This is a genomic window from Pseudarthrobacter sp. 902506025 (assembly GCF_040702325.1).
Classification (GTDB): Bacteria; Actinomycetota; Actinomycetes; order Actinomycetales; family Micrococcaceae; genus Arthrobacter.
Genome location: NZ_JBFBKW010000011.1, coordinates 59359 through 117029, shown reverse-complemented (window position 1 = coordinate 117029; position 57671 = coordinate 59359). Strand labels below are relative to the sequence as shown.

46 protein-coding genes and 2 tRNA genes (1 of these 48 running past the window's edge) are annotated in these 57671 nt (G+C 67.1%); 35 read left to right on the top strand and 13 right to left on the bottom strand.

What is annotated here, in order from left to right:
- The 3 genes from metG to AB0280_RS18090 form a co-directional block, all read left to right on the top strand.
- A protein-coding gene (metG, locus tag AB0280_RS18100) for a methionine--tRNA ligase (protein WP_224026430.1) crosses the window boundary here: on the top strand, positions 1 to 583 show its 3' portion. The gene continues 974 nt to the left of window position 1, outside the view; only the last 583 of its 1557 coding nucleotides appear in the window; its start codon lies beyond the left edge, outside the window; its stop codon occupies positions 581 to 583.
- Between the two features lie 93 nt (positions 584 to 676).
- A complete protein-coding gene (locus AB0280_RS18095) occupies positions 677 to 1729 on the top strand; it encodes a 3-isopropylmalate dehydrogenase (RefSeq protein WP_307492711.1) in 1053 nt (350 codons plus the stop codon).
- A gap of 103 nt (positions 1730 to 1832) precedes the next feature.
- Positions 1833 to 2945: a branched-chain amino acid aminotransferase gene (locus AB0280_RS18090; protein WP_307492713.1), complete on the top strand. Its 1113-nt coding sequence runs from the start codon at positions 1833 to 1835 to the stop codon at positions 2943 to 2945.
- An 82-nt stretch (positions 2946 to 3027) separates the two neighbouring features.
- On the opposite strand, the gene AB0280_RS18085 is transcribed toward AB0280_RS18090, so the two are convergent.
- Positions 3028 to 3621 carry a hypothetical protein gene (locus AB0280_RS18085; protein ID WP_366368205.1) on the bottom strand — a complete coding sequence of 198 codons (594 nt, stop codon included), beginning with the start codon at positions 3619 to 3621 and terminating at the stop codon, positions 3028 to 3030.
- A gap of 133 nt (positions 3622 to 3754) precedes the next feature.
- On the opposite strand from AB0280_RS18085, the gene AB0280_RS18080 reads away from it, so the two are divergent.
- Genes AB0280_RS18080 through AB0280_RS18065 form a run of 4 tightly spaced genes read left to right on the top strand, consistent with a single transcriptional unit; the run spans position 3755 to position 7669 of the window.
- Entirely contained in the window at positions 3755 to 4573 is an 819-nt protein-coding gene (locus AB0280_RS18080) for an MBL fold metallo-hydrolase (protein ID WP_366368204.1), read from the top strand.
- Between the two features lie 10 nt (positions 4574 to 4583).
- The gene (locus tag AB0280_RS18075; protein WP_159631706.1) at positions 4584 to 5360 is read left to right on the top strand and encodes a fumarylacetoacetate hydrolase family protein; all 777 of its coding nucleotides are present in this window, start codon (positions 4584 to 4586) and stop codon (positions 5358 to 5360) included.
- Positions 5361 to 5417: 57 nt separating this feature from the next.
- On the top strand, positions 5418 to 6932 hold the full coding sequence (gene gltX / locus AB0280_RS18070; protein ID WP_275181300.1) for a glutamate--tRNA ligase: 1515 nt from the start codon (positions 5418 to 5420) through the stop codon (positions 6930 to 6932).
- A complete protein-coding gene (locus AB0280_RS18065; protein ID WP_159631708.1) occupies positions 6932 to 7669 on the top strand; it encodes an HAD family hydrolase in 738 nt (245 codons plus the stop codon). The genes gltX and AB0280_RS18065 overlap by 1 nt, the downstream gene beginning before the upstream one ends.
- Positions 7670 to 7742: 73 nt before the next feature.
- Here the strand turns inward: AB0280_RS18065 and AB0280_RS18060 are convergent, their stop codons facing one another.
- A complete protein-coding gene (locus AB0280_RS18060; protein ID WP_366368201.1) occupies positions 7743 to 9227 on the bottom strand; it encodes a hypothetical protein in 1485 nt (494 codons plus the stop codon).
- Between the two features lie 383 nt (positions 9228 to 9610).
- On the opposite strand from AB0280_RS18060, the gene AB0280_RS18055 reads away from it, so the two are divergent.
- The 5 genes from AB0280_RS18055 to AB0280_RS18035 all read left to right on the top strand — a co-directional run bounded on the left by AB0280_RS18055 (position 9611) and on the right by AB0280_RS18035 (position 14447).
- A tRNA-Gln gene (locus AB0280_RS18055) sits at positions 9611 to 9682 on the top strand.
- Between the two features lie 128 nt (positions 9683 to 9810).
- Positions 9811 to 9886: transfer RNA gene (locus tag AB0280_RS18050), tRNA-Glu, on the top strand.
- Positions 9887 to 9974: 88 nt separating this feature from the next.
- On the top strand, positions 9975 to 11057 hold the full coding sequence (locus tag AB0280_RS18045) for an acyltransferase family protein (protein ID WP_366368242.1): 1083 nt from the start codon (positions 9975 to 9977) through the stop codon (positions 11055 to 11057).
- 7 nt (positions 11058 to 11064) lie between these two features.
- Complete coding sequence (locus AB0280_RS18040; RefSeq protein ID WP_366368199.1) at positions 11065 to 12834, top strand: dynamin family protein; 1770 nt, start codon at positions 11065 to 11067, stop codon at positions 12832 to 12834.
- The gene (locus AB0280_RS18035) at positions 12831 to 14447 is read left to right on the top strand and encodes a GTPase (RefSeq protein WP_366368198.1); all 1617 of its coding nucleotides are present in this window, start codon (positions 12831 to 12833) and stop codon (positions 14445 to 14447) included. Before AB0280_RS18040 ends, AB0280_RS18035 begins: the two co-directional genes overlap by 4 nt.
- A 10-nt stretch (positions 14448 to 14457) precedes the next feature.
- Here the strand turns inward: AB0280_RS18035 and AB0280_RS18030 are convergent, their stop codons facing one another.
- The gene (locus AB0280_RS18030) at positions 14458 to 15003 is read right to left on the bottom strand and encodes a DUF1697 domain-containing protein (protein ID WP_224026420.1); all 546 of its coding nucleotides are present in this window, start codon (positions 15001 to 15003) and stop codon (positions 14458 to 14460) included.
- Positions 15004 to 15046: 43 nt separating this feature from the next.
- Positions 15047 to 15766 (bottom strand): IclR family transcriptional regulator, encoded by a 720-nt coding sequence (locus AB0280_RS18025; protein ID WP_009356552.1) that lies wholly within the window; start codon positions 15764 to 15766, stop codon positions 15047 to 15049.
- A 113-nt stretch (positions 15767 to 15879) separates the two neighbouring features.
- Here AB0280_RS18025 and leuC point away from each other — a divergent pair, with 113 nt between their 5' ends.
- The 6 genes from leuC (at position 15880) to AB0280_RS17995 (ending at position 22397) form a co-directional block, all read left to right on the top strand.
- A complete protein-coding gene (gene leuC / locus AB0280_RS18020; RefSeq protein ID WP_307493278.1) occupies positions 15880 to 17334 on the top strand; it encodes a 3-isopropylmalate dehydratase large subunit in 1455 nt (484 codons plus the stop codon).
- A 9-nt stretch (positions 17335 to 17343) separates the two neighbouring features.
- Positions 17344 to 17946, top strand: coding sequence for a 3-isopropylmalate dehydratase small subunit (gene leuD, locus AB0280_RS18015; protein WP_159631713.1), 603 nt, complete (start codon positions 17344 to 17346; stop codon positions 17944 to 17946).
- Positions 17947 to 18094: 148 nt separating this feature from the next.
- Entirely contained in the window at positions 18095 to 19420 is a 1326-nt protein-coding gene (gene murA, locus AB0280_RS18010) for a UDP-N-acetylglucosamine 1-carboxyvinyltransferase (RefSeq protein ID WP_026265620.1), read from the top strand.
- 9 nt (positions 19421 to 19429) lie between these two features.
- Positions 19430 to 20200 carry a lysophospholipid acyltransferase family protein gene (locus AB0280_RS18005; protein WP_366368196.1) on the top strand — a complete coding sequence of 257 codons (771 nt, stop codon included), beginning with the start codon at positions 19430 to 19432 and terminating at the stop codon, positions 20198 to 20200.
- The gene (locus AB0280_RS18000) at positions 20197 to 21246 is read left to right on the top strand and encodes an NAD(P)H-dependent glycerol-3-phosphate dehydrogenase (RefSeq protein WP_366368195.1); all 1050 of its coding nucleotides are present in this window, start codon (positions 20197 to 20199) and stop codon (positions 21244 to 21246) included. Before AB0280_RS18005 ends, AB0280_RS18000 begins: the two co-directional genes overlap by 4 nt.
- Positions 21247 to 21248: 2 nt before the next feature.
- Positions 21249 to 22397 carry a D-alanine--D-alanine ligase family protein gene (locus tag AB0280_RS17995; protein WP_275181308.1) on the top strand — a complete coding sequence of 383 codons (1149 nt, stop codon included), beginning with the start codon at positions 21249 to 21251 and terminating at the stop codon, positions 22395 to 22397.
- A gap of 132 nt (positions 22398 to 22529) precedes the next feature.
- Here the strand turns inward: AB0280_RS17995 and AB0280_RS17990 are convergent, their stop codons facing one another.
- Positions 22530 to 23033 carry a DUF3515 domain-containing protein gene (locus AB0280_RS17990; RefSeq protein ID WP_366368194.1) on the bottom strand — a complete coding sequence of 168 codons (504 nt, stop codon included), beginning with the start codon at positions 23031 to 23033 and terminating at the stop codon, positions 22530 to 22532.
- A 69-nt stretch (positions 23034 to 23102) separates the two neighbouring features.
- Between AB0280_RS17990 and thiL the strand changes: the two genes are divergently transcribed.
- Genes thiL through rsmD form a run of 4 tightly spaced genes read left to right on the top strand, consistent with a single transcriptional unit; the run spans position 23103 to position 28105 of the window.
- A complete protein-coding gene (gene thiL, locus AB0280_RS17985) occupies positions 23103 to 24149 on the top strand; it encodes a thiamine-phosphate kinase (protein ID WP_366368193.1) in 1047 nt (348 codons plus the stop codon).
- Positions 24150 to 24171: 22 nt separating this feature from the next.
- Entirely contained in the window at positions 24172 to 25158 is a 987-nt protein-coding gene (locus AB0280_RS17980) for a DAK2 domain-containing protein (protein ID WP_366368241.1), read from the top strand.
- The gene (locus tag AB0280_RS17975; RefSeq protein ID WP_275181310.1) at positions 25148 to 27418 is read left to right on the top strand and encodes an ATP-dependent DNA helicase RecG; all 2271 of its coding nucleotides are present in this window, start codon (positions 25148 to 25150) and stop codon (positions 27416 to 27418) included. The genes AB0280_RS17980 and AB0280_RS17975 overlap by 11 nt, the downstream gene beginning before the upstream one ends.
- Positions 27419 to 27460: 42 nt before the next feature.
- Positions 27461 to 28105: a 16S rRNA (guanine(966)-N(2))-methyltransferase RsmD gene (rsmD, locus tag AB0280_RS17970; protein WP_275181311.1), complete on the top strand. Its 645-nt coding sequence runs from the start codon at positions 27461 to 27463 to the stop codon at positions 28103 to 28105.
- On the opposite strand, the gene AB0280_RS17965 is transcribed toward rsmD, so the two are convergent.
- On the bottom strand, positions 28102 to 28890 hold the full coding sequence (locus AB0280_RS17965) for a spermidine synthase (RefSeq protein WP_275181312.1): 789 nt from the start codon (positions 28888 to 28890) through the stop codon (positions 28102 to 28104). The genes rsmD and AB0280_RS17965 overlap by 4 nt on opposite strands.
- A complete protein-coding gene (locus AB0280_RS17960) occupies positions 28890 to 30119 on the bottom strand; it encodes an aminotransferase class I/II-fold pyridoxal phosphate-dependent enzyme (protein ID WP_224026411.1) in 1230 nt (409 codons plus the stop codon). Before AB0280_RS17960 ends, AB0280_RS17965 begins: the two co-directional genes overlap by 1 nt.
- 43 nt (positions 30120 to 30162) lie before the next feature.
- On the opposite strand from AB0280_RS17960, the gene coaD reads away from it, so the two are divergent.
- The 8 genes from coaD to AB0280_RS17920 all read left to right on the top strand — a co-directional run bounded on the left by coaD (position 30163) and on the right by AB0280_RS17920 (position 36350).
- Positions 30163 to 30663 carry a pantetheine-phosphate adenylyltransferase gene (gene coaD, locus AB0280_RS17955; protein WP_159631722.1) on the top strand — a complete coding sequence of 167 codons (501 nt, stop codon included), beginning with the start codon at positions 30163 to 30165 and terminating at the stop codon, positions 30661 to 30663.
- 122 nt (positions 30664 to 30785) lie between these two features.
- A complete protein-coding gene (locus AB0280_RS17950) occupies positions 30786 to 31310 on the top strand; it encodes a YceD family protein (RefSeq protein ID WP_275181314.1) in 525 nt (174 codons plus the stop codon).
- Between the two features lie 36 nt (positions 31311 to 31346).
- On the top strand, positions 31347 to 31550 hold the full coding sequence (rpmF, locus tag AB0280_RS17945; protein WP_009356569.1) for a 50S ribosomal protein L32: 204 nt from the start codon (positions 31347 to 31349) through the stop codon (positions 31548 to 31550).
- Between the two features lie 21 nt (positions 31551 to 31571).
- Positions 31572 to 32300, top strand: coding sequence for a ribonuclease III (rnc, locus tag AB0280_RS17940; protein ID WP_224026410.1), 729 nt, complete (start codon positions 31572 to 31574; stop codon positions 32298 to 32300).
- A gap of 6 nt (positions 32301 to 32306) precedes the next feature.
- Positions 32307 to 33272 carry a bifunctional DNA-formamidopyrimidine glycosylase/DNA-(apurinic or apyrimidinic site) lyase gene (mutM, locus tag AB0280_RS17935; protein ID WP_366368190.1) on the top strand — a complete coding sequence of 322 codons (966 nt, stop codon included), beginning with the start codon at positions 32307 to 32309 and terminating at the stop codon, positions 33270 to 33272.
- 47 nt (positions 33273 to 33319) lie between these two features.
- Positions 33320 to 34033, top strand: coding sequence for a hypothetical protein (locus tag AB0280_RS17930; RefSeq protein WP_366368189.1), 714 nt, complete (start codon positions 33320 to 33322; stop codon positions 34031 to 34033).
- Between the two features lie 2 nt (positions 34034 to 34035).
- The gene (locus AB0280_RS17925; RefSeq protein WP_275181317.1) at positions 34036 to 35310 is read left to right on the top strand and encodes an MFS transporter; all 1275 of its coding nucleotides are present in this window, start codon (positions 34036 to 34038) and stop codon (positions 35308 to 35310) included.
- Positions 35307 to 36350, top strand: coding sequence for a TolB family protein (locus AB0280_RS17920; protein ID WP_275181318.1), 1044 nt, complete (start codon positions 35307 to 35309; stop codon positions 36348 to 36350). The genes AB0280_RS17925 and AB0280_RS17920 overlap by 4 nt, the downstream gene beginning before the upstream one ends.
- Before the next feature lie 14 nt (positions 36351 to 36364).
- On the opposite strand, the gene AB0280_RS17915 is transcribed toward AB0280_RS17920, so the two are convergent.
- The 4 genes from AB0280_RS17915 to AB0280_RS17900 all read right to left on the bottom strand — a co-directional run bounded on the left by AB0280_RS17915 (position 36365) and on the right by AB0280_RS17900 (position 46202).
- Positions 36365 to 41122, bottom strand: a complete 4758-nt coding sequence (locus AB0280_RS17915; RefSeq protein ID WP_366368187.1) for a DUF4082 domain-containing protein — start codon at positions 41120 to 41122, stop codon at positions 36365 to 36367.
- A 393-nt stretch (positions 41123 to 41515) separates the two neighbouring features.
- Positions 41516 to 42487 (bottom strand): NAD-dependent epimerase/dehydratase family protein, encoded by a 972-nt coding sequence (locus AB0280_RS17910; RefSeq protein WP_366368185.1) that lies wholly within the window; start codon positions 42485 to 42487, stop codon positions 41516 to 41518.
- A complete protein-coding gene (locus AB0280_RS17905; RefSeq protein ID WP_366368183.1) occupies positions 42484 to 45186 on the bottom strand; it encodes an alpha/beta fold hydrolase in 2703 nt (900 codons plus the stop codon). The genes AB0280_RS17910 and AB0280_RS17905 overlap by 4 nt, the downstream gene beginning before the upstream one ends.
- Complete coding sequence (locus AB0280_RS17900; protein WP_275181321.1) at positions 45180 to 46202, bottom strand: 3-oxoacyl-ACP synthase III; 1023 nt, start codon at positions 46200 to 46202, stop codon at positions 45180 to 45182. The genes AB0280_RS17905 and AB0280_RS17900 overlap by 7 nt, the downstream gene beginning before the upstream one ends.
- Before the next feature lie 229 nt (positions 46203 to 46431).
- Here AB0280_RS17900 and smc point away from each other — a divergent pair, with 229 nt between their 5' ends.
- Together smc and ftsY are read left to right on the top strand one after the other, a co-directional pair.
- Positions 46432 to 50019: a chromosome segregation protein SMC gene (smc, locus tag AB0280_RS17895; protein ID WP_275181322.1), complete on the top strand. Its 3588-nt coding sequence runs from the start codon at positions 46432 to 46434 to the stop codon at positions 50017 to 50019.
- Between the two features lie 62 nt (positions 50020 to 50081).
- On the top strand, positions 50082 to 51287 hold the full coding sequence (gene ftsY, locus AB0280_RS17890; protein ID WP_275181323.1) for a signal recognition particle-docking protein FtsY: 1206 nt from the start codon (positions 50082 to 50084) through the stop codon (positions 51285 to 51287).
- A 9-nt stretch (positions 51288 to 51296) separates the two neighbouring features.
- Here ftsY and AB0280_RS17885 read toward each other — a convergent pair whose 3' ends face one another.
- Complete coding sequence (locus AB0280_RS17885) at positions 51297 to 52538, bottom strand: MFS transporter (protein WP_275181324.1); 1242 nt, start codon at positions 52536 to 52538, stop codon at positions 51297 to 51299.
- 226 nt (positions 52539 to 52764) lie between these two features.
- Here AB0280_RS17885 and AB0280_RS17880 point away from each other — a divergent pair, with 226 nt between their 5' ends.
- Positions 52765 to 54117 (top strand): ammonium transporter, encoded by a 1353-nt coding sequence (locus tag AB0280_RS17880; protein WP_307493307.1) that lies wholly within the window; start codon positions 52765 to 52767, stop codon positions 54115 to 54117.
- Positions 54114 to 54452, top strand: coding sequence for a P-II family nitrogen regulator (locus tag AB0280_RS17875; RefSeq protein ID WP_159631736.1), 339 nt, complete (start codon positions 54114 to 54116; stop codon positions 54450 to 54452). Before AB0280_RS17880 ends, AB0280_RS17875 begins: the two co-directional genes overlap by 4 nt.
- A gap of 98 nt (positions 54453 to 54550) precedes the next feature.
- Here the strand turns inward: AB0280_RS17875 and AB0280_RS17870 are convergent, their stop codons facing one another.
- Positions 54551 to 55954, bottom strand: coding sequence for a glucose-6-phosphate dehydrogenase (locus tag AB0280_RS17870; protein ID WP_366368181.1), 1404 nt, complete (start codon positions 55952 to 55954; stop codon positions 54551 to 54553).
- Positions 55955 to 56038: 84 nt separating this feature from the next.
- Between AB0280_RS17870 and ffh the strand changes: the two genes are divergently transcribed.
- The gene (ffh, locus tag AB0280_RS17865; RefSeq protein ID WP_159631738.1) at positions 56039 to 57622 is read left to right on the top strand and encodes a signal recognition particle protein; all 1584 of its coding nucleotides are present in this window, start codon (positions 56039 to 56041) and stop codon (positions 57620 to 57622) included.
- Positions 57623 to 57671 lie beyond the last annotated feature (49 nt).

Below are 57671 nucleotides of genomic sequence, written 5' to 3'. Positions count from 1 at the left end.
GGACCAGGTGCGGTTCTTCTTCCTGCGTGAGGTTCCCTTCGGCGCGGACGGCAGCTACAACCACGAGGCCATCGTGGGCCGCATGAACGCGGACCTGGCCAACAACTTCGGCAACCTGGCCCAGCGCTCCCTGTCCATGGTGGCGAAAAACTGCGGGGCCGCCGTTCCCACGCCCGGAGCGTTCACGGCGGAGGACAACGCGATCCTCGCCCAGGCGAATGGTTTGCTGGAAACCGCCCGCGCCGCCTTCGACAAGCAGGAGTTCAGCCGCGCGCTGGAGGCCATCTGGGGCGTGCTGCACCACACCAACGCCTACTTCGCCGAGCAGGCACCCTGGGTGCTGCGGAAGACCGACGTCGAACGCATGAACACCGTGCTGTATGTGACGCTGGAGGTCCTGCGGATCGTGGCGGTCCTGGCCCAGCCCGTCATGCCCGACGCAACGGCCAAGCTCCTGGATGCCCTCGGCCAGCCGGAAGGCGACGCCCGGCAGTTCGCGGCGATCCCAACCCCGATCGTGCCCGGTACGGCGCTGCCCGCTCCCACCCCGGTGTTCCCCAAGTTCGAGGAGCCCGCGGAGTAGGTTCCTTCCTCCGCGGGCTCGCGGCGGATGCGCTCATGTCCAAAAGCTGAGACGTTTTGACCAGCATATGGATGTCTTGGCTACCCTGAAACCATGAGCGCATCCTCCATCGATCTTGCAGTTATTCCCGGCGACGGCATCGGCCCCGAGGTCATTGCCGAGGCCCTCAAAGTCCTGGAAAAGGCTGTGGCGGCGGAGGGCGTGGAGCTCAAGCCGACGCACTATGAGCTCGGTGCCGAGCACTGGCTGGCTACGGGGGAGACCCTGCCGGATGCAGTCCTCGCCGACCTGAAGACCCGCGATGCCATCCTGTTCGGCGCCGTGGGTGCCGCCCCCGGCGACACCCGCATCCCGTCCGGCATCATCGAGCGTGAGCTGCTGCTCAAGCTGCGCTTCAGCCTGGACCACTACGTCAACCTGCGGCCGTCACGGCTCTACGGAACCGTCGGCAGCCCCCTGGCCAACCCCGGCACCATCGACTTCATCGTGGTGCGCGAAGGGACCGAGGGTCCGTACGTGGGCAACGGCGGCACACTGCGGGCGGGAACCCCGCATGAGGTAGCCACCGAAGTGTCACTGAACACCGCCCACGGCGTGGAGCGCGTGGTCCGCGACGCATTCCGCCGCGCCAGCCTGCGGGAGCGCAAGCACGTCACCCTGGTGCACAAGCACAACGTCCTGGTCTTCGCCGGGCACCTGTGGAAGCGCACCGTCGAAGCCGTGGCCCAGGAATTCCCTGGGGTCACCCACGACTACCTGCACGTGGACGCCGCCACCATCTTCATGGTCACCGACCCGTCCCGCTTCGACGTGATCGTCACGGACAACCTGTTCGGCGACATCATCACCGACCTCGCCGCGGCAGTCACCGGCGGCATCGGGCTGGCAGCCTCCGGCAACATCAACATGGACCGCACCGCGCCGTCCATGTTCGAGCCGGTCCATGGGTCCGCACCGGACATCGCCGGCCAGGGCAAGGCTGACCCCACCGCGGCCATCCTCTCCGCCGCGCTCCTGCTGGACCACCTCGGCTACACCGACGCTGCCCGCAGGATCGAAGGCGCAGTGGTTGCCGACGTCGAAAAGCGCGACGGCACAGCACGCAGCACCAGCGCCGTGGGCGACGCCATCGCCGCCGGCCTGTAGCCCGCGCCGGGGCCGCCGGCATCGGGCGTAAGCTTTACTCGAATCACCAAATGCCGCCTTCCCGTTCAGCGCTGAACCCCGGGCGGCCGATCGTGGAGGAACCATGACTCAGACCGCCCATGGCGTCGAATTCACCCGGCAGCCCTCGGAGAACCCGAAGTCCGCCGAGGAGCGTGCAGCCATCCTGGCAAACCCGGGATTCGGCAACTACTTCACCGACCACACCGCCATCGTCGACTACAGCGTGGACGCGGACGGCAACGGCGGCTGGCACGACGCCCGGATTGAACCCTACGGTCCGATCGTGCTCGACCCGTCCGCCGCGGTCTTCCACTACGGCCAGGAAATTTTCGAAGGGCTCAAGGCCTACCGGCACGCGGACGGCTCCGTCTGGACCTTCCGTCCCGAAGCCAACGCGGCACGCCTGAACAAGTCCGCCCGCCGGCTTGCCCTGCCCGAACTGCCGGCCGAATACTTCCTTGGCGCGATCCGTGAGCTGGTGGCCGTGGACAAGGAATGGGTGCCCTCCGGCGACGGCGAAGCCCTCTACCTGCGGCCCTTCATGATCGCCACCGAGGCTTTCCTGGGTGTCCGGGCAGCCCGTGAAGTGTCCTTCCGCGTGATCGCATCGCCGGCCGGCAACTACTTCGGCGGCGAACTCAAGCCGGTGTCCATCTGGATCTCGCGCCAGTACGCCCGGGCAGGCCGCGGCGGCACCGGCGACGCCAAGTGCGGCGGCAACTACGCTGCCTCCCTGATCGCGCAGCAGGAGGCCGAAGCCAACGGCTGCAAGCAGGTGCTGTTCCTGGACCAGGCCAACGACAACGCCGTGGAAGAGCTGGGCGGCATGAACGTGTTCTTCGTCATGAAGGACGGCTCCCTGGTCACTCCTGCGCTGACCGGCACCATCCTGGAAGGTGTCACCCGCATGTCCGTCATCCAGGTGGCCAAGGACATGGGCCGCGAGGTTGCCGAGCGCAAGATCACCCTGGACGAGTGGCGCGACGGCGTGGCGTCCGGTGAGATCACCGAGGTCTTCGCCTGCGGTACCGCAGCTGTGATCACTCCCATCGGGGTCCTCAAGGACGATACCGAGTTCATCGGTTCCGAGGACGCCAAGGCCGGCGAGGTCACCATGGCCATCCGGGAGAAGCTCCTGGGCATCCAGACCGGCGCCGAGCCGGATACCCACGGCTGGCTCACCCGCCTGGCATAGTTTCAGGCTTCAACGTACGACGGCGCCTGCCGGACTTTGGTCCGTCAGGCGCCGTTCTGCGTTTCAGCCGGCGGCGGGTTGGTCAGCGGCGTGCTGCCTTCCGGGCCGCGTTCTTCATGGCTTTGCGGGAGACCGGCTTCAGTGCTTTGCGGGCCGCTTCCTCCGCCAAAGCACGGTTGCGCCGTGCGTCGATAAGGTCGTTCCAGAGGGCCGTGGCAAACACGCCACCGTCCTGGGCGTAGACGTCGTACGGGTAGCCGGCGAAGACGGCGGGGGTGGGGCCGCTGGTGAACAGGTCCTTGTTGGTGGCCTTCGCCACGGCATCGCCCACAGCCCAGGTCCTGGTCAGGTGCCGGGTGAGGTTTTCCTGGACGAAGACGTTGGCATTGCCGGACCGGGCAGCCTGGTCCAGCAGGGATTCCAGGTCCGCGGCAACGATTGCGGCGCCGGCCTGGTCTGCCGGCGCGGAGGCGGCATCCAGTTCCGCGGTGATGCCGGCGACGGCCTCCGACCAGTCCGTGGTTTCACGGAACTTCCGCCACGTCGGGAACCAGACGATGCTGCCCGTGGCGTGGTTGTGGACGTGCAGCAGGCCGGTGGCTTTTTCGGTGGCCGAGTGGTCGTGTCCGTCGGTGTCCGCCTGGGCGAGAAGGTCTGCGAGTGATGCTGTGCTCATGGGCGGGATCCGGCTTCCTGATGGAGATCGTGGTGCTGTCACTGGTGCCAACCCGCAGCCGGCGCCCTCTTATTCCGCCGGCGCGCAGGGGCCACGCTGGGGGAGGGGTGGCCATGGATGCAAGGATGGGTCCGTGACTTTCAATCCCGGCCCGGTCCTGCAGCGGAGCAGCGCACTCACGCAATTCTTCCTTGCCCCCAACCCGGGTCCCATGAGCCTGGACGGCACCAACTCCTACGTCCTGCGCGCGCCCGCGCATTCTGTCGTGGTGGTGGTGGATCCCGGACCGGAGGATGAAACGCACCTGGCCGCACTGGCCGGCGTTGGCACCGTGGAGCTGATCCTGGTGACCCACCGGCACGCCGACCACACTGCCGGGTCCGCGCGCCTGCACGAGCTGACGGGCGCACCAGTCCGCGCCATGGATGCCAACCACTGCCATGGCGGGGGAGAACCCCTGGCGTCCGGGGAAGTTATCCGGGTGGCAGGGCTGGAGATCGCAGTGATGGCCACACCTGGCCACACCTCCGACTCCGTCTGCTTCCACCTGCCGGCGGACGGGCAGAACGGATCGGTGCTGACGGGGGACACCATCCTTGGCCGGGGAACCACCGTGCTGGACTATCCCGACGGGAAGCTGGGCGATTACCTCGCGTCCCTGGACCTGCTCGAGGCCCTGGGACCCGCCACGGTACTGCCTGCGCACGGCCCGGTGCTGCCGTCCCTGGAGTCTGCGGCCCGCGACTACCGGACGCACCGGGAGGAACGGCTGGCGCAAATCCGCGCGGCACTGGCCCGGCTGGGCCGGGACGCAACTGTGGGTGAGGTGGCGGACGCCGTCTATGCCGGCGTCGGACCTTCCGTCCGGCGCGCCGCCGAACTGTCCGTGGCCGCCCAGCTCTCGTACCTGCGCGGCGGCAGGGAAGGGCAGGCGGCGCCGCCGGGACGGTAGGGTAGGAGCCATGCGTATTGCCAGGTTTGTCGTCGATTCCGATCCCCTGTACGGCGTTGTGGAAGGTGCCCCCGGCAGTGAGGAAATCACTGTCATCCACGGCGACCCCTTCTTCAACGGCGTGGAGCGCACCTCCGTGCGCCACAAGCTGGAGGACGTCCGGCTGCTTGCACCCATCATTCCCCGCAGCAAAGTGATCGGTGTGGGACGCAACTTCGTGGCGCACGCCCACGAACTCGGCAACGAGGTCCCCGCCCAGCCGCTGCTGTTCCTGAAGCCCAATACCGCCGTCGTGGGCCCCAATGACCCCGTCGTGCTGCCGGAGTTCTCCGAGGAAGTCTCCTTCGAAGCCGAACTCTGCGTGGTCATTGGCCGCATCTGCAAGGACGTGCCGGAAGACCGCGTGGACGACGTAATTTTCGGGTACACCTGCGGCAACGACCTCACGGCCCGCGACGTCCAGAAAACCGACCTGCAGTGGACCCGCGCCAAAGGCTTCGACACCTCAGCGCCGCTGGGCCCCTGGATCGAAACCGACCTGGACACGGAGGACCTGCAGATCCAGGGCCGCCTGAACGGCGAGGTGCGCCAGGACGGCAGCACCAGCCAGATGATCCGGGGCGTGCGCGAACTGGTCTCCGTGGTGTCCCAGGCGTTCACCCTGCTGCCCGGCGACGTCATCATGACCGGCACGCCGGCCGGTGTGGGGCTGGTCAAGGAGGGCGACCGCTTCGAGGTGGAAATCGAAGGCATCGGCCGGCTGTCCAACCCCATCGTCCGCCGCTAGCACCGGCCCGCAGGGCGGGAGGCGGCATGCGGCCGGGCGGGTAAAGTTGAAGCCACTATGAGTATCGCTTCTTCGTCACCTGCCGCCTCCATTCCCCCCGTTACCGCGGAAACGCCCGTGCGGGTCCGTTTCTGCCCCTCGCCCACGGGCACCCCGCACGTGGGACTGATCCGGACGGCCCTGTTCAACTGGGCCTACGCGCGCCACACCAAGGGCACGCTGGTCTTCCGGATCGAGGACACGGATGCGGCGCGGGACAGCGAGGAAAGCTACCACCAGCTGCTGGATGCGCTGAAGTGGCTGGGCATCGACTGGGACGAGGGCGTGGAGGTGGGCGGCCCGCACCAGCCGTACCGGCAGTCCCAGCGCGGCGACATCTACCAGGATGTCATCAAGCGGCTGCATGAAGGCGGATTCATCTATGAGTCCTTCTCCACCCCGGAAGAGATCGAGGCCCGCCACCGCGCCGCAGGCCGCGACCCGAAGCTCGGTTACGACGGCTTTGACCGGCACCTGACCGATGAGCAGCTGGCGCAGTACCGGGCGGAAGGCCGGCAGGCTGTGCTCCGCCTGCGGATGCCGGACGAGGACATCACGTTCACCGACCTGGTCCGGGGCGACATCACCTTCAAGGCCGGGTCGGTCCCCGACTTCGCCGTGGTACGGGCCAACGGTGCGCCGCTGTACACCCTGGTCAACCCCGTGGACGACGCACTGATGGGCATCACGCACGTGCTGCGCGGGGAGGACCTGCTCAGCTCCACGCCCCGGCAGGTTGCCCTGTACCGGGCCCTCTACGCCATCGGTGTTGCCGAGTACATGCCGGAGTTCGGACACCTGCCCTACGTCATGGGCCAGGGCAACAAGAAGCTGTCCAAGCGGGACCCCGAGTCCAGCCTCTTCCTGCACCGCGAGCGGGGCTTCATTCCGGAAGGGCTGCTCAATTACCTGTCCCTGCTGGGCTGGTCACTCAGCGCGGACGAGGACATCTTCACGGTGGAGCAGCTCGTGGAGCACTTCGACATCCACGACGTCCTGGGCAATCCGGCCCGCTTCGACCTGAAGAAGGCCGAGGCCATCAACGGCACCCACGTCCGGATGCTCGAACCCAGGGTCTTCCGCGACCGGGTGGCGCACTACCTGCGCGAGGCGGGCCTGGTGGGGGAGATCCTGACCGACCGCGAGGAGGAGATCCTCACCGAAGCGGCACCCCTGATCCAGGAGCGCATCACGCTGCTGGGCGAAGCACCCGAGATGCTGGCATTCCTGTTCAAGGCAGACGACGCCGTCGACGTCGCCGATGACGCCCGCAAGGGCCTCCCCGCCAACCTTCCCGAGGTCCTGGACGCTGCCATCGCCGCCCTGGAGCCCGTGGCGGACTGGACGGCGGAGAACATCCAGGCTGCACTCAAGCAGGCCCTGGTGGAAGACATGGGCATCAAGCCGCGGCTCGCCTTCGGTCCGGTCCGCACGGCGGTTTCCGGCCGCCGCGTGTCGCCGCCGCTGTTCGAGTCCATGGTGATCCTGGGCAAGGAGTCGTCCCTGCGCCGGCTCCAAGCCTTCCGCGGCTGATGACCGCCCCCAGCCAGGCACCCGCCGGCATGTTGCAGACACCATTCGGCGCTGTCCGGGGTGTCCTGTTCGACATTGACGACACCCTGGTGGACCTCGAATATTCAATGACCACCGCCCTGCGCGAGGTCAGTGAACACCTCCTGCCCGGCCTGGACCAGGCCGGATGGGAGCGGTTCGGGCGCATCTTCACGCACGAAACCACGCATTACTACGACCGCTACCTTGCAGGTGAACTGACGTTCAACGAACAGCGCCTGCTCCGGGGAAGGGCGGCGCTGGGGCACTTCGGCGTGGAACTGGCCGACGGCGAGGAATCACACCAGTGGTTGAGCGCCTACATGGAGAAGCAGCCCGCTTATGTGAAGCCGTTTCCCGATGTGCTGCCCCTGCTCGATGCCCTGGACCAGGCGGGCATCCCGTATGGCGCCGTGAGCAACAACGTCCACGACTACCAGCGGGCCAAGCTGGACGGCGCCGGGCTGGAGCGGATCACCCACCTCGTGGGCACCGACACCCTGGGCGTCGCCAAGCCGCATCCGGCGATGTACCTCGAAGGCGTCAGGCTCCTGGGCACTGGCCCTGCCGAAACGCTGTATGTAGGCGACAATCGCCTGCTGGATGCAGAGGGCTCGACGGCGGCGGGCCTGGTGGGTGTGTGGCTCAACCGCGTGGGGGAGGTCGTGGAGGACTTCAATGGCGGCATGGTCGCGTCCCTGGACCAGCTGCTGGGATAAGCTTCCGGCCACAGCGGCCGCTGCCCCTTCTTGAGGGGCGGCGGCCGCTGTGTCGGCGAAAGTGCCCCAGGTGTCAGGCCGCAGCTTCCGGCCGCAGGGAACGCCTGCGGAGGACCAGGTGGGCCCCGACGGCGGCAGCCACCAGCAGCGCCACCACCACAAGTGCGACTGCAGGGTTGTCCAGCCACGACGACGGCGAGACAGCGGCCACCTTCGAGTGCAGCTCCTGCGTGCCGGCCGCTATTTTCGCGTTGCCGTCCGCCAGCTTGCCCGCACCGTCGGCGAGTTTGACCGAGCCGTCGTCCAGCTTGCCGTTGCCGTCCGCGAGCTGGCCTGTTCCGTCGGCGAGCTGGGCGGATCCGGCCTGCAGCTGGCCTGTGCCGCGGCTCAGGGCCACTGTTCCGTCCGACAACGCCTCGGTTCCGGCCAGCAGGCCCGGGTTGGCGGGGTCTTCGCCGCCGTTGATTCCGGCGCTGAGTTTGGTGGTGCCGTCCTGGAGGTTGTTCGCCGCGTAAATCAGCCCGGGGCTGTCCGGGTTGCCGGGGACGCCGTCCATTCCCACCCTGATCTTGGCCGTGCCCTCGGCCAGCATGGAGGTGCCCAGTACCACGCCCGGATTTTGCGGGTCCGTCGCATTGAGCTTTCCGGCCAGCGTGGCGAAGCCTGCCTTCAGCCGGCCGGCCCCTTCATCCAGCTGGGCGGCTCCCGTGGTCAAGCTGCCGGTTCCGGCCTTGAGCTGCCCGGCGCCGTCGTTCAGCTTTGCTGCTCCCGCATCGAGCTGCCCCGCTCCCGCGTAGGCGCGCCGTCCGCCGTCCGCCAACTTGGCGATCTGGTCCTTGATGACGGCCAGGGGAACCAGGCCCTGGGGCCCGTTCGCAGCCGCTTCAAGCTGGTCCAGGCCCTGGCTGAGCGCTGCGAGCCCGTCTCCCTTGGCCGGATCGTTCCCCGCGCCCGGGTAGCCCTTCAGCTGCGCCGTTCCGTTCTTCAGCGCCGCTGTCCCTGCGCTCAAGCTGGTGGCGCCGGCGTCGAGCTGGCCGGCGCCTGCGGCGAGCCGGCCCGTGCCCGCCGCCAGCTGTCCCGCACCGTCGGCCAGGTTGTTCGGCGCGTTTCCGGCAGCAGTGGGAGTCAGCGCCGCGGACAGGGCGACGGCGCCGGCCTGAAGCTTTCGGGCGCCGTCATCCACCTGATAGACGCCGGGAACGAGTTTGTTCAGGACGTCATTCTGCAGTTTGGTGGTGCCGGCATGCAGCTTGTCTACCCCGGGCGCCAGCTGGTCGCGGACTCCGGAGAAGATCTTCCCGGCACCCGCCTGCAGGGCTGCAGCCCCGGTATTAAGCTCGGCGCTTCCGTCCTTGACCTTGACCGAGCCGTCTTTGACCTGGACTGCGCCCTTGCTCGCTGCGCCCGCCCCGGTGGCCAGCTGCCCGGAGCCGTCCTTGAGTTGCGACGCCCCCGCCGCCGCCTGCCCGGCACCGTCCATGAGCTGGGCGGCACCGTTGGAGATCTGGCCGGTGAGGTAGGTGTAGAACGCAAGGAACAGGGTGAGCAAGAGGGACAAAGCGATGATTGCGATGGATTGTGACCGGGGTCTGGGCCTGGCTGCGGCAATGGTTGCTGTGCGGGTTGTCAACGCTGACACTTCCTAACTTCCGCCGGACGACGCTGCCCGGGGGCGAAAAACCGTGGCTGGTAAGGCGTTCCCGTTTTCCTCGTGGGTGCCCCGTGAGAGGGGGAAGGGAGATTGTTACTGATGGGTAACTTACTCGAGGGTAACCATATGACCGGAAGGTGGGCAAGGGGTTTGGAGTAAACCGGTTCACTCCGGGTTCCAGGCCGGCCAGCTCTCGATTTGTGCGAGCCGAAAGTCTCGGGTAAAGTAATTTCTCGTGCTGAGGCGCACGGAGCAGGGAAAACGCCCTGAATCCGGCCCGAAAGTGCCATTGGGATATGGTGTAATTGGCAACACTACGGTTTCTGGTACCGTCATTCTAGGTTCGAGTCCTGGTATCCCAGCTCTGGTTTGAGTGCTGATTTCAGCCGCAAAACAGTAGGTTTCCACTCGGTTCGCCGATTTGAAACCATGGCAAGGTGTGTGAAATACTCACTGAGCTTGAGCAGCGGAAACGCTGCCGGAAGTACACGGCCCCATCGTATAGCGGCCTAGTACGCCGCCCTCTCACGGCGGTAACGCGGGTTCGAATCCCGCTGGGGTCACCATCGGAAATGGTCCCGGGCAACAGCCCGGGACTATTTTTTCGTTTAACTTGCGCATACCCCGCGGTTGCGCTGAGGCTGATTGTCTACGGTGCTTTCATCAGCTGAGGTTGGGGGATGTGTGCTGGGAAATCTCTTTGGTCGCCGTAGGAACTCACTGAACGCGTTGCGGCTGGGTCTTGCGTCTTTGGTGATCGTGTCGCATTCCTGGTGGTTGGGTGCGTACGGGCCCGAGCCGGCGCCCGGGGGAGTTAAGCTCGGCAGCTGGGCGGTTCTTGGGTTTTTCGGAATCTCCGGGTACCTGATAACACAGAGCAGGATGACTTCAACGGTCAGGACCTTTTGGCGTGCCCGCCTCCTTAGGATTTTCCCTGGGCTCGTTGCTTGTATCGCCACCGTCTCGTTTGTGTTCGCGCCCTTGAGCGCCCTAGCGACGGGACGGAGATACGCCTTTTATGATGCCGTGCTGTTCTTCCTATCCAATTTGTCGGCTGGTGCCCCTGGAGTCGCTCTCAGAGGCATCCCTGGTTCCCTGGATGGACTTCCCGATCCGGGGGCCTGGAACGGGCCGTTGTGGACGTTGTTCTGGGAGCTAGTCTGCTATGCCCTCGCTGGCACTGTCTTGGGTGTTCTCCGACCAGAATTGGCCCGAGTTGCTCTACTTGTCCCTTTCTTGGTGGGCTCGGCTTTTGTGTTCACTCTTGACATGGGCTGGGGGCCTGTACGTACGCCACCGGACTGGCCGTTGGTGCCCCTGCTGACGTTTCTGGCGGGCTCGCTAACCTACCTCTACCGGGATCGAATCTCAGCGAGTCAGGTTGCGGTTGGTGCATGCGCGGTGGGCGTCATTGCCATCGGTGGGGCCGGACTTGTGCCGTCACTCATACACATCCCATTGTGTGTGTTGCTACTGGCGAGCTCGCTCTACCTTCCCCTGGCCAGTGTCGGCTCACGCTTCGACATCTCCTATGGTGTGTACATTTACGGATGGCCAGTCCAGCAGGTTCTGGCTTCCATGGGGCTGCACACGGCGGTCCCGCCTCTTTTCTTCGCCGCAGTCTCACTGCTGTTGGTGTTTCCGGTGGCATGGCTATCTTGCCGATACGTAGAAATGCCGGCACGGGGCTGGTTCCGCCGCTGGAAGGATCCGAGACGAGCTCCTCAACTGGCATGATGTTGCTGTGACCTCCCATGACGAGCACGGCCGCCCAGCCCAGCCGCCACCGCAATCCTTGGCGGCGGTGACGCTGCTGGAGGAAATCCGCAGTGGGCTGGACGATGTCACGCTGCCGCTGGCCCTGCCGGGTGCAGACCAGGCGCGGCGCGGCGCCGCAGCCGCAAGGGCCCAGCTGGACGACTACATCCTTCCCCGCTACCGCAGCCTGGATGCACCCCTGCTTGCCGTCGTCGGCGGTTCCACGGGCGCGGGCAAATCCACCCTCGTGAACGGACTCGCGGGGCACCCGGTAACCCGCGCGGGAGCCATCCGGCCGACCACCCGCCAGCCAATCCTGCTGCACAACCCCGCCGAAGCTGCCTGGTTTGAGGGCCAGCGCGTCCTGCCGGGGCTAAGCCGGATGCGGGGAACCCTGGCTGCCAATCCGGCGCCCACTGGCCACGCAGGGGAGCCGGCCACTGCCACCGATTCCCTGGTCCTGCTGGCTGATGCAGCAGTGCCCGCCGGCATCGCCCTCCTCGACGCTCCCGACGTCGACTCGATCTCGGACCAGAACCGCCTCCTGGCCGGACAGCTGCTGGCCGCCGCCGACCTCTGGGTGTTTGTCACCACCGCAAACCGGTATGCCGACGCCGTCCCCTGGAAGCTCCTCCTCGATGCCGCTTCCCGGGACATCACGGTGGCCGTGGTGCTGGACCGGGTGCCGCAGGGCGCCGAAGCGGAGGTGAGCCAGGACCTCCGTGGCCTGCTGGACCGCGAAGGCCTGGCCGGAAGCCGCCTGTTCATCATCGCCGAAACAATGCTGGATACTCACGGCATGCTGCCGGCCGGGGCCGTGGACGAGTTGCGGGAGTGGCTGGCGTCGCTGGCGTCCGATGCCGCGGGGCGGGCCGACGTGGCACGCCGAACGCTGAACGGGACGGTCCGTGCGTTGGCCCAGCGGATTGCGGACCTCGCCGATTCTGTGCGTGCACAGGAACAGGCCGCTGCCCGGCTCGAATCCGACGCCGTGGCGGCTTATGAAAATGCGGCCACCCGGATCCTGGACGCCACCCGCGACGGAGCCCTGCTGCGGGGCGAGGTTCTGGCCCGCTGGCAGGACTTCGTGGGCACCGGCGAATTCTTCCGCACGCTGGAGCAGAACGTGGGCCGGTTCAGGGACCGGATGGGGGCATTCTTCCGTGGCGAACCCGCGCCGGCCGTGCGGGTGGAAGCGGCCATCGAAACCGGCCTGCAGGCAGTCATTGTCGACGAGGCAGCCAATGCTGCCGAAGACACCGACCAGCGGTGGCGCTCGGACCCGGCCGGCCGGCAACTGCTGGCCGCGGACGACCTGTCAGGGACGGCGCCCGGGTTCGCTGACCGGGCGGCTGCGGAGATCCGGGCCTGGCAGGAAGCATTGATGGAGCTGATCCGCACCGAGGGCCAGGGCAAACGCACCCAGGCGCGCTGGCTGTCGTTCGGCATCAACGGCCTCGGTGCCGCGCTGATGATCGTGGTGTTTTCGATGACGGCGGGGCTTACGGGACTGGAGATCGGCGTGGCCGGAGGAACCGCCGTCGTGGGCCAGCGCCTGCTGGAGGCTGTGTTCGGCGAGGATGCCGTGCGCCGGATGGCGGACAAGGCGCGCGAGGACCTGGCCGTGCGCTGCCGGCAGCTGCTGATGGACGAGCAGCAGAAGTTTCTGCAGCGGCTGCCGGCGGACAACCCGGACCTGGCACAGACACTTGCAGTGCAGGCCGGAAGACTGGCGCGGCTGGCGGAGAGCGCGTGAGCCGGCACAGCGGAGCGCGGGAGTCCTCGCGGCTGGACACCCGGCTCCAGGCACTCCAGGACGCCCGCGAACTGGGGGAGGGGGTCCTGCCGGACCAGGCGCTGCAGGAAGCGTTCGACGTCCTGGAACGCGCAAGTTCCCGCCGTTCGCTGTCCGGTGACCACACAGTGGTCGGCTTCTTTGGGGCAACGGGAAGCGGCAAGTCGTCCCTCTTCAACGCCGTCAGCGGCGCGGAAATCGCGACGGCGGCCGCGCGCCGGCCCACCACATCGGAACCGTTGGCAGGGGTCTGGGGAGCGGCGGGCAGTGAAGCGCTCCTCGACTGGCTGGAGGTGGGGAACCGGCACCACGCCCAGCCCGTGGAGGGCTTCGCGGACGAACGGACCGGGCTGATCCTGCTGGACCTCCCCGACTTCGACTCCACCCACGCCGCTAACCGCGAGATCGTGCAGCGCATGGTGGGCCTGGTGGACGTCCTGGTGTGGGTGCTCGATCCGCAGAAATATGCGGATGCGGCACTCCATAACGGGTTCCTGGCGCCGTTGGCGTCCCACGGGGCCGTCACGCTGGTGGTCCTCAACCAAGTGGACCGGCTTCCCGCGCACGATGTGCAGCCGGTGCTTGACTCGCTGCACGCGATCCTTGCCGGCGAGGGGCTGGGACAGGTGCGCGTACTCGCTTCATCCGCCCTGACGGGTGCAGGAATTGGGGAGGTGCGGGCAGCGATCCGGAAAGTGGCCGTGCAGCGGCAGGCCCAGTCCCGGCGGTTGGAAGCGGACATCAGCAAGGCCGCAGAGGACCTGCGGCTCGCCTCCGGTGACGGCGACGCCGCAGGGATCCGTTCTGCCACCAGGACACAGCTTGCGGACGAACTGGCTGTTGCGGCGAATGTGCCTGCCGTGGTGCGGGCTGTGGGACAGTCCTACCGACTCGAGTCCGTGCGCCGCACCGGCTGGCCGGTAACCCGCTGGCTCTCCCGGTTCCGGGTTGACCCGCTGCGCCGGCTCAACCTCCGAAGCAGTTCTCCTGCCAGCCTGAACCGGACATCGCTGCCGCCGGCCGGTGCGCCGGAGCGGGCACGCACCGATGCAGCTGTCAGGGAGTTCGCGGACGCGGCCAGCGCCGGAGCACCCGGCCCATGGCGGGCCGCGATCCGGGGGGCTGCAAGGGCCGGCCGGGAGCGCCTGCCCGATGCGCTGGACCAGGCCATCGCCGGAACCGACCTGGCCGCCAACCGGAAGGCATGGTGGTGGGGTGCCTTCAACGTGGTTCAGTGGCTGGCACTGTTAATCCTGCTGGGCGGTCTGGGCTGGCTGGGCGTCCTGGCCGGGCTCGGCTACCTCCAGCTGCCGGTGCCGGAGGTGCCGCGCGTAGAGGGATGGCCGGTGCCCACCCTGATGATCGCCTTCGGATTGGTTTTGGGGATCTTCCTGGCGATCACCGGACGTTTCATTGCGGCCGCGGCTGCCCGGGCCAGGGCTGCAAGGGCGCGACGACGGCTCAACAGTGCCGTTGCAGCGGCGGCTCAGGAGCTGGTCGTGGAACCAGTGGAAGCGGAAATCGGAAGGCTTGCGGCGTTCAACAAGGCACTGAGGAAGGCCGGGCAGGCCTAGCGCCTGTTCGCTAGCCCGCTGCGACGGCCCGTGCGGCGTCGCGGACCTTGATCATGGTGCGGAGGTTCCGCGTGGTGGTCGCGGCTTTGAACTTCGCCTTCGCGCTGATTTTGCTGAAGGGACTGTCCAGGGTTCCGCCTACGGGGGCCAGCCAGGCAAGCGCCTCCGGCGCCAGCCGCTGCTGGGCGTGGCCTTCCAGGGCTGAGCCGGCTGCTTCCAGTTCGTCCAGGACGGCGGTGTCCGAGGAGATGGTGATGTAGGCGTGGGTGGACTTGTCGTCGTCAGGGTAAGGGCATGCTTCCACCAGGTGGCCCACCCGCCCGGCTTCCAGGACCACCACCCATGCTTCGTAGCCAAAGGCCGCTCGGAGGCACTTTTCGCATTCGCGCTTCACGGCTGCGGCGTCCAGGCTGCTGGACAGCACCACGTTGCCGCTCGCCAGGAGGGTCTTCGCGTCCTCGAAACCACAGGTCTTCAATGCGTCCCTGAGGTCCGCCATTTTGATATTGATTCCGCCCACGTTGATGCCGCGGAGGAACACTGCATAGCTGCCCATGGCCACAGCCTAGCCGCGCGGGCTGCCGGGAGAGGGGAAGGTCCTAGTCGTTGTTCTTCCGCAGGGCCTCGGTCAGGATCCGTCCTGCATTGCAGACCACTTCAGCGTGGAGGCGTCCCGGCTGGCGGGTCAGGCGTTCGATGGGGCCCGAAATGGAGACGGCGGCGATCACCCTGCCGGACGGACCCCGCACCGGTGCCGAGACGGACGCGACCCCCGGCTCGCGTTCGCCCAGGCTCTGCCCCCAGCCCCGTCGTCGTACTCCTGCCAGGACGGTGGGCGTAAAGCGGGCCGACTGCAGGCCCTCCAGGAGCCGGTCGTGGTCTTCCCACGCCAGCAGGACCTGGGCCGCGGAACCTGCCTTCATGGACAATTGGGTGCCGACGGGGATGGTGTCGCGCAGGCCGATGGGCCGCTCGGCGGAGGCGACGCAGACGCGCCAGTCGCCCTGGCGGCGGAAGATCTGGGCGCTCTCGCCCGTGGCGTCGCGCAGTTGCATCAGGACCGGGCCGGCGGAGGCGATCAGGCGGTCCTCGCCGGCTGCCGAGGCGAGCTCAACAAGCCTGCTGCCGAGCACGAAGCGGCCTTGGATGTCGCGGCTGACGAGCCGGTGGTGCACCAGCGCCAAAGCGAGGCGGTGGACAGTGGGGCGGGCCAGGCCCGTGGCGGCTACAAGCTGCGCCAGGGTGGTGGGTCCTGCCTCGAGGGCATCGAGCACCTGGGCCGCTTTATCAATGACACCGACTCCACTAGAATTGTCCATGTAATGATATTGCCGTCTCATTATCTGAGATGCAAATCTTTCGGGTGGCGCGGCGTGGAGCCCTCCTGATTCAGTTGGACCATTCAGCCAAACAGCAGTGAAGGGAGAGGGCCATGGGAAAGACATTGGCCGAGAAAGTCTGGGACGCACACGTGGTGCGCAAAGGTGACGGCGATGGTGCCAACGCCCAGCCTGACCTTCTCTTCATCGACCTTCACCTGGTCCACGAAGTCACGTCCCCGCAGGCCTTTGAAGGCCTGCGCCTGGCCGGGCGCAAGCTGCGCCGGCCGGACCTGACCATCGCCACCGAAGACCACAACACCCCCACCCTGGACATCGACAAGCCCATTGCCGACCTCACCAGCCGCACCCAGATCCAGACCCTGCGCAACAACTGCGCGGAGTTCGGGGTCCGGCTGCACAGCCTGGGCGACGCCGAACAGGGCATCGTCCACGTCGTAGGTCCCCAGCTGGGCCTCACGCAGCCCGGCATGACAGTGGTCTGCGGCGACTCGCACACCTCCACGCACGGTGCCTTCGGCGCGCTGGCCATGGGCATCGGCACGTCCGAGGTGGAGCACGTCATGGCCACCCAGACCCTGTCCCTGAAGCCGTTCAAGACCATGGCCATCAACGTGGAGGGCACCCTGCGCCCGGGCGTTACCGCCAAGGACATCATCCTCGCCGTGATCGCAAAGATCGGCACCGGCGGCGGCCAGGGCTACGTGCTGGAATACCGCGGCTCGGCCATCCGGGCGTTGTCCATGGAAGCGCGGATGACCATCTGCAACATGTCCATCGAGGCAGGCGCCAGGGCCGGCATGGTGGCACCCGACCAGATCACCTACGACTACATGCTGGGCCGTCCGCACGCGCCGGAGGGCGCTGACTGGGACGCCGCCGTCGAGTACTGGAACACGCTGCGGACCGACGACGACGCCACCTTCGACGTCGAGGTGGACCTGGACGCCGACACGCTGGAGCCCTTCGTCACCTGGGGCACCAACCCCGGCCAGGGCGTGTCCCTGTCCCAGGCCGTTCCGTCCCCCGAGGACTTCGGCGACGAGAACGCCAAGGCTGCCGCCGAGCGCGCCCTGCAGTACATGGGACTCGAGGCCGGCACACAGATGAAGGACATCAGGGTAGACACCGTCTTCCTCGGTTCCTGCACCAACTCCCGGATCGAGGACCTGCGCGCTGCCGCGGACATCATCCGCGGCCGCGAAAAGGACCCGCAGGTCCGCATGCTGGTGGTGCCCGGCTCGGCCCGCGTCCGGCTCGAAGCCGAGGCGGAGGGACTGGACAAGGTCTTCAAGGACTTCGGTGCCGAATGGCGCTTCGCCGGCTGCTCCATGTGCCTGGGCATGAACCCGGACCAGCTGGAGCCGGGGGAGCGGTGCGCCTCCACCTCCAACCGCAACTTCGAAGGACGCCAGGGCAAGGGCGGACGCACGCACCTGGTCTCGCCGGTGGTGGCCGCAGCCACGGCCGTGCGCGGCACGCTCAGCTCGCCGTCGGACCTTGAACCGGCTCCCGAACCCGCAGCCATCCGCATCGACGCAGCCTAGGACAACACCATGGAAAAGTTCACCAAGCACACCGGCATTGGCGTCCCGCTGCGCCAGAGCAACGTCGACACCGACCAGATCATCCCCGCGGTGTACCTCAAGCGCATCACCCGGACCGGCTTCGAGGACGCCCTGTTCTCGGCGTGGCGGAAGGACTCCTCCTTCATCCTGAACCAGGAGCCGTACAACGCCGGTTCGGTCCTGGTGGCCGGCCCGGACTTCGGTACCGGTTCCTCCCGCGAGCACGCCGTCTGGGCGTTGAAGGACTACGGCTTCAAGGCCGTGCTGTCGTCCCGCTTCGCGGATATTTTCCGCGGCAACTCGGGCAAGCAGGGGCTGCTGGCTGCGCAGGTGGCCCAGGACGACATCGAGCTCATCTGGAAGGAACTCGAGAACGCCCCGGGCACCCAGGTCACGGTGGACCTCGAGTCCAAGACCGTGGTGTGCGGCAACATCGTGGCGCCCTTTGAGATCGATGACTACACCCGCTGGCGGCTCCTGGAAGGCCTGGATGACATCGGGCTGACCCTGCAGCACGAAGCCGACATCACGGCCTATGAGGCCACCCGCCCGGCTTTCAAGCCCAAGACCCTGCCGGCGAAGCTTTCCTAGCCTGGGGTGCGCCATCCGGCGGCGGGTGCCCGTTCCGCCACGCCCCGCCGCCGGTGCCCCCTTATTTCGGTTCGGTAACGCGACCTCATATGCTTGGTTGGAGCCTTTGCAAGGTTTTGGGGGCTAGTGATCGTGAGGAAACCGGTATATGAGTAGTGTTCTGACAATCCGCGGCGGTGTCCCGCTTACAGGCCGCGTCAGCGTCCGTGGGGCAAAGAACCTTGTCCCCAAGGCAATGGTGGCGGCGCTGCTGGGCAACGAACCCTCGGTGTTGCGGAACGTGCCGGAAATCAAGGACGTCGAGGTAGTCACCTCCCTGCTGCAGCTGCATGGCGTGACGGTGGAGAAAGACCCCGTCAACGGCGACCTGACCCTTGACCCCAAGGCTGCCAAGACGGCGCCGAGCACCGCGATCGACGCCCACGCCGGCGACTCCCGCATTCCCATCCTGCTGTGCGGGCCGCTGATCCACGCGATCGGCGAAGCCTTCATCCCTGACCTGGGCGGCTGCAAGATCGGCGACCGGCCCATCGACTACCACCTGGACGTCCTGCGCCAGTTCGGTGCCGTGGTGGAGAAACGCCCCGGCGGCATCCACATCTCGGCGCCCAAAGGCCTTCATGGCGCCAAAATCTCCCTCCCCTACCCTTCTGTGGGGGCCACGGAGCAGGTCCTGCTGAGCGCCACCCGCGCGGAAGGCATCACGGAACTTTCCGGCGCCGCCACCGAACCGGAAATCATCGACCTCATCGCCGTGCTGCAGAAGATGGGCGCCATTATCAGCGTCCAGACTGACCGCACCATCCGCATCGAGGGCGTCCGCGACCTGGGCGGCTACAACCACCGCGCCCTTTCGGACCGCAATGAGTCGGCGTCCTGGGCGTCGGCGGCGCTGGTGACCCGCGGCGACATCTTCGTCGAGGGTGCCTCCCAGCGCGACATGATGACTTTCCTGAACACCTACCGCAAAGTGGGCGGCGGAATGGACATCGGAGAGGACGGCATCCGGTTCTACCACAAGGGCGGCAAGCTGAACCCGCTGGTCCTCGAAACGGACGTCCACCCCGGCTTCATGACCGACTGGCAGCAGCCGCTGGTGGTGGCACTCACCCAGGCCGAGGGCGTCTCGATTGTCCACGAAACGGTGTACGAGAACCGCTTCGGCTTCACGGACGCGCTCATCCGCATGGGTGCCAGCATCCAGGTGCACCGGGAGTGCCTGGGCAGCGTCCCGTGCCGCTTCGGCCAACGGAACTTCCTGCACTCCGCGGTCATTTCCGGCCCCACCCAGCTCAAGGGAACCGACATCGATGTTCCGGACCTCCGCGGCGGCTTCAGCCACCTGATCGCCGCCCTGGCCGCCACGGGAACTTCGCGGGTCACCGGCATCGACATCATCAACCGCGGCTACGAGCGCTTCACCGAGAAGCTCGCTGGCCTCGGTGCCGATTTCGACATCACAACCACGAAGTAGAGCGGGACTGTGAAGGAATCTGCCAAGAGCAGGGCCACATTTGTGTTCATCGCCGGCGTCGTCCGGCCCCTGATGAACCTCATGATGTCCAAAACATGGGAAGGCACGGAGAAGCTTCCCGCAGGCGGCTTCATCGCCGCGCCCAACCACTGCACCGAAATCGACCCCCTGGTGGTGGGGCACATGCTCTACAACCAGAAGCGGGCCCCGCACTTCCTGGCCAAGGCCGGGCTCTTCAAGGTGCCCGGCCTGGGCCCGCTCCTGCGCGCCACCAAGCAGGTGCCGGTGGAGCGTTCGACGGCGGGAGCGAACCGGTCGCTGCAAGTGGCCCAGGAGATTGTGGCTGAGGGCGGCGCAATCATCATCTACCCGGAGGGCACTCTGACCCGCGACCCCGGGCTTTGGCCGATGAAGGGACACACCGGCGCGGCACGGCTTGCCCTCGAAGGGGGCATCCCGGTGGTTCCCATCGCCCACTGGGGTGCGCACGAGGTCTTCCCCAGGTACGGCAAGCGGTTCCACCTGTTTCCGCGGAAGCGTTCCCGGGTGGTGGTGGGCGATCCCGTGGACCTGAGCGCGTTCAAGGGCCGTCCCCTGGACAAGGCCACACTGGGCGAGGCCACCGAACTGATCATGGACGCCATCACGGAGCTCCTGGCGGGCCTGCGCGGTGAGCAGCCTCCCGCGGAACGCTGGGATCCGGCCAAGCAGCAGCAGGCCAAGCACGGGCGGTTCGTGGAACGCGGGCAGCAGCCGGGCACAGGAACGGAAGCGCAGTGACCGCTGACGCAAAGCCGGGAGCGGCCTGCACCGTGGCCGTCCTCGGTGCAGGATCATGGGGAACAACGTTCGCGAAGATCCTGGCCGACGCCGCCACCGCCACCGGTACGCCGCGCGCCATCAAGCTGTGGGGCAGGCGCCCCGAAGTGGTGGAAGAGATCAACACCAGCCACCGCAACAGCGACTACCTCAAGGACATCGTCCTGCCGGAAAGCATCACGGCGTCGACCGACGTCCGCGACGTCCTGGCAGGGGCCGAGCTGGTGGTGGTGGCCGTTCCGGCCCAGTCGCTGCGTCCCCAGCTGCGGGAGTGGAAGGACATGATCGCCCCCGGGGCCGTCGTCGTCTCCCTCATGAAAGGCCTGGAGCTGGGAACCGACGCCCGGATGAGTGAGGTCATCAGCCAGGAACTGGGCCTGCCGCAGGAACGCATCGCGGTCGTCTCAGGCCCCAACCTCGCCATGGAAATTGCCCGTGAGGAACCCACCGCGTCCGTTGTGGCCTGCACGGATTCCGCGACGGCGGGCTGGCTTGCCAGGAGCTGCACCGCCCCCTACTTCCGCCCGTACACCACGGCGGACGTCGTCGGCGTCGAAATTGGCGGCATCGTCAAGAACGTCATCGCGCTGGCCGTGGGCATCTGCGAGGGCAGGCAGATGGGGGACAATACCAAAGCCTCGGTGATTACCCGGGGACTTGCGGAAACATCCCGCCTTGCGCTGGCACTGGGCGGCGAAGCGAAAACCATGGCCGGGCTCGCGGGGCTTGGCGACCTCGTGGCAACGTGTTCCTCCGCGCTGTCCAGGAACCACACCGCCGGCCGGCTGCTGGGACAGGGCCTGACGCTGGAAGAGGTGGGCCGGAAGATGACCCAGACCGCCGAAGGCATCAAGTCCGGCCAGGCCGTCCATGAACTTGCCGGCAAACTCGGCGTCGAAATGCCCATTACTGCCGCCGTCGTGGCGGTGCTGGCAGGCAAGCTGTCCGTTGACCAACTGGGGCCGGTTCTGCTGTCCCGGGAATTGAAACCTGAAGGCGATTACTGACCATGTCCCAAGACAAACCCACCACAGGCCAAACGGCCCCCACCAGGAAGCCGCGCGTTGCCGTGCTTTTCGGCGGCCGTTCCAGCGAGCACGCCGTGAGCTGCGTCACGGCGGCAGGTGTGCTGGGTGCCATCAATAAGGACAAGTACGAGGTCATCCCCATCGGGATCGCCAAGACCGGGCAGTGGGTTCTCGCCCCCGCCGAGACGGCCCAATGGTCCCTGGCGGCATCATCGCTCCCGGAAGTTGTGCCTTCATCGGAAACCGTCACCCTGGCCGAGATCGGCGGGGAACACCAGCTGATCGTGGCCGCGCCCAACCAGGTTCCGCAGGAACTGGGCGCCGTTGACGTGGTCTTCCCGCTGCTGCACGGCCCGTTCGGCGAGGACGGCACCATCCAGGGCCTCCTCGAGCTCTCGGATACGCGCTACGTCGGCGCCGGGGTCCTGGCATCGGCCGTCGGCATGGACAAGCACTACATGAAGGTGGTCTTCGAAGCTGCCGGGCTGCACGTGGGCCCGTATGTGGTGGTGACCGACCGGCAGTGGCGCAAGGACCCCGAAGCCGTGCGTAAGCAGGTGGACCGCCTCGGGTTCCCCGTCTTCGTCAAGCCGGCCCGTGCCGGGTCCTCGATGGGCATTTCGAAAGTCGACTCCCTCGAGGGGCTGGACGCCGCCATCGAGGAAGCCCGCCGCCACGACCTCAAGCTCGTGATCGAAGCCGGCATTGTTGGACGCGAAATCGAGTGCGCGGTCCTGGAGGGCCGGGGCACGGACGCGCCACGGACGTCGATGCCCGGCGAAATCTCCGTCGCCGGGGGCACCCACGAGTTCTACGACTTCAACGCCAAGTACGTCGAGGATGACGCCGCAGCCCTCAGCTGCCCGGCCGACATGCCTGCGGACGCCATTTCCCGGGTCCGTGAGCTGGCTGCCGCCGCCTTTGACGCAGTTGGGGCCGAAGGGCTCAGCAGGGTGGACTTCTTCTACACTCCCGAGGGCGAATTGATCATCAATGAGATCAACACCATGCCCGGCTTCACGCCCAAGAGCATGTACCCCCAGATGTGGGCGGCAACAGGATTGGGCTACGCCGACCTCATCGACGAACTGATCTACCTGGCACTGAACCGCAACACCGGACTCCGCTGATCCCCGCCGGCACCCTAACCTCGCTCCGCTTCGGCCAGGGAACCCTGCCGGCGTGGGCCCACACACCGGCACCCTAACCTTGCTTCGCTTCGGCCAGGGAACCCTGCCGGCGTGGGCCCACCCACCGGCAGGTTACTGGCTCTTGGGCAGGTTCTGCAGATCCTCCTGGCCTACGCAGTTCCGTGACGCCGGAACCTTGCCGGCCGCTGCTGCCAGGTCCGCCAGCACTGTCGCGGAGCTGATCTTGTCCGGGTCCATCAGGACCTCCGTGGCGGGCTCCCTGCCGTAGGTGGTCAGCGTCCACACGGGGTCGCCTTCCTTGATCACCCAGTCGATGCCGTTGACGGTGACGCAGCGGTCGGTCGTCGGTCCCGGAACGTTCACGCCGCAACGGAGAATGACAAGGGACGGATCGCCCCAGGCCGCGGTGGCCTGGCTGTTGGTCTTCCGCAGTTTGGAATCGCCGATGGCATCCGGCAGGGCCACCATCATGGGCGCACACGCCGGGTTGGCGGCGTCCTTGGCGGCGGTGACATCAACGGCGGGGGAGCAGGCAGCCAGTGAAAGGGCGGCAATGGCCCCAACCGCCGCGGTCCTGGCGGCGCGGGCGGTCAGGGGCAGCTGGGGATGGTGCATGCTTCCAGCCTATCGCCGCCGCAGTCCCCGTCCGGACACAATGTCGGCCCGGCGCGGTAGCGTAGTGGCGTGCCTGAAGACCTCCGTAACCGCGTTGACCGCCAGCCCACCGTGGCAGGCCTTTCCGAAGCCGACCTGCTGGCCCGGATCTTTCCGCGCCTGCACATGGAGGGCGGCCACAACTCCAACACGCTCCTCGGCCCGGGGGATGATGCCGCCATCGTCGCGGCTCCGGACGGGAAGACCGTCATCAGCATCGACACCCAGGTCCAGGACCAGGATTTCCGGCTCCTGTGGCCCAACGGCTACCGCACCACCGGTTTCGACGTCGGCTGGAAGGCCGCGGCGCAGAACCTTAGCGACATCAACGCCATGGGCGCGCATGCCACGTCCATCGTGGTCAGCCTCACGCTTCCCGTTGACACGCCGGTCCGCTGGGTGGAGGACCTGGCGGACGGGCTGACGGCCGGAATCCGGGAACTCGGGGCAGTCCACTGTTCCGTGGCGGGCGGCGACCTTGGCCGGGGCCGGGAAATTTCGGTGACCGCCGCGGTCCTGGGAACCCTCGACGGCGGGCGGCCCGTCCTCAGGTCCGGCGCACGGCCCGGGGACATCCTCGCACTGGCCGGAACCGTCGGCCACGCGGCGGCGGGCCTGGCCCTGCTCGAATCGGGCGTGCCGCTGGACTCCCTCACCCCCGCAGAGCAGGCCTTTGTCGACCTGCAGTGCCGTCCGCGGCCGCCGTTGGAAGCCGGCCCGGCAGCGCGCGCTGCAGGTGCCACGGCGATGCTGGACATCTCGGACGGACTCCTGCGCGACGGGAAGCGGCTGGCCACGGCCAGCCATGTCGCGGTGGCACTCGATCCAGCGCGTCTTACCCAGTTGGCGGACCTGCTGGGCCCCGCGGCGGCGCGGCTGGGAGCAGATGCCGCACCGTGGGTCCTGGGCGGCGGGGAGGACCACGGGCTGCTGGCCACATTCCCGGCCGGCGTTCAGCTGCCACCCGGATTCACTGCGATAGGCTCGGTACATGCACTCGGCACCGACGAAGGCCCGGGTGTCCTGATAGCTGGCCGGGCCGCGGACACCGGGGGATGGGATCACTTTGCACACTAAGGTTGCCGCCAACGCGCTGGCGATGAAGAGGTGGCTGGGCAAGGCTGAAACTGCCCTGGGAAACCACAGCGACCGGCTCAACGCCATCAACATCTTCCCGGTCGCTGACGGCGATACCGGCACCAACCTCTACCTCACGGTCCGCGCTGCCGCCCGGTCGCTGGTGCTGGACGCGGACCAGCCGGCCCCCGTGGACGTCGGGGAAGTTCTTTCCAAGGCCGGGCAGGCAGCCATGGAGGAGGCCAGGGGAAATTCCGGAACCCTCTTTTCCGTCTTCCTGTGCGCAGCCGCCGAGCCACTGGCCGGGCACACCCGGCTGACGTCCACCCTCCTGTCGGCAGCCCTGAACCGTGCCCAGATCCGCGCCTGGTCTGCGCTGAGTGATCCCGTTCCCGGAACCATGCTTTCGGTGATGGAGGCGGCAGCCCGTGCGGCTGGGGCCGTCGACGCCGGCCAGGACGGGGATGACAGCAACCACGCCCTGGGCCTGGCGCTGGACGCAGCCGTGGAGGGAGCCCTGGCTGCCGTGATCCACACCGAGGAGCAGCTCGATGCACTCCAGTCTGCCCGGGTGGTGGACGCCGGCGGCGTGGGGATGCTGTTGATCCTCGACTGCCTCCGCTCAGCCGTCATGGGACAGGAACTGCAGGGCGAGCTCCTGGACGGCCTGCACGGCTACGATGTCTCCGATCCCCACATCCACACCTCCATGCCGGACGACGACGGCGTGGAAGTCATGTGCACCATCAGCCTTTCGCCCTTGAACGCCGCAACCCTCCGGCAGCGGCTGGACGAGATTGGCGAGTCCGTGATCATGAGCCAGGTTGGCAACGGGCCGGACGCCGAAGGGAACTATAGATGGCGGGTCCACGTGCACGTGCCGGACGCTGCCCCGGCTGCAGCAATCATCCGGTCCCTGGGCGAGCCCTCCCAGGTCACCATCAGCGAACTGGCGCTGCCCAGGGATCCTGATGCGGATGCGGTGAACACCGGCGGGCATGAACGCTGAGCTGGAACTGGCCCTGGAGCGGCGGATCGGGAAGCGTTCGGCGGCAGTCATTGAGAAACATCTCGGCATAACCACCGTGCAGGGCCTCCTCAACTACTTCCCGCGCCGCTACATGAGCCGCGGTGAGCTGACGCCCATCACGGAGCTGCCGCTGGATGAGGACGTCACCCTCATTGCCAGGGTTCTGTCCAGCAGCACCCGGCATATGCAGGCACGGCGCGGGACCATCACCGACGTCATCGTTTCCGATGACGACGGGCAGCAGGGGCTTCGTCTGGTGGGTGGCCGCGATTACAAGGGAAAAGTTCCGGGGACCCTCAAAATCAGCTTCTTCAACGGGTTCAAGGCGAAAAACGAACTCCTGCAGGGACGCCGCGCCCTGTTTTCGGGCAGGGTTACCAGCTTCAAAGGGAAGCTTGGGCTCACCAACCCGGACTTCCAGCTCCTGGACGAGGATCCGTTCAGCGATGGGGGCCAGGACCCTGAAAAGCTTGCGGCCATGCCCATCCCGGTCTATCCGGCCACGGCCAAGCTGCCCAGCTGGAAGATCCAGAAGGTGATCGCCACGCTGCTTGAGACCTCGGACCTGGGCGCGGTGCCGGACCCGGTGCCCCCGCTGGTCGCGGCCAGGGAAAACTTCCTGCCCGTGGCCGACGCCTACCGACTCATCCACGTGCCTGAAACCGCCGCCGACTGGAAGCGTGCCCGCGACCGGTTCCGTTACCAGGAAGCCCTGGTGCTGCAGTCAGCGCTTGCCCGGCGCCGGGCCCAGCTCGCCGCGGAGGAAGCCACCGCCCGGCGCCCTGTCGGCGAAGGCATCCTGGCTGCCTTCGACCAGGCGCTGCCCTTTACCCTCACGGCCGGCCAGGCCGCCGTCGGCAGGACCCTCGCCGGGGAGCTGGCGCAGGACACGCCGATGAACCGGCTGCTCCAGGGCGAAGTGGGCTCCGGAAAGACCGTCGTGGCGTTGCGGGCCATGCTCCAGGTGGTGGACGCCGGCGGCCAGGCCGCGCTCCTGGCCCCCACCGAAGTGCTCGCAGCCCAGCATTACGACTCCATCCGCCGCACACTGGGTCCGCTGTCCAGCGACGGACTCCTGGGCGGCCTGGCCGGAGGCAACGGGCCGTCCGTCCAGGTCACCCTGTTGACCGGGTCCATGCCCACGGCGGCACGGAAGCAAGCCATGCTGGATGCGGCCTCAGGGACGGCCGGGATCATCATCGGCACCCACGCGCTCCTCAGCGACAACGTCTCGTTCTACGACCTGGGCCTGATCGTGGTGGACGAGCAGCACCGCTTCGGAGTGGAACAGCGCGATGCACTGCGGGCCAAGGCCCGGAAGCCGCCGCATCTGCTGGTCATGACCGCCACCCCTATTCCGCGCACCGTGGCAATGACCGTGTTCGGTGACCTCGAAACCTCCACCCTCGATGAACTGCCCAAGGGCAGGGCCCCCATCACCACCCATCTCGTGGGCCTCGCCGAGAACCCCGCCTGGGCGGGACGGATCTGGGCGCGCGCCCGGGAGGAGATCGACGCCGGCCACCAGGTGTACGTGGTCTGTCCCAAGATCGGAACGGACGACGACGGCGACTTCAGCCCCGGGGAGGCCGCACCACCGGGGGTGGAGGCGGAGGAGGCCAGGGAACTGGCGTCCGTCACCGCCGTCGTGGACCACCTGCTGGCTGAGCCCTCACTGGCGGGGGTTCCGCTGGCGCCCCTTCACGGGCGCCAGGACCCCGAGGTGAAAACGGACACCATGGCCGGGTTCACCGCCAACCGCATCAAACTGCTCGTCTCCACCACCGTGATCGAGGTGGGGGTGGATGTGCACAACGCCACCCTGATGGTGATCCTGGACGCCGACAGGTTCGGGATCTCCCAGCTGCACCAGCTTCGCGGGCGGGTGGGCCGCGGCGGGCTGCCCGGAACCTGCCTGTTGGTCACCGCCCTTGAACCCGGCCACCCCAGTCGGAGGCGGCTGGAGGCCGTGGCTGCAACCACTGACGGTTTCGTCCTGTCGCAGGAAGACCTCAAGCTGCGGCGCGAGGGCGATATCCTTGGTGCTTCCCAGTCCGGCGGCCGGTCCACCCTGAAGCTGCTGCGGGTCCTCGAACACGAAGACGTAATAGCCCGGGCCAGGGACGACGCCCAGGCAATCGTCGGCGGTGACCCGCTGCTGGCCGGCCACCCCGGCCTCGCCGATGCCATTGAGCAGTACCTCAACCCCGAGAAGGAGGCGTTCCTTGAACGCGGTTAGCAACGAGGGCGCACCGGGCGCCGCCGGATCGCGGTGGGCGCCGTGACGCGGATCATCTCCGGGGCCGCCGGCGGCACACCGCTGGCAGCTGTTCCAGGATCGTTGACCCGGCCTACGACGGACCGGGTCAAGGAAGCGCTCTTCTCCCGCCTCGATGCCTTCGACGTGATCGCCGGCGCCCGGGTGCTGGATCTTTATGCCGGTTCCGGTGCCCTGGGCGTGGAAAGCGGCAGCAGGGGAGCGCGGGCGGTGGACCTGGTCGAGTCGGACGCCAAGGCCAGCGCCGTGTGCCAGCGCAACGCTGACCTCATCAATGGAGTGCTGGGCCAGAAAACCGTAACCGTCCACCGCTCCAAGGTGGAGCCGTTCCTTGACCGCGCGGCGGCAACGGCCGCCTGGGACCTGGTGTTCCTGGACCCGCCGTATCCGCTGGAGGACGGCACGCTGTCGGCGGTGCTGCAGAAGCTCGCGGTCCACCTGGGCCCCGGAGCCGTGGTGGTGGTGGAACGCTCCTCGCGGTCGCCGGAACCGGGCTGGCCGGAGGGGATGACCAGGTTCGCCGAAAAGAAATACGGGGAGACCAGGCTGTGGTTTGCGGAGCCGTTTGTTCCTGACGCCATCGCCCCCGGTGACTTGGCTGACGGTGACCTGGCGGACGCTGACGGGGCTGAGTCCCCGGGCGCCTAGGCCGAGAAAGGGTCCAGGTCCACTCCGGCCAGGACCTTTGCGGGGTGGGGGCCGCGCGATGTCAGCTCAGCTGTCCACGATTCCGGCCAGGGGCCCTGGGTCCCCGCAAGGATGATGTTTCCCGGATACCTGCCCTGGAACATGCCGGCCTCGGCAACGGCGCCCACATCGGCCATGGCCCCGCGCATCGCCGCCACCTGGCTCCTGACGAGCGTGAGCGCCGGCTCGTCACCCACATTCACGATCAGGAGCCCTTCCGGGCCCAGGCGCTCCCCGGCCTCGCGGTAAAAACTGCTGTTGGCGATGTGCGCCGGTGCCTCCGGGCCGGAGAAGATGTCCAGGATCACGACGTCGAACGTGAGGCCCGGGTCAAGCGCACCGAGTGCTTCGCGGGCATCGCCGATGACGGTGGTCAGGTTTGTCCCCTCGGGCATCGGAAGGTGCCGCAGGACAAAGTCCAGCAGTTCACGTTCCAGCTCCACCGCGTACTGGGTCGAGCCCGGACGGGTCGCCTGGATGTACCGCGCCAGCGTCAGAGCCCCTGCCCCCAGGTGGAGCGCCCTGATCGGTTCCCCGGCCGGTGCCGCCAGATCCACCAGGTGCCCGATCCGGCGCAGGTACTCGTAGAAGATGTCTTCCGGCCGGTCAAGGTTGACGTGTGACTGTTCGGCGCCGCCGATGCGCAGGACGTAGCCGCCATCGGTAAAGGCGTCGGGTTCGATCGTGGCGTGCTGGCCGGTGGTCCGCAGGAAGCGGCTGGCGCCACTGCCGCCGCGGCCGGACATCAGAGCCTGCCGCGCAGGGTTGCCAGCCGCTCGGCGGCCTCCTCCAGGACTTCGGTCCTCTTACAGAAGGCAAAGCGGAGCAGGCTTCGTGTCCGTTCCGCGCCTTCCGGGTGGCAAAAGACCGGAACAGGGATGGCGGCGACCCCCACCAGTGCCGGCAGGCGCCGGGCCAGGTCCAGCGCGTCCGTGATGCCCAGCGGGGCTGTATCCACATTGACGAAGTAGGTTCCCTGCGGAGAAAAGACGTCAAAGCCGGCAGCCCGGAGCCCCGCGCTGAGAATGTCCCGCTTCTGCTCCAAAGCAGAGGCGATGCCGGTGTAGAAGCCATCCGGCAGGGCCAGTCCCCGGGCGATCGCTGCCTGGAAGGGGGTGCCGGAACTGTAGGTGAGGAACTGCTTTACCGTCCGGACCGCCGCGACCAGTTCCCCGGGGCCGCTCAGCCAGCCGATCTTCCAGCCGGTGAGGGAAAACGTCTTGCCGGCGGAGGAAATGGTGATGGTCCGGTCAGCGGCGCCCGGAAGAGTGGCCACGGGGGTATGGCTCACGCCGAAGGTGAGGTGCTCGTACACCTCGTCGGTGATGATCATGCTGCCGTGCCTGGCCGCAAGATCCACCACCCGCTGCAGGATTGCCGGCGGAAAAACGGCTCCCGTGGGATTGTGCGGGTTGTTCAGCAGCACCACCCGCGTCCGTTCGTTGAAGGCTGCCTCCAGCGCCGCCAGGTCCGGCATGAAGTCCGGGGCCGCCAGGGGGACAGTGGTGTGGGTGGCTCCGGAGAGTCCAATCACCGCGCCGTAGGAGTCGTAGAACGGTTCAAACGTGAGGACTTCATCGCCCGGCCCGGCGAACGCCAGCAAGGAGGCGGCGATGCCCTCGGTAGCCCCGGTAGTGATGATGACTTCCGTTGCCGGGTCCGGCGCCAGCCCGTAAAAGCGCTCCTGGTGCGCGGCCACCGCCTCCCGGAGTTCCGGAAGGCCCTTGCCCGGTGCGTACTGGTTGGCACCGGCCGCAATGGCGGCCCGCGCCGCCTCCCTGATTTCCGCCGGCCCGTCCTCATCGGGGAAGCCCTGTCCCAGGTTGATGGCCCCCGTCTGGACGGCCAGGGTGGTCATCTCTTCGAAGATGGTGACTCCGAGTCCGCCGTCCGGGGCCAGGAGGTTTGCTCCGAGCGCGGTGCGCTGCCACGGAGCAGGTGCCAGGGGTGTGGAAAGTTCCCGTGCTCGATGCATCCAGTCATGGTATCCCGGCCTTTCCATGAGGTAGGTTCGGAGCATGAGACGCGCTGTGTGCCCCGGATCCTTCGACCCCATCCACAACGGCCATCTCGAAGTCATTGCACGGGCTGCCGGTCTTTTCGACGAGGTCATTGTGGCCATCTCCACCAACTATGCGAAAAAGTACATGTTCAGCCTGGAAGAGCGGCTGGAGATGGCGCGCGAGACCCTGGCGTCGCTTAAAGGAATCGTGGTGGAACCGGTGGGTGAGGGGCTCCTGGCGGAGTACTGCCGCCAGCGTGGTGTCTCCGCCATTGTCAAAGGACTGCGGTCGTCGTCGGACTTTGACTACGAGCTTCCCATGGCCACCATGAACCGGCAGTTGAGCGGGGTGGAGACGGTCTTCCTCCCGGCAGAGGCCAGCTACGTCCATCTGTCCTCCACCCTGATCAAGGAGGTGGCTGTCCTGGGCGGCAGCGTCTCGGACTATGTGCCCCGGTCGGTGCACCGGCGCATGGTTTCCGGCGAGCCTTCGCCGGATCAGCAGCCAAAGCGGTAGGCTGGATCGGTACTTCGGCGCTGCCCGCTGCCGGTTTGAGTCACCATGGCTCTTCAGGCTAAGATGGTACGTCGGTCATATGTTCAACAGGAGTTCTCATTAACAGAGATGCTGGTTCGCCCTTGGCGTTCGACGTCAAGGACCTCGGGCGCAGCCCGGGAAGCATGCGGACACTGAAGGAACATGTACCCGCACCGGGTGATCTTGGTGTGGCGCTCATTGGTGTTCAGGAAGGCTCGGATGTCGAGCTCGACCTGAGGCTGGAGGCCGTACACGAAGGAATTCTGGTATCAGGAACCGTTATCGCCGAAGTAACCGGCGAGTGCGGCCGATGCCTGGATCCCCTTGCGTATGACCTTGAGGTCAATGTGCAAGAACTTTTCTTCTACGAGGGCACTGAGCTCTCGGATGGAGAAGAAGATGAAGAGCAACGTCGAGTCGAGCACGATGTAATCGATCTTGAACCGGTGTTGCGGGACGCGGTTGTCACCAATCTGCCGTTCCAGCCGGTGTGCCGGGAAGACTGCCAGGGCCTTTGCTCCGAATGTGGAGTTCGCCTGGAAGACGAGCCGGGGCACCACCACGAGGTCCTGGATCCTCGCTGGGCTGCCCTAGCTGATATGGCTAAGCCTGACCGGCAAAATTGATTTGTACGTGTTTGTCTAGAGAGAAATGAGTTAGCCGTGGCTGTTCCCAAGCGGAAAATGTCTCGCTCGAATACCCGCGCCCGCCGCTCGCAGTGGAAGGCGACCGCCCCCCACCTGGTGAAGACCGTTGAGAACGGCCAGGTCACCTACAGCCTGCCGCACCAGGCAAAGGTTGTTACCGACTCTGCTGGCACCGCGCTGTTCCTTGAGTACAAGGGCCGCAAGGTCGCTGACGTCTAATCGGCCCCAACAGGCTGACTGATGTCTTCAACTGAAGAGCTTCTGAAGCGTCTCGGTGTCTCTATTGACGCCGGGACGCTTCGTCTTGCGCTTACCCACCGCTCGTACGCGTACGAGAACGGCGGTATCCCCACCAACGAGCGCCTCGAGTTCCTGGGCGACTCCATCCTGGGCTTTTCCGTCACTGATGCCCTGTACCGGGACAACCCGGACCTGCCCGAAGGCGAACTCGCCAAGCGCCGGTCCGCCGTCGTCAGCACCCGTGCCCTTGCGGGCATCGGACGCAGCCTGGGCATTGGTGAGTACATTTACTTGGGCCAGGGCGAGAAACTTACCCACGGCAAAAACAAGGCATCCATCCTCGCGGACACCATGGAGGCCCTGATCGGGGCAACCTACGTCTCCAACGACATCGAGACCGCGCGGCAGCTGGTCATGCGGCTGATCGGACCGCTGCTGAAGGATGCCGCCGTCCTGGGCGCCGGCACCGACTGGAAGACCAGCATCCAGGAACTCGCGGCCAGCCGGCAGCTGGGCAGCATCCATTACGCAGTGGATGGCTCCGGCCCGGACCATGCCCGCACCTTCACCGCTGTGCTGAACATCGGTGGAACGGCCTACGGCAAGGGCTCCGGGCATTCCAAGAAGGAAGCGGAGCAGGAAGCCGCGGCCGACGCCTGGCGTGTACTTTCGGGCGCCGAGACACGGAGTGCAGCCGGCACGTCCGCGGGCTCCGTGACCGCCACGTAGTGTTCCATGCCTGAACTGCCCGAGGTCGAAGTGGTGCGCCGCGGCCTGGTGAGCTGGGTCCGCGGCCGGAACATCAGTGCTGTCGACGTCCTGGATCCGCGCTCTGTCCGGCGCCATGCCCTTGGGCCCGGGGACTTTGCCGGCAACCTTGAGGGTGCAACGGTGTCCGACGTCGTGCGCCGCGGCAAGTTCCTCTGGATGCCGCTGACGGACGGCTCCGCTGCACCGGAAAATCCTGGGACCGCACCGGTACCGGAAGTCGCGCTCATGGCACATCTGGGGATGAGCGGGCAACTCCTGATGCAGGATCCGGACGTCCCCGATGAAAAGCACCTCAAGGTCCGCCTCCGCCTGAGTCCACGGGAGGGCATGCCGGACCAGCTGCGGTTCGTGGACCAGCGGATCTTCGGCGGCCTGTTCGTTACCGCTTTAGTACCCACGGACGACGACGGCCCCGGCGGCCTGGCAGAGTCCCCCCTTCCGCTGATCGCCGCGGAAGCTGCCCACATCGCGCGCGACCCCCTGGACCCGTCCTTTTCCTTCGACCTCTTCTACCAACGCCTCCGCAAACGGAAGACGGGCTTGAAGCGGGCACTCTTGGACCAGGGGCTGGTGTCCGGCATTGGCAACATCTACGCCGACGAAGCCCTGTGGCGGGCCCGCCTGCATTTCGCCCGGCCCACCGACACCCTTCGCCGCAGCGAGGCGCGGCGCGTCCTGGACAGCGCCCGGGAGGTCATGCTCGATGCCCTCGCCGCAGGAGGAACCAGCTTCGACTCGCTGTACGTCAACGTCAACGGCGCCTCAGGCTACTTTGACCGGTCCCTCAGCGCCTATGGCCGCCAGGGCGAGCCGTGCAAGCGGTGTGCCGCAGCCGGGATCAACGCGATCATTCGGCGGGACCAGTTCATGAACCGGTCGTCCCACACCTGCCCGGTCTGCCAGCCACGGCCGCGCAACGGCCGCTGGTAACTTGGCCTGACGAAACGGAGGGACTCTGCGGATTCTGCGGTTCCTGAATGTGGAATCCGCTGGAACACTGGGGTGATGAAGCCCGCGGTTCCATTCACCAGCACGAGGTGGCCCTCATGACGGTCCTGAAACGTTTGTGTCTTACAGGGGCGGGTGCAGCCGTCGCGCTGGCCGGCGTTGCCCTGGTGCTGAACCAGGCCACGGCTGAACCCCTGAAGACGTCGGCAGTAATGCTGGCGTCCACGGAAACCGGAGGAGTTGCCGCGCTCAGCCAGCCGCAGGCGTCCCTGCCTGCTGCATCCCGTTCCGGGCAGGGGCAACGGCCACTGGAAGTTCTGCCACCCGTCCAGGCACCGCCGCGCGCCCTTCCACTGCCCGCCGCTCCGGCCCCGCTGGTGCGGGCCCCGCTTCCGGCGGCGGCCTCGGCGAGGAATTCGGTAGTCCGGGGCTTTCCGTCCAACATTGTTTCTTTTCCGGACAAGACCGTGCCGGTCTTCACCGCCGTAAGTCCGGGGGAGGGGGCCATGGAGTTCACAGCGGAGGGCATCACTCCGCTGACTATCGACCAGGCCCTTGCCCACTTCCAACAGAGCCTGTTCAAGACTGGATTCCGAAGCGAAGCTGCCCAGGCCGGCCAGGGCGGGGCTGCTATAAATCTTGTCCGGGGCAAGGACCAGATAACTGTTTCCGCCACAAGCACGGGAACCGGCGCCACCCACTTCAGCCTGCTCGGAAGATTCCACACCAGTGCGGGTAAGTAAGCATGTATATTTCCGTCTCTGACCGTAACGTCGGCCAAGGCGGGACAGAACAGGCACGCACTGCTGTTCCCTTCAGGTTCGCCCCGACCATCGTTTGGCTCGGTATCGTCAGCCTGTTTACCGATGTCTCCTCGGAGTCAGTGGCGGCGGTTCTTCCCCTGTACCTCACAGGCTACCTGGGCCTCTCGGTGATCGCGTTCGGTGTCCTGGACGGTATCAACCAGGGCGCGGGTTCGCTGGTCCGGATCGCGGCCGGATGGTATTCGGACCGCGCCGGCCGGCCCAAATATGTTGCACTGGCCGGTTACGGCCTGTCCGCCACGGCGAGGTTGGCATTGCTTTTTGCCGGGGGATTCTGGAGCCTCACCGGCACTATCACCGCGGACAGGATCGGCAAGGGAATCCGGACCGCGCCGCGGGACGCCCTGATCACAGTCAACGCGCAGCCTGAGCACCTTGCACGGCATTTCGGCGTCCACCGCATGCTCGACACCGTCGGCGCGGCGCTCGGTCCCCTGCTGGCCGCCGCCATCCTGCTTCTCATACCATCCGGATATTCCACCGTCTTTGTGGTTTCCCTGGCCTTTGCCGTGATTGGTGTGGCGGCACTGGCGCTATTTGTCCCGGACTTGCCGGCCCTAAAACTGCGCACCGCGTCCGGAAGCAGAAAGGCGGGTCCTGCACCCATCATCCGGTGGAGGACGCTGCACCGCAGCGGACTCGGCCGCCTCCTGATTACCGCGGGACTTTTTGGCCTGCTAACGGTCGGTGACGGATTCATCTACCTGGCACTCCAGGACCGCAATGCCTTCGAACTGCAATGGTTTCCGATGCTGTACGTGGGCACCAACGCCGTCTTCCTGGCGCTGGCCATCCCGCTGGGGAGGCTCGCCGACCGCTGGGGACGGACCAAGGTGTTCGTCGCCGGCCACCTTGCCCTGTTGGCCTGCTACCTGCTGGCTGCCCTCCCTTTCACGGGCGCAGGAGCAGTTGCAGGGTGCCTGGTCCTCCTCGGCATCTTTTACGCGGCGACTGACGGGGTCCTGACCGCATTGGCAAGCCAACTGGTTTCTCCGGAGCGTCTGGCCACAGGAATAGGTGCAGCCCAGACGGTTGTGGCGGTGAGCAGGATGGTTGCTTCGGCCGGATTCGGTGTCCTGTGGTTCGCGGTGGGGCCCACCGCAGCTCTGATCCTCGTGGGTTGCCTGCTGGCCCTCGCGGTGCTGGCCTCGCCGCTGCTCCTTGGCCGCGCCAAAGCAGCTAAGGTGCATGCATGATCCTTCGTGCCAGGCCCACCGGTGACAAAGGCCGGTGGGCCGTACTGCTGCTTGTCGCTGCCATGGCCCTTGCGGGAGCCGGTTTCTTCGCCTTCCAAGCCGTCCAGCGTTTCCAGGAAAGCCAGGCGGCGGCCTCCGAATCCGACGTCTCCGCGGGAGGGTCTCCGTTGCCCGCGGAACCGTTCGTCCTCTTCCGCAACACGGCCTCGGGCCAGGCCTACGGTCAGGCCGCCACGGTTTCCTTGTCCGATCCGGCCGGCGCCCGTGCGGTCAGCGGCGTGGACTGCGACCGGACCTATGGAACCAGGAGCGCAGTCATCTGCCTGCGCACCCAGCGGGGCCTCGTTACCCGTTTTGAGGCTTCCCTGTACGACAGGAATTGGCAGCAACAACGCAGTTGGGCGCTGCGCGGCATACCCAGCCGGGCCAGGATTGACAGCACGGGAAACTCGGTCGCCACCACAGTCTTCGTCACAGGCCATTCCTACGCCGGCGCAGGTTTTTCAACCGAAACTTCGATCACCCCGCTCGGGGCCGGCAGTGAATCGGGCAGCCTGGAGGAGTTTGCCCTGGTGGTGAACGGAGAAAGGGTCATGGCCAACGACCGCAACATCTGGGGGGTGACGTTCGTCCCCGGCCAACCGGATGCCTTTTATGCCACGGCTGCATCCAGCGGCCGTATCTGGTTGGTCGAGGGCAGCGTTTCGGAACGCACCCTTACTGCTGTCTACGACGGAGCGGAGTGCCCCTCCATCTCTCCGGACGGAACACGCGTGGCCTACAAAAAGAATGCCGCCGGCCCGCTCGATCCCCATTGGAATATCGCTGTCCTTGACCTGGCCAGCGGCAGTGAGACCGTTCTTCGGGAGACAGCGAGTGTTGATGACCAGGTGGAGTGGCTCGACAACGCCACCCTGCTTTATGGACTTCCGCGGTCCGATGAGGCGGGCGACAGCGATATCTGGCAGATCGGCGTGGACCCGGCCGCCAATCCTGTGCTGTTCATCGAACATGCCTGGTCACCCTCCGTTGTCCGCTGATTCGCGGCGGTCGTTCAGGCCGGATCCGGCGCGAAGACAACGTCGACAAAGTAGTTGGTGCCGGACGATGTCCGGTTGGGCACAGCCGTTCCCGTCCCATACCTGAAGAGACCGTTTTTTGCGGCTGGAGCCACGAGCACCCCGCTGGTCCAGTCTTTGGTAAAGAAGTTGCTGGTGTACGAGTACTTGCCCGCTGGGGCGTTGTAGGACACCACATACGTGGACCCCACCGTGAGCCTGACGGGCGTTGAGAGGACGGCTGTCTGCCATCCGCTCGCTGTCTCGTTCGCGTAGGTCACCCCCGCCACCTTGACGCCAGACGGATCCCACAGGGCGCCCGTATGGACTCCGGTATTGTTTGGCCCCTTGTAAAAGCGCAGGGCAGTAACCGTCCCGGGCGCCGTGGTCCGGAACGCAGTACCCAGATCGATGGCCCGGGTCTCCGTAGACGTCGCAACCTGCGGCTGAATGCTGGAGAAGAGCGTCTGGCTGGGTGGCGGGGGGCTCGCGGTGGTGAACTGCCAGGAGGTGGGCGCGAGGACGGCGCCGCTCGTGGAAACCACGTTACTGGCGCTTGCCGTGATGGCAGCGCCCGCCGGCAGGAGTTGCGCGGGGCTGAAAGTGATGGTCCGCCCGTCGGCCGACAGGGCGGAACTGCCCGTAATGCTGGTTCCTCCGGTGGAAAGCAGCAACGCCGAGCCCGGCTGTACCGCCGCTGACAACGTCAGTGCGGGTTTGGTGTCCACCGCCACCCCCGTTGCGTTAGCTGCGGGTGAGAGGGAGCTGACCGTCAGCGACGCTGTGGCTGTGCTTGTGAAGACCACGTCCACAAGGTAGCTGTTGCTGGACGAGTTGCCGGGGAAATCACTGCTGTACGAGTATCCGCCCGAGCCCTGCGTGGTGCGCAACGGGCCACTGGTGAAGCCGGTGGAGAACCCGCCCTGGGTGTAGGAGTAGGTGCCGGTGGGGGACTTGTAGGCGGCTATGTATTCAGTGTCGGCGGCTATGGCCACTGGTTGGCTGAAGGTTGCCGTTTGCCACCCGGCGGTGGATTCCCCGGAGAACGTGACGCTGGCCAGTTGCTGCCCTGCCGCGGTGAACAGCGTTCCCGTGTGCGTTCCGGTGTTTCCAGCGGCTTTGTAGAACCTGATTCCGGTGATGTTGCCACTGGCGGAGCTGGCGAACCGCACTCCCAGTGACAGCGGGACACCGTCTTTGACCTCGAGGGTGGTGGGCGTCACCGTGTCCTGGTAGAGCGTGCAGGGGCACGTGCCTTCGACCCGTGGCGGAGGAACCGTGGTGAAGGTCCAGCTGCCGCCGGCGCTGAGCTGCTGCCCTGTGCTGGACGTGGCAGTGACGGTTGCCGTGTAGGTTGAGGACGGGTTCAGGGGAACGGACGGTGTGAAGGTCACCTTTCCGGCCGTGGAGTCGAAAGCCGTGGCCCCTGGCACTCCCGCACCATCAGGCCCGGTAAGGACCAGGGCAACCGTTGAGGCTGTGGCCGGCTTGGAGAACGTCGCCGATACCAGGGTGTTAAGGGGAACACTCGACGAGCCGGGAAGCGGCGTTTGGCCGGTCGCGGTGAACGGCGGATCCGGATACTGGACCACGACGTCCACCAGGTAACTCGTTGTCGAGCGGTTGGCCGGGAAATCGCTGGTGTAGGAGTAGGCTCCGGCGTCGGACACCGCCCGGAGGTTGCCCGACGAGAGGCCGGAACCAAAGCCGTTGACAGTGGCCGAATACGTGCCGGTGGTGCTCTTGTACGCCATGATGTATTCGGTGTTTGCGGTCATTGCCACTGGCTGGTTGAAGTAGGCCGTCTGCCATCCCGAGGTTGACTCATTCGCAAACGTGACAGTCGCCAGGGCGGTGCCCGACCCCGAGAAGAGCGTTCCGGTGTGGGTTCCGGTGTTGCCTGCCGACTTGTAGAACCGCACGCCGGTCACAGTGCCGTCAGCGGTGCTGGAGAAGCGTATGCCCAGGGTCAGCGGCGTCCCGTCCTTGACCTCCGGGATGCCGGGCTGGACCGAGTCGTCGTAGAAGCTGCATGGGCAGGTGCCGGGGGTCGGTGGAGAGACGACTGTCGTAAACGACCACGTCCCTCCCGCCGTCAGGGTGCCGCCCGTGGAAGCAGTCGCCGAGAGTACGGCGGTGTACGTCGTCGCCAGCGCCAACGGGGAGGACGGCGTAAAGGTCGTCTTGCGGCTCACGGAGTCGTACACCGTTGTTCCGGCCACCTGGGTACCGTTCGCGGCCGTGAGGTTGAGCTGTACGCTGGAGGCCGTCACGGGCTTGGAGAATACAGCGCCCACGGTGGTCGACTGGGGAACGCTTGAGGATCCCGGCAACGGCCACTGTCCCGAGGCCGTCAGGGGAGTGTTGTCCGTGGTGTCGAAGACTGCGTCCACGAAGTAGTTTCCGTTGCCGTACGAGGCGGACGGATACGTATCAGGGCTGCCGTAGACGCCTGCCGCCGGGCTTCCGAATCCTCCCGCCACCGTCATGGGCGGATCGCTGAAGCCGAAGTACGCCCACTGGTAGTCCTTGACCGCGTAATGTCCTTTCGGATCGGTGTAGGAGACGGTGTAGGTCGTCCCTGCGGTGACAGCCACAGGCTGGGTGAAGAGAACCTTTTGCCAGCCGGTTGCGGTTTCGGAAGCGAAAGTAGCGCTGGCAAGCCGCTGTCCGTCAGGGCTCCACAGCGAACCGACATGGGTTCCGGTGTTGGACGTGCTCTTGTAGAAGCGCACGCCGGTAATGAAACCGTCGGTGGTGGGGGTGAACTTCATGCCGAGTTCGTAGGCTCCGCCGTCCTGGCCGTCGTCCACCGGGGGGACTTGCTGCCCGAAGACGGTGTACGGGCCGCTAAGCGAAATACTCCGGGTAGCCGCGGTGCCGGCGTTCGCGCTGTCGTCGATTGCCCGGACCCGGATGCTGGCGGTGGACAGGCCCTTCTGGATGTAGGTGTACGTCCAGTTCTGCTTTCCCTGGGCAGGGTGCCAGGTGTTGCCGCCGTCCGTTGACACCTCGACGCCGGCCACGATGCCCCCGGTGTCGGTGGCGGTTCCGGATACCGTCACGGACGATCCGTGCGCGATGGTGGTGCCGTCTGCGGGGGAGGTGATGGACACCGTCGGTCCTGCTGTGTCGGTGCTGGCGCTCGCAGCCGTCAATGCCGCGTCAAGAGTGGCGGGTTGGGCTCCCATGTCCGCCAGAAGGTTGACCTGCGCCTGCTGCATCCGGGGATCAGGAGCCGCGCCGGGGCCGTCATGTTGCTGGTCGAGCCCCCAGGTCCACTGCACGCTGCCTGCAGAGAACACCAAGGCCCCGCTGGCGGCCTTGTACAGCGTGACGTTATGGGTTGTTGTGCCGGGCTTCACGGTATTGCCGAAGTCCTGCAGGTACTGGTCCACGGCCCCGGTAGTGGTGGAGAGCCTGACCAGTCCTGCAGGCCTGAAACCGTTGTCCAGATCTTCGTCCGATTCGTAGCCCACTGTGTGGGGCGCAAGTTGGGCGGAGCCTCCCACGGGGAGCGAGGCAAGGGACGTGTTGCGCCATAGACGGGACTTCCCCTCCGCTGCGCTCACCGTGACCGGCAGGTCCGTGAAGTTGGACATGTACATCGTGCCTGTCAGGCCGTTCTCCGGCCGTCCGCCGCCATTGGCGGGTGCGGCATAGCGGGGATCGCGCCACGTTCCCGTCCATTCAGTGCTCGGGTCGATTTTGGCGTTCGACCAGGTTTCCTTGTAGGAGACCAGGGTGCGGTACGCCGCCCCGTCCGTTTTCGATGGTTCATATCTGGTGCGCCAGTAGGCTTCATTGCCGGACAGGAACTGCATATTCACTCCGGCATCGCGCGCTTTCTCGACATTGGCGCGCTGGGCGCCGGACCAGTACTCGTCGTGGCCCACGGACAGGAACACTTTGTGGTTGAGCAGCAGCGAACCGTTCCGGTCAGTGTCCACGCCGCTGATGTAGGAGACGTCATAGCCGTTCTTTTCGAGGAACCTGACCAGGGGGTACTCATTGCTGAAGTAGAAGTCACGTCCATCGGGACCGCTGCGGGTGGCGACGGGCCGGTTGTAGCTGATCTTGTAGGCGCGCCCGTTGCTGCCGCCTTCATAGAAATCGGAACCGCCGTAGGTGTTATAGGCCTGCCAGGTCGGGTCGGAGGTCTGGAAGACCACAGGGGCCTGGCTGCTGTCGTTGCGGACGATGAAGGTGATGTGGCTCCGGCCGCCGGTGTCGGGACGGTTGAGGACTGCAAGGTAGATGCCGGAGACGGCTGTGGACGGGACCTGCCACGTGGCGGAGACGGCCCACGTGCCGCAGTCGTAAAGTCCGGTGGCCACGTCCGAAGTACATTGCGGCTGGGCCTGCCGGAGCGCGGAGGGAACCACATCGGCGACCTTCCGGGCACCAAGTCCCTGGTACCACCCGGTCCGGTAGATCGCGATGGTGTAGTTGCTGGCGGTTGTATCGATTTTGAACTGCAGCGGTTGGCCCGCGTTGACGCTGATGTCCGTCGAAAAGCCCTGCAGGGTGCTGTCACCGGCTCCGTCGATGTCCCATTCCGAGGACGGGCTGCCCGGCTTCGAATTCTCGCACGCAATGGGATTGAGCAGCGGCGCGCAAGGGTCCGCGGCGTAGGCGGACTGGAGGACTCCCAGGGGTGCAAATGCGGGAAGCAATGCTGCAAGAAGAGCGAGTACCAACGTGGCAGCTGTCCTTTTCAGGACCAGCCGGTGATGCGCCTTCGATGCGGGCATTGTGAACTCCTGGGTTGAAGCGAAGGTATCGGCGGGACATTGGCGTCCCTGCCGAAAGCCGCTCCCCCCGGGGCAGCCAAACCAAGATATTCAGTTGTCCCTGCGTCAGGACCCAATAACCGGAGCTGTCTGCACTGGCAGTTGGAAGGCGTTGGCGGGAACCGGTCCGAAAGACCTTCGAGACCACCAACGCCAGCCAGCAGGCAGCCCTGTAAGCGAGAGTCTAGGGGCGGCCGGGACGCGCCTGCAGGAAATGGAAAACCATTTCGGGCAGGTGTGTGGAAATCCACACAGGCCCCTGGGGCCCCGTCGTCACCGGGATATGAGCCCTGCGCCCATGAGCTGTCCCGGCAACGTCACGGGAGCCTGGCGCCCCAGCGCCGGTGAAGCGGCTCAGCGGGAGCGGTAGTAGTCCGCCAGCCGCTCAAGGCCTTCATCGATGGAGACGGCGGGAGTCCAGGCAAGGAGTTTTTGGGTCTCACGCTGATCGAACCAGTGTGCCGTGGACAGCTGTTCAGCAAGAAACCTGGTCATGGGCGATTCGTCCTCTTTGCCGAGCCTGGGCCACGCTTTTTCCACCACTGATCCCGCAATCCGGGCAAGCTTTCCCGGTACGGACCACGACGGCGCGGGAACGCCCCCGGCGGCGCAGATGCCGGCAATCAGTTCGCCTACCGGCCGCGGTTCGCCATTGGTGACAACCAGCGCCCTCCCGTGGATTTCACTGATACGGTCCAGGGCCGCAACGATCGCCGCCGCCGCATTGTCCACATACGTGGTGTCGATAAGCGCAGCGCCCGCATCCAGCAGCGGCAGGCGGTTCCGGGCCGCCCGCGCCAGCACGCGTTCCACCAGCTGGGTGTCACCGGGTCCCCAGACCACGTGCGGCCGCACGGCGGCGACGCGGAAGCCCGGGGCGTCCGCGTCGAGGGCCAAAAGCTCCGCCTGCGCTTTGGTGCGGGCGTAGTCGCCGTGGGCGCGTGCCGGATCGGCCGGTTCTGCGCCGAGTCCGGCGATGGCGGCGCCTGAATTGGCCACCGACGGTGAGGAGACAAATACAAAGTCGCTGACTCCGGCTTCGCGCGCCGCCAGGACCAGGCGCCGCGTTCCCTCCACGTTCACGCGGTCAAACTCGTCGGCCCGGCCGGTGAAGGATACTTTGGCCGCGAGGTGGATGACTGCCTCGGTGTCCCCCACGGCAGTCCTGACGGCGGCGTCGTCGGTGAGCGAACCGCAATGGTCCGCCGCGCCGTCGACCCCTGAGGGACGCCGCTGGAAGGTGGTGACGGCGTGGCCCCTGCGCACCAGCAGCCCTGCCACTTCCCGCCCCAGCAGGCCGCTTGCCCCGGTGACCAGGATTTTCACGGCGCAACCCGCCTGCCGCCGGCCAGCACTGACGAGGCCCATTGGGCCAGCCGCGACCTGTCGATCTTTGCGTTGTGGCGGATGTCGGTGGGTTGCGCGGGGACAACCAGGACTGCCGCCACGGACACGCCTGCACCCTGGGCGGCGCTCCGTACCTTCCTGGCCAGTTCCGTGCCCGCAGGGCCGGCCTTACGGGCCGGCGGTACGGTTTCGACGACGGCGGCGACGGCCTGGGTGCCCGCGGGCCCCACGCCCACGACGGCTGCCATCCGAACACCGTCCAGCCGTTCGATGGCCTGTTCGGCGCCGACCGGAGTGACCACTCCAGGGGGCGCCGTGATGATGTGCGCCAGGCGCCCTTCCACCCACAGGCGGCCATCGGCGTCGAAATGGCCCACATCTCCGGTGCGGTGCCAGCCGGCCGGCCCGGCGCTCGCCTGCCCGGTCAGCCAAAGCCTGTCGTAGCCGTCCTTGACGTGCGGCGCGCTGACCAGGATTTCCCCCGTTACCCCCGGTTCCGTCACCGGCTCGGCCCCCGGGGCGGTACCGTCGGCCGCCAACGGGATCACGGCTATGCGGGCGCCCTGGACGGGATGCCCTACGCAGACGCCGTTGCCGGCCCCTGGCGTTCTTCCGGCTTCGGCGTCGGCCGCCGCGGCCTGGATCTGTTCGAGGCTGATATCGGTGACAGGCAGGGCCTCGGTCATGCCGTAGGGGGTATGCAACGAGGCGGCGGGCAGCAGCCGCTGCACCTCCGCAAGGAGAGGTTCCGGAACCGGTGCGCCGGCAGAGAGCAGCAGCTGGACGCGGCGGAGGGCAGCGGTGCCCTCCGGGCTGAGGCCGTCCCGGGTGGCGACGACGTTGCGCAGGGCGGCAGGGGACGCGAAGACCACCGTGGCGTCGATGGCCGCTGCAGCATCGGCCAGAGCGCGCGCGGTCAAGGTTCGGGGCGCTGTGACATCCATGGCCGGCGTTACGGACACGGTTCCCAGCGCCGGCCCCAGCAAGGCGAACGGCGCAAAGCCTGCCACCAGCTTCTGGCCCGGCTTGATGCCGAAGGTTCCCGCCACGGTGTCCCGCATGGCCGCAAGCTGCCGGTGGGTGTACAGCACGCCCTTGGCGGGACCGGTGGAGCCGGACGTGAAAAGGACGGCGGCGGGGGAGTCCGCGTCCGGGCTGGAGGCGGGAGCGGTGCCGGCAGCGGCACGCCCCGCGCCTGCCCTCGCCAGGGCGGCGAGTGAGGTCTCCACCCCGAGGAGCCGGCGCGGACCTGCCGGCAGGTCCTGCACACTGATGCGCCTGGACGCCCAGCCCAGTGCCCGGGCAGCGGCAAGGGCTTTGTCAATCCCGATCAGGACATCGGGCGTCGCTCCCTTGACCGCCCGGCTCAGCCCCCTGGTGCCCAGGCCGGCGTCGGCAACCACCACCACGGCTCCCAGCCGCAGGCTGGCATACAGGGCCACGGTCAGGTCCACCCCGGGCGGGACCATCAGGCTCACCCGGCTGCCCGGTCCTACGCCGGCCCCCTGCAGGCCTGCGGAGAGGTGCCCGACGCTTTCTTCCAGCTGCCGCCAGGTGAGGGAGCGGGCCACCGTGCCATCCGGTGCCATTTCGACGACGGCCCTTCCGCCCGCGGACGGTCCGCCGGCCAGCTCCCCAAGAAGCGTCCACAAGGGCGTGAAGCCACGGCCGTCAGCCGGGGCGGCGGGTCCAGTGACCGCGTCGCCTTCAGCAGCTGGGCCAGGGTCCGCTACACTGTCGCCGCCGTGCGTGACGCGGCCGGCAAGCCAGTCGAAGACCGCCGGCGCGATGTTCCGGTCCTCTGCCACCAGGTGCCCCGCATCCTCGTAGCGGTGCACGTCCGCGTGAGGGAGGCGGGTGAGCAGATCCTTCAGGTAGCGGTCGGAGAAGATGGGGTCCCGTGGGCCCCACAGCATCAGGACCGGCACCTCAAGGCCGCGCACGCCGTCCGCGACGCCGTTGAGGGCAGCAAAGCTGGGGTGTGAGGCGTCAACGGGAATGTCCGCCACGAAGTTGCCCACCCCCGCACGGCGTGGGGCGCTGCGGTACGGGGCCATGAAGGCGTTCCGCACGTCCGCGGGCAGCGGCGGGTGTGCCAGCGAATGCGTCACCCGCAGGAAAGCATCGGTAGTGGTGGTGCCCCACCGGTGCACGGCAGGGTGGAGGGCAAGGCGCAGCGCCGGCGGGATGGGGGAGCCGGCGGGCTGGTGGACGGCGGTGTTGGTCAGGACCACGCCGGCCAGTTGGTCGGTGTGGGCCAGCGCCCAGCCGAGGCTGATGACCCCGCCCCAGTCGTGGCCCACCGAGACCACGGGCCCTGCCAGGTCCAGGGCGGCGGTCACGTCGCCAAGGTCGTTGATCCTGTCCGCCAGCCGCCGGAAGGTCCCGGTCCGCTCGGAGAAACCCATGTCCAGCTGGTCCACGGCCACCACGCGCCACGGGTGCGCGGGATCCGAACCGGCGGCCAGCAGGCTCCGCCACAGGTAGGACCACGTGGGGTTGCCGTGAACGCACAACAGGGTTCCCTGGGGAGCCAGGCCGCGGCGTGCCAGTTCCCCGCCGTTGTCCAGCAGGTGCCAGCGGCGCACCGTGCCGGGGAAGTCAGCCCCCGATGTGGAGGGGACATCGATGTGGCGCGACCACTCGGGGTTGACGCCCGGCCAGTCCGCGATCACCAAACGATTTCCAGCATTGCGGTGTTCAGGCCGGATCCGACGCCCATGCACAACACCCTGTCACCGCTGCCCAACGACTGCGCCTCGGCTGCGAGCGTCATAGGGAGCGATGCCGGACCCACATTGCCCCAGTGCGGGAACGTGATGGGCACCTTGTCCGGGTCCAGGTCGATCGCATCGATGATGGCCTGGGTGTAGGCGTTGCTGACCTGGTGCGTGACGTAGCGGTCCATCGCGGCCCAGTCCCATTCGGGCTGGGCTTCCTGCCATGCATCGACCACGAGCTGGAGGCCGCCGTCGAGCAGCCCCTTCGTGTCGGTGTTCATGCCGTCGATGCCGCCCACGCACAACTCGTGGTGCTCGGTGCCGGCGCGCATTACGCCGCCCACCACCCGGTGTGCTCCCGGGTGCTCGTCGGCGGGCCCCAGGACGGCCGCGGCCGCCCCGGATCCCAGGGTCAGGGTGGCGAACTCCCGGTTGAAGTCATCGCGCGTTGTCTCGGGACGCTGCAGCCGGGCCAGGGTGGCCTCCTGCGTCAGCTGGGCGTCCTCGCCGTTGACAATGACGGCGTACCGTATCTGGCCCGAGTCGATCATGTTGGCTGCCAGGGTCAGGGCATTCACGAAGCCCAGGCAGGCGTTGGCAAGGTCGAAGTTCATGGCCGACGACGGCAAGCCCAGGCTGTGGTGGATCTTCACCGCCACTGAGGGTTCAAGGTTGCGCCGGGTCACCGAGGTGTTGATCAGCAGCCCGACGTCGGAGGCTTCGATGCCGGCCTCGGCGAGGGCCTTGGCGCCGGCTTCCACCGCGGCGTCGTCGAACGACGTTCCGGCAGCCCACCACCGGCGGTGCGTGATGCCCGCCACGCGCTCAAGCAGCCGCGGCGGAAACTTGAGCCGCTGCAGGGTCGATGCCAGCCGCCGGTCAAAGTCCGTGGAGCTCACAATCCTTGGAGCCTCGACGCTGCTCACCGAGAGCAGCGCGGTGTTGCTGTGGCGGAAGGTTGCATTACCTGCCAATTCAAGCCCCTCTTCGTTTTCGTCCCGCGTTCCTGCGGTGACCGTACCCACATCTGCGCAGGCTCAAGAGCTTAACTATGCCTTTGCAGTGCCGGAACACGCATATCCACCCCCGGTGCCCGTGCCGGTTCCCGGGTGCTGCTGCCGGGAAATGTCGGTCCTGCGCAGTAGATTGTAGTAACCCGGTTCCAGCAAAATGCCCCACCCGCTCCAGGAGACCAGAAAAGCCTTGCACCTCAAAAGCCTCACCGTCCGGGGGTTCAAGTCCTTTGCGTCCGCCACCACCTTCGACTTCGAACCCGGCGTCACCGCCGTCGTGGGTCCCAACGGATCCGGCAAGTCCAACGTGGTGGACGCCCTGGCGTGGGTCATGGGCGAGCAAGGGGCCAAAACCCTGCGCGGCGGCAAGATGGAGGACGTCATTTTTGCCGGCACGTCCGGGCGTCCGCCGCTGGGCCGCGCCCACGTTTCGCTCACCATCGACAACACCGATGGCGCACTCCCCATCGAGTACAGCGAAGTCACGATCTCCCGGACGCTGTTCCGGACGGGCGGGTCCGAATATGCCATCAACGGCGCAGGCTGCCGCCTGCTGGACATCCAGGAACTGCTCTCCGATTCCGGCCTGGGCCGGGAAATGCACGTCATCGTGGGCCAGGGCCAGCTGGACCGCGTCCTGCACGCCACTCCCGAGGACCGCCGCGGCTTCATTGAGGAGGCTGCCGGGATCCTCAAGCACCGGCGCCGCAAGGAACGGACGGTACGGAAGCTCGAGGCCATGCAGGCCAACCTCCAGCGCCTGACCGACCTCACCGGGGAGATCCGGCGGCAGCTCACGCCCCTTGGGAAGCAAGCCGAGGTGGCCCGCCGCGCGCAGCGGGTCCAGTTCGACGTCCGGGACGCCCGGGCGCGCCTGCTCGCCGACGACCTGGTGCAGCTGCAGCAGGCGCTGGAGCAGGATGTGGCGGACGAAGCGGCGCTCAAGGCGCGCCGGACCGCCGTCGAGCAGGAACTCGAGGCCGGGCGCAGGCAGCAGGCAGCGTTGGAACAGCTCGCAGCCGAGGCCACACCGCGGCTCAATGCCGCCAGGGACACCTGGTACCGGTTGTCCACGGCCCGTGAACGGCTTCGGTCGCTCGGCTCGCTCGCCACGGAACGGAGCCGGCTGCTGGGTTCCGAGGATGCCGCGCCGTCTTCCGGCCGGGACCCCGAACAGCTGGAGCGCCAGGCAGCCCGGGTGCGGCAGGAACTGGCCGAACTCGAACAGGACATCCAGTCCAGGCGGAGCGCCCTGGACGCGGCCAGCGCAGCGAAGGTGGAAGCGGAGCGGGCCGCACAGGCCGAGGACCAGCGGCTCACCGCGCAGCTCCGTGCCGCAGCGGACCGGCGCGAGGGCCTGGCGCGGCTGGCCGGCCAGGTCGCGGCGGCCAGGTCCCGGGTGGAGTCCGCCCAGGCGGAACTTGGAAGGCTGCGTGAATCCCTTGCCGCCGGAACTGAACGCCGGGCCCGTGCCCAGGCCGAGTTCACGGCGCTGGAAAACCAGGTGGCCGGCGTGGAGGAGGGAGAGGAATCCCTTGACGCCGACTATGAGGCCGCCAGCGATGTCCTGGACGCCGTGCTGGGGGAGATCGCGGACCTCAAAGCCGCCGTCAACGAGGGGGTCCGCAAGCGGGACGCCCTCGCCGCGCGCCTCGATGCCCTGAAGCTCGGCCTTGACCGCAAGGACGGTGCCAGGCACGTGCTGGAGTCCGGGCTCCCCGGCGTGCAGGAAAGCCTCGCTGCCGGGATCACCGTGCAGGGCGGGTACGAGCCGGCCGTCGCCGCCGCCCTGGGGGAAGCGTCAGAGGCAGTGCTCGTCCAGGACGGGGAGGCGGCGGCCGCTGTACTAAGGCGGCTCAAGGACGACGACGCCGGGCGGGCGTCGCTGCTCCTCGCATCGGCCGCGGAACCCCGTCTGGGGGATGGCGGGCAGGTGACGCTGCCTGAGGGAGCGCAGTGGGCCGCCGGCCTGGTCGATGGGCCTTCGGGGCACGTCGCCCTGGTCCGGCACCTGCTGTCCCGGACCGCCGTCGTACCCGGCATCGAGGCCGCGGCTGCCCTGGTTGCCGCACTGCCGGACATGACCGCCGTCACCCGCGAAGGGGACGTCTTCACTGCCGTCTCCGCCACGGGCGGCTCTGCCAAGGCGCCGTCCCTCCTCGAGGTGCAGGCGGCCGTGGACGACGCCGAGCGCGGACTTTCGGCGGTCACGGCGGACCTGGAGCGGAACAGGTTTGCCCTGGCCGCCGCGGAGGCGCGGCGCACAGGGGCGCAGGAGGAGGCGGACGCAGCGCTCGACAAACTGCACGAGTCCGACGCCCGCCTCGCCGCCGTAGCCGAACGTCTGGGCCACCTGAACTCTGTCCTGCGCAGCGCCGTTGGCGAGAGCGAACGGCTGGCAGCGTCCCTGGCACGGGCCGAAGGCAACGTCGCGGCGGAAGAGGAAGCGCTCGCCGCCGTCGCTGTCCGGTTGGCCGCGGCGCAGGAAGCGCCGGTGGAAGAGGAGCCGTCCACGGAGCAGCGCGACGCCCTGGCGCGTGCAGCCTCCGCCGCCCGCGCAGCCGAGGTCGAGGCACGGTTGTCGCTGCGCAGTGCCGAAGAGCAATTGGTGGCCACCCGCAACAGGGTGGCGTCCCTGGAACGCGCCGCCGCCACCGAACGCCGCGCCCGTGAGGAGGCGGCAGAGCGCGCCCGCCGCCGTCGCATCCAGGCCCGGCGGGCGGCCGCCGTTTCCTCGGGGGTGGAACTGGCTCTTGGCTATGTGGACGTCTCCGTGGACCGTGCGCGGCACGAACGGGATCTGGCCGAGGAGAACCGCGAGCTCCGCGACCGCGGGCTGCGGGAGATCCGGGAGGCGAACGATGCCCTGGCCAGGGAGCTGGCCGAACTCACCGACAACGTGCACCGCGACGAACTCGCCCGGGCCCAGCAGCGCGCCAGGATCGAGGCGGTGGAAACCCGCTCCGTGGATGAGCTGGGCATCACCCCCGAAGCGCTGGTCAACGAATTCGGGCCGCACGTGCCGGTGCCCGTTCCGGCGGAGGAATCCGGTGACAAATGGGCGGCCCTGCGGGCCCCGGTTGACGCGGACGGGGAAGAGATCCGGGAAGGCAAGCCCTATGTCCGGCAGCAGCAGGAGAAACGGCTGCGGAAGGCTGAGCGGGACCTCGCAAGCCTGGGCAAGGTCAACCCCCTGGCGCTGGAGGAATTCGCGGCGCTGGAGGAGCGGCACCAGTTCCTCAGCACCCAGCTTGAGGACCTGAAGGCGAGCCGGCGGGATCTGCTGGACATCATCAAGGAAGTGGATGACAGGGTCCAGCGGGTCTTTGCCGAAGCGTTCGAGGACACCCGGGCCCAGTTCGTCCGGGTTTTCGGGCGGCTCTTTCCCGGCGGCGAGGGACGCCTGGTCCTGACCGACCCGGCAGACATGCTCACCACCGGCATCGAAGTGGAGGCCCGCCCTGCCGGCAAGAAGATCAAGCGGCTGTCCCTGCTCTCAGGCGGCGAACGCTCCCTGACCGCAGTGGCGCTCCTGGTGGCCATCTTCAAGGCGCGGCCCTCGCCCTTCTACGTCATGGACGAGGTGGAGGCGGCCCTGGATGACACTAACCTCGGCCGGCTCATCACCATTTTCGAAGAACTCCGGGAATCCAGCCAGCTCATCGTCATCACGCACCAGAAGCGGACCATGGAAGTGGCGGACGCGCTGTATGGGGTCACCATGAGGGGCGACGGCGTCTCCACTGTCATCAGCCAGCGGTTGGGGGCCGAGGTATAGCGGCTGGTCAGCTGCCTGATGGCTGCCGGAAGCGGGCGGCCCGTTTGTGAGAAGCTAGGGGAGTGAATGACATCCTTCCCATTGTTCTGTCCATTCTTGCTGCGCTGGTGGTCATCGGCGGGCTGATTCCGGTCCTGCTGAAGACGCGGAGGAACATCACCCGCTACCCGGGCACCAGGGATGCCAACGACCCCGAAATCCGCTCCGGCGGAAGCACGGCGGTGGCGGACCGCGAAGGAACCATCGAAGGCAGGGCTCCGGAGGGTGTGGACCTCGAAGGGCTGGACACCACCGCCGTTCCGGACAATGCGGCCGGGCTGGAAACCATTCCCGTCGAAACCCCGCTGCCCGTCGCCGGCCGCCTGGCCCGGCTTCGGGAACGGCTGGCCCGCTCCAACAACGTCATGGGCAAGGGCCTGCTGGCGCTGCTGTCCAGCGACCGGATCGACGAGAGCGTCTGGGATGAAGTGGAGGAAACCCTCCTGCTCGCGGACCTGGGCACCGAACCCACCATGCAGCTGGTTGACGCCCTCCGGGAGCGCGTCAAGGTACTGGGCACCCGCACCCCCGAACACGTCAAGACCATGCTCCGGGAAGAACTCATCAAGCTTGTGGACCCCACCATGGACCGCAGCCTCAACGTACAGCGGCATGCCGACAAGCCCGCCGTGATGATGGTGGTGGGCGTGAACGGCGTGGGCAAGACCACCACCGTGGGCAAACTTGCCCGTGTGCTGGTGGCCGAGGACAAGGACGTCCTGCTGGGCGCCGCGGACACGTTCCGCGCCGCTGCCGCTGAGCAGTTGGCCACGTGGGGCCAGCGCGTGGGCGTTCCCACCGTGAAGTCGGACATCGACGGGGCCGACCCCGCCTCGGTTGCCTACGAGGCAGTGAAGGCCGGCATCGAGCAGGAAGTCGACGTGGTCATGATCGACACCGCCGGGCGCCTGCAGAACAAGGTGGGCCTGATGGACGAACTGGGCAAGGTCAAGCGCGTCGTGGAGAAGCTGGCCGAGGTGGACGAGGTCCTGCTGGTGCTGGATGCCACCACCGGCCAGAACGGGCTCAACCAGGCGCGGGTCTTCTCGGAGGTGGTCAACATCACCGGCATCGTCCTGACCAAGCTGGACGGAACTGCGAAGGGCGGCATCGTCGTCGCCATTCAGAAGACCCTCGGCGTGCCCGTCAAGCTCATCGGGCTGGGCGAAGGCGCCGACGACCTTGCCCCCTTTGACACCGAAGGCTTTGTTGACGCCCTGCTGAACTGACAGGGGCGCTTAGGAGCCGGCCGCGCGCAGTGTCTCGCGGGTGGGCAGCCAGCCGGCGGCTGCAAGGAGCATGACCCCGCCGGTCACGCCGAAAGCCCAGCCGAACCCCAGCCTGTCGGCCAGCATCCCCGCCACGAGCGGCCCAACGATCGCTCCGACGTCGGACGTCATCTGGTACACCGCCAGCACCTTGCCCCCGGACCGCCCGTTGCCAATGACATCGGCGACGGCGGCCTGCTGGGCGGGACCGAAGAGACCGGACCCGACGCCGGCGAGCGTCGACGCCGCCAGGAACCAGGGCAGGTCTGAGGTGATGCCGATGGCTGCAGTGGACAGGGCCGCCACCAACAGGCCGGAGATCATCATGGGCTTCCGCCCCACGGAGTCCGCCAGCCGTCCCGAGAAGGTCAGGGCAGCGGCGTTGCCGGCAGCAAATACTGCCAGTGCCAGGCCAGCGGCCTGAGGACCTGCCCCGAAGGCGGCCGCGGCGAACAGCGGCACCGTTGCCATCCGGACGCCAAAGGTCGCCCACCCATTGGCAAAGCTGGAGACCAGGGCGGACCTGTAGGTTCCGGCAGCCAGCGCTTCGCCAAAGCGCATGTCCGGGGCGCGGTCCTGTACCTCGGCGCCTCCCCGGCGCTGGTGGCTCAGCTGGGTCTGGACAACGAACGCGGCCACAAGCAGTGCGGCGGCGTAAGCAAGGAACGGGACGCGGAGGCCCAGTCCCGCCAGCAGGCCGCCCACGATCGGCCCGCACACATTTCCGATCAGGAAGGCCGACGCGTAGGCCCCCGAGACCCTGCCCCTGCTTTGGGGCGGCGCCAGCCGGACCACCAGGGCCATCGATGCCACCGTGAACATCACAGACCCGGCCCCGCCCAGCCCGCGGAAGAGCAGCAGCTGCCAGTAGTCCTGGGCAAAGGCGCACGCCGCAGTGGACAGCGCCACGATCAGCAGCCCGGCAACGTAGATGGGGCGTTCCCCGCGCCTGCCGATCAGGGCGCCGCCGGCAGGGGCGAATGCAAGGCGCATGAAAGCGAAGATGGCCACGATGACAGCGGCCTCAGTGTTCCCCACACCGAAGGTTGTTGCGAATTGCGGCAATACCGGCGCAACAAGCCCGAAGCCAAGCGCGATCAGGAACGCCGCGGCCAGCATCACCTTAATGTCCCGGGGGAGTTTCTCCCGCTGGGGCCTCAGCCGGGCCAAAAACCTCGAAGTGGCGCCGCTTGAGCGGGGTGGTGCCGTCATGGTGCAGGAGTCCTTGCTGGAAAGGGAGCCGGGTGGCTGCGCGGGTGCGGAAACATAACCGTAACAAGGCGGATATGCACCATTTACTTCCTAGAGGTTGTTGTAACAGGCCCGCAATCTAAATCCTCCGCGGGCGAAACACGCCGCCCACACACTCATTACAGGACGCAAAAAGGCGTTGGCAGGCGGAGTATTCCGCAAGATTCGATGAGAGAGGACGTGCACCATGGAACTTACCGCAGGTCACGTTTGGGTCATGGTAGCGGCAGCTCTCGTGCTGTTCATGACACCCGGTCTGGCATTTTTCTACGGCGGCATGACCCGCGCCAAGGCAGCCCTGAACATGATGATGATGAGCTTCATCTCCATCGGCATGGTGGGCGTTGTCTGGGTCCTGTGGGGCGCCTCCATGAGCTCCGGGGAAGGGTTCATGGAAATTGTGGGCAACCCGTTCGCCACATTCGGCCTTGAAGGGATCACCACCCCTGACGGGCTGATCAAGGTGGGCTACGCAGCCACCTTCGCCATTATCACCGTGGCCCTGATCAGCGGCGCCATCGCCGACCGCGCCAAGTTCGGCGCCTGGTCCGTGTTCGTTCCCGTCTGGGTCACGCTGGTGTACTGCCCGTTGGCCTACATGGTGTGGGGCGGCGGCCTCTTCGGCCCCGAAGGCGCGATCGGCAAGGCCCTCGGCCCGGCCATCGACTTCGCCGGCGGCACCGTGGTCCACATCAACGCAGGTGTGGCAGCACTGATCCTGGTCCTGATCATCGGCAACCGCAAGGGCTTCGGCAAGGACCCCAACCACCGCCCGCACAACATCCCGTTCGTCATGCTCGGCGCAGCCATCCTGTGGTTCGGCTGGTTCGGCTTCAACGGCGGCGCGGCCACCACTGCCGAACAGGGCGGCCTCATCTGGATCAACACCCTCGCAGCCCCGGCCGCGGCCATGCTCGGCTGGCTCGTCACCGAGCGCATCCGCGACGGACACCCCACCTCTCTCGGTGCCGCGTCCGGCGTCGTGGCCGGCCTCGTGGCCATCACCCCCGCCTGCGCCAACGTCAGCCCGGTCGGTGCCCTTGGCCTCGGCGTGGTCGCCGGTGTCGCCTCAGCCCTCGCCGTTGGACTCAAGTTCCGCTGGGGCTTCGATGACTCCCTGGACGTCGTCGGCGTCCACCTCGTCTCCGGCATCATCGGCACCGTGGCCCTGGGCTTCATCGCACTGCCCACCGACGGTGTTGGCGGCGGCCTCTTCTACGGCGGCGGACTCACCCAGCTGTGGGCGCAGCTCGCGGCAGCCGGCATCGCGATTGCCTACTCAGCGGTCCTGACGTCCATCATTGCGCTGGCCATCCACAAGACCATGGGCTTCCGGGTCTCGCAGGAACAGGAAACGGTGGGTGTGGACCTCAGCCTGCACGCCGAGACTGCCTACGAGTTCGGTCTCAGCGGCCACGGTGGAAGCTTCCAGCCGCTGCACGACATGATCACCGGCAAGGGCCAGGGCGAGACGGTCCAGGCAGCACCGGGTGCGCAAAAGGCACAGCCGGCAACAGGTAAGGAAAGCGTGGGGGCATGAAACTGATCACTGCAATCGTCAGGCCGGAAAAGCTCGAAGCCATCAGGGAGGGCCTGGAAGCCTACGGCGTGCAGGGCCTGACCGTCAGCGCGGCAAGCGGGTACGGCCGGCAGCGCGGCTATACCGAGGTCTACCGCGGAGCGGAATACAACGTGGACCTCCTGCCCAAGATCCGGGTGGAAGTCCTGGCCACGGACGAACAGGCCGACGACATCCTGGACGTGATCATTGCCAGTTCCAACACCGGCCGGGCCGGGGACGGCAAGGTCTGGACCATGGACGTCCATGAGGCAGTGCGCGTCCGGACCGGGGAACGCGGAGTGGCCGCCATTTAGGCGGGGCGGCACGGTCCCCTGCAGGGCAACAACTGAAGAGTGAGACAGGACGGGCGGGAACCGAAAGGTTCCCGCCCGTTCCTGTCTGCCGTGAAGGCTCAGTCCTTCTGCCGGTTGGTGGGCCACGACGCCGGGCCGGCCGATCCGGCGTCGTACTCCTCCAAGGGAACTTTGCCCTGTTCCCAGGCCTTGAGCACCGGCTCGACAATCCGCCAGCAGTCCTCGGCAGTGTCGCTCCGGACGGACAGCAGCGGGTCGCCGGTCAGGACACCTTCGAGCACTTCACCGTAGGGCAGGAGGTCGGAGGCGCTCAGTTCCGCTTCCAGGGTGACCCGGCCCAGGCTGAAGATGTTCCCGGGACCGTTGACGTCGACGTCGAACTCCAGCGTGTCCGGACCAAAACCGATCCGCAGCTGGTTGGGGGAGTCCACCCCGGTAAAGCCCTGCGGGAGGTGGGGCACCGGAAGGAAGGTGACCACCGCTTCCTTCCGCTTGTCGCCCAGGGCCTTGCCCGAGCGGAGGATGAAGGGGACTCCCCGCCAGCGCCAGTTGTCGATGTCCACCTGGATTTCGGCGAGGGTTTCCGTGCCCCGGGCGGGGTCCACCCCGTCCTCCTTGGCATAGTCCGGCACCTCCTTGCCTGCCACGGAACCCGCCGTGTAGCGGGCCCGCCGCGTTGAGTCGGTGAAGGGGGTCCTGACGCTGCTGGCGCGGAGGACGGCGGAGACCGCGTCCCGGAGGTCGCGCTCGCCGATAGTGGCAGGCGGTTCAATCGCCATGATGGCCATGACCTGCAGGAGGTGGCTTTGGATCATGTCGCGGAGCGCGCCGGCGCCGTCGTAGTACCGGGCACGCCCTTCCAGCGCCAGGTCCTCGTCGAAGAAGATCTCCACCTTTTCCACGTGCTGCCGGTTCCACACGGGTTCAAGGAAGTTGTTGGCAAACCGCAGGCCCAGGATGTTCAGGACCGTGGCCTTGCCCAAAAAGTGGTCCACCCGGTGGATGTGGTCCTCCGGGACAAGACGGCTCAGGGTCCGGTTCAGGGAACGGGCCGACTCCTCACTGGAGCCGAACGGCTTCTCCATCACCAGGCGGGTGCCTTCCGGAACCTCCGCCGGCTGGAGCGTCTCGCAGGCCAGCTGGCTGATCCTGGGCGGAAGGGCGAAGTAGACGGCCACCGGGCCGTGCAGCCCGGCGAGCAGGGCAGCAAGGGCACCCTTGGCCGTGACGTCCACCTGGTGGTAGGCCGTCTCCTTCTGCATGGCCTCCAGGGCGTCCTTCCCCGGCTGGTCGGCTGTGCCGGCCGCCGCGGCAAAGGACGACTCCACCCGCTCCCGCCATTGTTCCGGTGTCCAGGGATCCGAACCCGCGCCCACCAGGCTGAGGCCCTCCGCCCGGCCTGCCGCAACAAGGCGGGCGAGGCCCGGCAGGAGGAGCCGGCCCGTGAGGTCGCCCGAGGCGCCGAGGATGAGCAGGGTCTTGACAGTTGTTTGGCTCGTCATTTTGCCAGCATGCCATCTACCGTGCCTGACTTGATACCCTAGATAGTCGAGTCCCGATCATCTCCTGAAAGAAGTTCACGGCGCGTGTTCAATTCACTCTCTGACCGGTTGACAGCAACCTTCAAGAATCTCCGCGGCAAGGGCCGCCTGACGGAGGCCGATGTTGATGCCACTGTCCGCGAGATCCGCCGTGCCCTTTTGGACGCCGACGTCGCCGTTCCGGTGGTCCGTGAATTCACGGGCCGCGTCCGCGAACGCGCACTCGGCGCCGAGGTTTCGGCTGCCCTGAACCCCAGCCAGCAGATCGTCAAGATCGTCAACGAGGAACTCGTGGAGATCCTCGGCGGCGAGACCCGGCGGATCCGGCTGGCAAAGAACGGGCCCACCGTCATCATGCTGGCCGGCCTCCAGGGTGCGGGCAAGACCACCCTGGCCGGCAAGCTGTCCAAGTGGCTGAAGGCCCAGGGCCACAGCCCCCTGCTGGTGGCGTGCGACCTCCAGCGCCCCAACGCCGTCACCCAGCTCCAGGTGGTGGGCCAGCGCGCCAACGTGCCGGTCTTCGCCCCGCACCCGGGAGCCACCTCCACGGAGCTGGACCAGCCCGCCGGTGACCCGGTCGCCGTCGCGCGCGCCGGTGTGGAGGAAGCACGACAGAAGCTGCACGACGTCGTCATCGTGGACACCGCCGGCCGCCTTGGCGTGGACGCCGGCATGATGGAGCAGGCCCGCCAGATCCGCCGGGCCATCGTCCCCAACGAAGTCCTGTTCGTGATCGACTCCATGATTGGCCAGGACGCCGTCAACACGGCCCTGGCGTTCGACGAAGGCGTGAACTTCACCGGCATCGTGCTGTCCAAGCTCGACGGCGATGCCCGCGGTGGTGCCGCACTGTCCGTTGCGTCGGTCACCGGCAAGCCGGTCATGTTCGCTTCCACCGGTGAAGGCCTGGACGACTTCGAGCTGTTCCACCCGGACCGGATGGCCTCGCGCATCCTGGACATGGGCGACATCCTCACGCTCATCGAGCAGGCCGAAAAGGCCTGGGACAAAGACGAAGCTGCCCGCATGGCGAAGAAGTTCGCCGACCAGGAAGACTTCACCCTCGAAGACTTCCTGGCCCAGATGCAGCAGATCCGCAACATGGGCTCTATGAAGAAGATGCTCATGATGATGCCGGGCGCGCAGAACATCCGGCAGCAGCTCGAACAGTTCGACGAGCGGGAGATTGACCGCGTCGAGGCGATCGTCCGGTCCATGACCCCCCACGAGCGGCTGGCCCCCAAGATCATCAACGGCTCACGGCGCGCCCGCATCGCCCGTGGTTCCGGTGTCCACGTCTCCGAGGTCAATGGCCTGCTGGAGCGCTTCGCCCAGGCCCAGAAGATGATGAAGAAGATGGCACAGGGCGGCATGCCGGGAATGCCCGGGATGCCCGGCCTGCCCGGAGCCGGCGGCGGTGCGCGCAAGAATGCCAAGAACGCGCCGAAAAAGAAGCCGAAGTCGGGAAACCCGGCCAAGGCTGCGCAGGAGCGCAAGGAGGCCGAGGCCCGCCGGGCCAACGCTGCCAAGGCACTGCCCACCGGCGCGGCCTTCGGCCAGCAGGGCGGCGATTTCGACCCGTCCCAGCTGAACCTTCCCAAGGGCTTCGACAAGTTCATGGGCAAGTAGCAACCAACTGAGTAGCGCCAGGTGTCGTTTTGACCGGTCAAAACGACAC

What these genes read in the sequence shown, in the direction of transcription:
- leuC (WP_307493278.1), top strand. Translation starts at nt 15,880, where the DNA reads ATGGGAAAGACATTGGCCGAGAAAGTCTGGGACGCACACGTGGTGCGC.
- AB0280_RS18095 (WP_307492711.1), top strand. Translation starts at nt 677, where the DNA reads ATGAGCGCATCCTCCATCGATCTTGCAGTTATTCCCGGCGACGGCATC.
- leuD (WP_159631713.1), top strand. Translation starts at nt 17,344, where the DNA reads ATGGAAAAGTTCACCAAGCACACCGGCATTGGCGTCCCGCTGCGCCAG.
- AB0280_RS17875 (WP_159631736.1), top strand. Translation starts at nt 54,114, where the DNA reads ATGAAACTGATCACTGCAATCGTCAGGCCGGAAAAGCTCGAAGCCATC.
- AB0280_RS17980 (WP_366368241.1), top strand. Translation starts at nt 24,172, where the DNA reads ATGAAGAGGTGGCTGGGCAAGGCTGAAACTGCCCTGGGAAACCACAGC.
- mutM (WP_366368190.1), top strand. Translation starts at nt 32,307, where the DNA reads ATGCCTGAACTGCCCGAGGTCGAAGTGGTGCGCCGCGGCCTGGTGAGC.
- rnc (WP_224026410.1), top strand. Translation starts at nt 31,572, where the DNA reads ATGTCTTCAACTGAAGAGCTTCTGAAGCGTCTCGGTGTCTCTATTGAC.
- AB0280_RS17885 (WP_275181324.1), bottom strand. Translation starts at nt 52,538, where the DNA reads ATGACGGCACCACCCCGCTCAAGCGGCGCCACTTCGAGGTTTTTGGCC.
- AB0280_RS17995 (WP_275181308.1), top strand. Translation starts at nt 21,249, where the DNA reads ATGTCCCAAGACAAACCCACCACAGGCCAAACGGCCCCCACCAGGAAG.
- murA (WP_026265620.1), top strand. Translation starts at nt 18,095, where the DNA reads ATGAGTAGTGTTCTGACAATCCGCGGCGGTGTCCCGCTTACAGGCCGC.
- AB0280_RS17930 (WP_366368189.1), top strand. Translation starts at nt 33,320, where the DNA reads ATGTGGAATCCGCTGGAACACTGGGGTGATGAAGCCCGCGGTTCCATT.
- AB0280_RS17880 (WP_307493307.1), top strand. Translation starts at nt 52,765, where the DNA reads ATGGAACTTACCGCAGGTCACGTTTGGGTCATGGTAGCGGCAGCTCTC.
- AB0280_RS18030 (WP_224026420.1), bottom strand. Translation starts at nt 15,003, where the DNA reads ATGGGCAGCTATGCAGTGTTCCTCCGCGGCATCAACGTGGGCGGAATC.
- AB0280_RS17990 (WP_366368194.1), bottom strand. Translation starts at nt 23,033, where the DNA reads ATGCACCATCCCCAGCTGCCCCTGACCGCCCGCGCCGCCAGGACCGCG.
- AB0280_RS18075 (WP_159631706.1), top strand. Translation starts at nt 4,584, where the DNA reads ATGCGTATTGCCAGGTTTGTCGTCGATTCCGATCCCCTGTACGGCGTT.
- AB0280_RS18065 (WP_159631708.1), top strand. Translation starts at nt 6,932, where the DNA reads ATGACCGCCCCCAGCCAGGCACCCGCCGGCATGTTGCAGACACCATTC.
- AB0280_RS17870 (WP_366368181.1), bottom strand. Translation starts at nt 55,954, where the DNA reads ATGACGAGCCAAACAACTGTCAAGACCCTGCTCATCCTCGGCGCCTCG.
- gltX (WP_275181300.1), top strand. Translation starts at nt 5,418, where the DNA reads ATGAGTATCGCTTCTTCGTCACCTGCCGCCTCCATTCCCCCCGTTACC.
- AB0280_RS17965 (WP_275181312.1), bottom strand. Translation starts at nt 28,890, where the DNA reads ATGTCCGGCCGCGGCGGCAGTGGCGCCAGCCGCTTCCTGCGGACCACC.
- AB0280_RS17960 (WP_224026411.1), bottom strand. Translation starts at nt 30,119, where the DNA reads ATGCATCGAGCACGGGAACTTTCCACACCCCTGGCACCTGCTCCGTGG.
- AB0280_RS17975 (WP_275181310.1), top strand. Translation starts at nt 25,148, where the DNA reads ATGAACGCTGAGCTGGAACTGGCCCTGGAGCGGCGGATCGGGAAGCGT.
- AB0280_RS17915 (WP_366368187.1), bottom strand. Translation starts at nt 41,122, where the DNA reads ATGCCCGCATCGAAGGCGCATCACCGGCTGGTCCTGAAAAGGACAGCT.
- coaD (WP_159631722.1), top strand. Translation starts at nt 30,163, where the DNA reads ATGAGACGCGCTGTGTGCCCCGGATCCTTCGACCCCATCCACAACGGC.
- AB0280_RS18025 (WP_009356552.1), bottom strand. Translation starts at nt 15,766, where the DNA reads ATGGACAATTCTAGTGGAGTCGGTGTCATTGATAAAGCGGCCCAGGTG.
- AB0280_RS18090 (WP_307492713.1), top strand. Translation starts at nt 1,833, where the DNA reads ATGACTCAGACCGCCCATGGCGTCGAATTCACCCGGCAGCCCTCGGAG.
- AB0280_RS17925 (WP_275181317.1), top strand. Translation starts at nt 34,036, where the DNA reads ATGTATATTTCCGTCTCTGACCGTAACGTCGGCCAAGGCGGGACAGAA.
- AB0280_RS18085 (WP_366368205.1), bottom strand. Translation starts at nt 3,621, where the DNA reads ATGAGCACAGCATCACTCGCAGACCTTCTCGCCCAGGCGGACACCGAC.
- AB0280_RS17920 (WP_275181318.1), top strand. Translation starts at nt 35,307, where the DNA reads ATGATCCTTCGTGCCAGGCCCACCGGTGACAAAGGCCGGTGGGCCGTA.